Source organism: Colwellia psychrerythraea (assembly GCF_000764185.1).
In the GTDB taxonomy this organism is placed as follows: Bacteria; Pseudomonadota; Gammaproteobacteria; order Enterobacterales; family Alteromonadaceae; genus Colwellia; species Colwellia psychrerythraea_B.
Genome location: NZ_JQEC01000034.1, coordinates 1 through 57,671, shown reverse-complemented (window position 1 = coordinate 57,671; position 57,671 = coordinate 1). Strand labels below are relative to the sequence as shown.

46 protein-coding genes (1 of these 46 running past the window's edge) are annotated in these 57,671 nt (G+C 37.9%); 19 read left to right on the top strand and 27 right to left on the bottom strand.

Features of this window, described 5'->3' with window-relative positions; genetic code table 11:
* From GAB14E_RS10375 to acnB, 4 genes are all read right to left on the bottom strand, one after another.
* Nucleotides 1–1,583 carry the 5' portion of an FtsX-like permease family protein gene (locus GAB14E_RS10375; protein ID WP_033082606.1) on the bottom strand. It extends 919 nt beyond the left edge of the window, so the window shows 1,583 of its 2,502 coding nt (coding positions 1–1,583); it begins with the start codon at nt 1,581–1,583; the stop codon falls past the left edge of the window.
* Between the two features lie 48 nt (nt 1,584–1,631).
* The gene (locus GAB14E_RS10380; RefSeq protein WP_052093720.1) at nt 1,632–2,396 is read right to left on the bottom strand and encodes an ABC transporter ATP-binding protein; all 765 of its coding nucleotides are present in this window, start codon (nt 2,394–2,396) and stop codon (nt 1,632–1,634) included.
* Nucleotides 2,397–2,405: 9 nt separating this feature from the next.
* Nucleotides 2,406–3,662, bottom strand: a complete 1,257-nt coding sequence (locus GAB14E_RS10385; RefSeq protein ID WP_033082605.1) for an efflux RND transporter periplasmic adaptor subunit — start codon at nt 3,660–3,662, stop codon at nt 2,406–2,408.
* A gap of 404 nt (nt 3,663–4,066) precedes the next feature.
* Nucleotides 4,067–6,670: a bifunctional aconitate hydratase 2/2-methylisocitrate dehydratase gene (acnB, locus tag GAB14E_RS10390; RefSeq protein ID WP_033082604.1), complete on the bottom strand. Its 2,604-nt coding sequence runs from the start codon at nt 6,668–6,670 to the stop codon at nt 4,067–4,069.
* 443 nt (nt 6,671–7,113) lie between these two features.
* Here acnB and GAB14E_RS10395 point away from each other — a divergent pair, with 443 nt between their 5' ends.
* Nucleotides 7,114–9,921 (top strand): bifunctional aconitate hydratase 2/2-methylisocitrate dehydratase, encoded by a 2,808-nt coding sequence (locus tag GAB14E_RS10395; RefSeq protein WP_081967817.1) that lies wholly within the window; start codon nt 7,114–7,116, stop codon nt 9,919–9,921.
* Between the two features lie 204 nt (nt 9,922–10,125).
* On the opposite strand, the gene GAB14E_RS10400 is transcribed toward GAB14E_RS10395, so the two are convergent.
* Entirely contained in the window at nt 10,126–10,503 is a 378-nt protein-coding gene (locus tag GAB14E_RS10400) for a hypothetical protein (protein WP_033082603.1), read from the bottom strand.
* Between the two features lie 89 nt (nt 10,504–10,592).
* Entirely contained in the window at nt 10,593–11,408 is an 816-nt protein-coding gene (locus GAB14E_RS10405) for a hypothetical protein (protein ID WP_033082602.1), read from the bottom strand.
* Between the two features lie 217 nt (nt 11,409–11,625).
* On the opposite strand from GAB14E_RS10405, the gene GAB14E_RS10410 reads away from it, so the two are divergent.
* From GAB14E_RS10410 to GAB14E_RS10425, 4 genes are all read left to right on the top strand, one after another.
* Entirely contained in the window at nt 11,626–12,261 is a 636-nt protein-coding gene (locus GAB14E_RS10410; RefSeq protein WP_033082601.1) for a DUF1326 domain-containing protein, read from the top strand.
* A gap of 27 nt (nt 12,262–12,288) precedes the next feature.
* The gene (locus tag GAB14E_RS10415) at nt 12,289–13,020 is read left to right on the top strand and encodes a DUF2182 domain-containing protein (RefSeq protein WP_033082600.1); all 732 of its coding nucleotides are present in this window, start codon (nt 12,289–12,291) and stop codon (nt 13,018–13,020) included.
* A 286-nt stretch (nt 13,021–13,306) separates the two neighbouring features.
* Nucleotides 13,307–14,377: a saccharopine dehydrogenase gene (locus GAB14E_RS10420; RefSeq protein ID WP_033082599.1), complete on the top strand. Its 1,071-nt coding sequence runs from the start codon at nt 13,307–13,309 to the stop codon at nt 14,375–14,377.
* A gap of 36 nt (nt 14,378–14,413) precedes the next feature.
* Entirely contained in the window at nt 14,414–15,574 is a 1,161-nt protein-coding gene (locus GAB14E_RS10425; protein ID WP_033082598.1) for a saccharopine dehydrogenase C-terminal domain-containing protein, read from the top strand.
* Between the two features lie 221 nt (nt 15,575–15,795).
* Here GAB14E_RS10425 and GAB14E_RS10430 read toward each other — a convergent pair whose 3' ends face one another.
* Nucleotides 15,796–18,147: an aminotransferase class III-fold pyridoxal phosphate-dependent enzyme gene (locus tag GAB14E_RS10430; protein WP_052093719.1), complete on the bottom strand. Its 2,352-nt coding sequence runs from the start codon at nt 18,145–18,147 to the stop codon at nt 15,796–15,798.
* Nucleotides 18,147–21,401, bottom strand: a complete 3,255-nt coding sequence (gene lacZ, locus GAB14E_RS10435) for a beta-galactosidase, LacZ type (RefSeq protein ID WP_033082597.1) — start codon at nt 21,399–21,401, stop codon at nt 18,147–18,149. The genes GAB14E_RS10430 and lacZ overlap by 1 nt, the downstream gene beginning before the upstream one ends.
* A gap of 191 nt (nt 21,402–21,592) precedes the next feature.
* Between lacZ and GAB14E_RS10440 the strand changes: the two genes are divergently transcribed.
* The gene (locus GAB14E_RS10440) at nt 21,593–22,312 is read left to right on the top strand and encodes a FadR/GntR family transcriptional regulator (RefSeq protein ID WP_033082596.1); all 720 of its coding nucleotides are present in this window, start codon (nt 21,593–21,595) and stop codon (nt 22,310–22,312) included.
* A 65-nt stretch (nt 22,313–22,377) separates the two neighbouring features.
* Here GAB14E_RS10440 and GAB14E_RS10445 read toward each other — a convergent pair whose 3' ends face one another.
* Nucleotides 22,378–23,427, bottom strand: coding sequence for an energy transducer TonB (locus GAB14E_RS10445; RefSeq protein WP_033082595.1), 1,050 nt, complete (start codon nt 23,425–23,427; stop codon nt 22,378–22,380).
* Between the two features lie 362 nt (nt 23,428–23,789).
* Here GAB14E_RS10445 and GAB14E_RS10450 point away from each other — a divergent pair, with 362 nt between their 5' ends.
* The 5 genes from GAB14E_RS10450 to GAB14E_RS24155 all read left to right on the top strand — a co-directional run bounded on the left by GAB14E_RS10450 (nt 23,790) and on the right by GAB14E_RS24155 (nt 29,475).
* On the top strand, nt 23,790–24,401 hold the full coding sequence (locus GAB14E_RS10450; RefSeq protein WP_156115737.1) for a hypothetical protein: 612 nt from the start codon (nt 23,790–23,792) through the stop codon (nt 24,399–24,401).
* A gap of 401 nt (nt 24,402–24,802) precedes the next feature.
* The gene (locus tag GAB14E_RS0123040; protein ID WP_081967816.1) at nt 24,803–27,118 is read left to right on the top strand and encodes a reprolysin-like metallopeptidase; all 2,316 of its coding nucleotides are present in this window, start codon (nt 24,803–24,805) and stop codon (nt 27,116–27,118) included.
* The gene (locus tag GAB14E_RS10455) at nt 27,115–27,474 is read left to right on the top strand and encodes a hypothetical protein (RefSeq protein WP_033082593.1); all 360 of its coding nucleotides are present in this window, start codon (nt 27,115–27,117) and stop codon (nt 27,472–27,474) included. The genes GAB14E_RS0123040 and GAB14E_RS10455 overlap by 4 nt, the downstream gene beginning before the upstream one ends.
* A gap of 5 nt (nt 27,475–27,479) precedes the next feature.
* Nucleotides 27,480–28,190, top strand: coding sequence for a response regulator (locus GAB14E_RS10460; protein ID WP_269429116.1), 711 nt, complete (start codon nt 27,480–27,482; stop codon nt 28,188–28,190).
* Nucleotides 28,180–29,475 (top strand): ATP-binding protein, encoded by a 1,296-nt coding sequence (locus GAB14E_RS24155; protein WP_052093717.1) that lies wholly within the window; start codon nt 28,180–28,182, stop codon nt 29,473–29,475. Before GAB14E_RS10460 ends, GAB14E_RS24155 begins: the two co-directional genes overlap by 11 nt.
* 43 nt (nt 29,476–29,518) lie before the next feature.
* Here GAB14E_RS24155 and GAB14E_RS25555 read toward each other — a convergent pair whose 3' ends face one another.
* The 7 genes from GAB14E_RS25555 to ampD all read right to left on the bottom strand — a co-directional run bounded on the left by GAB14E_RS25555 (nt 29,519) and on the right by ampD (nt 39,143).
* Nucleotides 29,519–30,079, bottom strand: coding sequence for a type II secretion system protein (locus tag GAB14E_RS25555; protein WP_033082592.1), 561 nt, complete (start codon nt 30,077–30,079; stop codon nt 29,519–29,521).
* Nucleotides 30,080–30,430: 351 nt separating this feature from the next.
* Nucleotides 30,431–31,864, bottom strand: a complete 1,434-nt coding sequence (gene lpdA, locus GAB14E_RS10470; RefSeq protein WP_033082591.1) for a dihydrolipoyl dehydrogenase — start codon at nt 31,862–31,864, stop codon at nt 30,431–30,433.
* A 231-nt stretch (nt 31,865–32,095) separates the two neighbouring features.
* On the bottom strand, nt 32,096–33,751 hold the full coding sequence (aceF, locus tag GAB14E_RS10475; RefSeq protein ID WP_033082590.1) for a dihydrolipoyllysine-residue acetyltransferase: 1,656 nt from the start codon (nt 33,749–33,751) through the stop codon (nt 32,096–32,098).
* Nucleotides 33,752–33,771: 20 nt separating this feature from the next.
* Nucleotides 33,772–36,453: a pyruvate dehydrogenase (acetyl-transferring), homodimeric type gene (aceE, locus tag GAB14E_RS10480; RefSeq protein WP_033082589.1), complete on the bottom strand. Its 2,682-nt coding sequence runs from the start codon at nt 36,451–36,453 to the stop codon at nt 33,772–33,774.
* A 154-nt stretch (nt 36,454–36,607) separates the two neighbouring features.
* Nucleotides 36,608–37,369, bottom strand: a complete 762-nt coding sequence (pdhR, locus tag GAB14E_RS10485) for a pyruvate dehydrogenase complex transcriptional repressor PdhR (RefSeq protein WP_033082588.1) — start codon at nt 37,367–37,369, stop codon at nt 36,608–36,610.
* A 297-nt stretch (nt 37,370–37,666) separates the two neighbouring features.
* Nucleotides 37,667–38,572 carry a beta-lactamase regulator AmpE gene (gene ampE, locus GAB14E_RS10490; protein WP_033082587.1) on the bottom strand — a complete coding sequence of 302 codons (906 nt, stop codon included), beginning with the start codon at nt 38,570–38,572 and terminating at the stop codon, nt 37,667–37,669.
* Nucleotide 38,573: 1 nt separating this feature from the next.
* On the bottom strand, nt 38,574–39,143 hold the full coding sequence (ampD, locus tag GAB14E_RS10495; protein ID WP_033082586.1) for a 1,6-anhydro-N-acetylmuramyl-L-alanine amidase AmpD: 570 nt from the start codon (nt 39,141–39,143) through the stop codon (nt 38,574–38,576).
* Between the two features lie 277 nt (nt 39,144–39,420).
* Here ampD and GAB14E_RS10500 point away from each other — a divergent pair, with 277 nt between their 5' ends.
* On the top strand, nt 39,421–39,942 hold the full coding sequence (locus GAB14E_RS10500) for a retropepsin-like aspartic protease family protein (protein WP_033082585.1): 522 nt from the start codon (nt 39,421–39,423) through the stop codon (nt 39,940–39,942).
* Between the two features lie 13 nt (nt 39,943–39,955).
* Nucleotides 39,956–40,867 carry a carboxylating nicotinate-nucleotide diphosphorylase gene (gene nadC / locus GAB14E_RS10505; RefSeq protein ID WP_052093716.1) on the top strand — a complete coding sequence of 304 codons (912 nt, stop codon included), beginning with the start codon at nt 39,956–39,958 and terminating at the stop codon, nt 40,865–40,867.
* 116 nt (nt 40,868–40,983) lie between these two features.
* Here the strand turns inward: nadC and GAB14E_RS10510 are convergent, their stop codons facing one another.
* On the bottom strand, nt 40,984–42,291 hold the full coding sequence (locus GAB14E_RS10510; RefSeq protein ID WP_033082584.1) for a DUF3667 domain-containing protein: 1,308 nt from the start codon (nt 42,289–42,291) through the stop codon (nt 40,984–40,986).
* A 401-nt stretch (nt 42,292–42,692) separates the two neighbouring features.
* On the opposite strand from GAB14E_RS10510, the gene GAB14E_RS10515 reads away from it, so the two are divergent.
* Nucleotides 42,693–43,241, top strand: coding sequence for a YkvA family protein (locus GAB14E_RS10515; protein WP_033082583.1), 549 nt, complete (start codon nt 42,693–42,695; stop codon nt 43,239–43,241).
* 118 nt (nt 43,242–43,359) lie between these two features.
* Here the strand turns inward: GAB14E_RS10515 and GAB14E_RS10520 are convergent, their stop codons facing one another.
* Together GAB14E_RS10520 and msrA are read right to left on the bottom strand one after the other, a co-directional pair.
* On the bottom strand, nt 43,360–45,546 hold the full coding sequence (locus tag GAB14E_RS10520) for a DUF6351 family protein (RefSeq protein WP_033082582.1): 2,187 nt from the start codon (nt 45,544–45,546) through the stop codon (nt 43,360–43,362).
* A gap of 398 nt (nt 45,547–45,944) precedes the next feature.
* The gene (gene msrA, locus GAB14E_RS10525; protein ID WP_033082581.1) at nt 45,945–46,499 is read right to left on the bottom strand and encodes a peptide-methionine (S)-S-oxide reductase MsrA; all 555 of its coding nucleotides are present in this window, start codon (nt 46,497–46,499) and stop codon (nt 45,945–45,947) included.
* Between the two features lie 126 nt (nt 46,500–46,625).
* On the opposite strand from msrA, the gene GAB14E_RS10530 reads away from it, so the two are divergent.
* Together GAB14E_RS10530 and GAB14E_RS10535 are read left to right on the top strand one after the other, a co-directional pair.
* A complete protein-coding gene (locus GAB14E_RS10530; protein WP_052093715.1) occupies nt 46,626–47,891 on the top strand; it encodes a sensor histidine kinase in 1,266 nt (421 codons plus the stop codon).
* Nucleotides 47,892–47,907: 16 nt separating this feature from the next.
* Nucleotides 47,908–48,468, top strand: a complete 561-nt coding sequence (locus GAB14E_RS10535) for a response regulator transcription factor (protein WP_052093714.1) — start codon at nt 47,908–47,910, stop codon at nt 48,466–48,468.
* Between the two features lie 14 nt (nt 48,469–48,482).
* Here the strand turns inward: GAB14E_RS10535 and GAB14E_RS10540 are convergent, their stop codons facing one another.
* Nucleotides 48,483–49,595 (bottom strand): DUF3083 family protein, encoded by a 1,113-nt coding sequence (locus GAB14E_RS10540; protein WP_033082580.1) that lies wholly within the window; start codon nt 49,593–49,595, stop codon nt 48,483–48,485.
* Nucleotides 49,596–49,762: 167 nt separating this feature from the next.
* On the opposite strand from GAB14E_RS10540, the gene GAB14E_RS10545 reads away from it, so the two are divergent.
* Together GAB14E_RS10545 and rmf are read left to right on the top strand one after the other, a co-directional pair.
* Nucleotides 49,763–49,936, top strand: a complete 174-nt coding sequence (locus GAB14E_RS10545; RefSeq protein ID WP_231562049.1) for a DUF3820 family protein — start codon at nt 49,763–49,765, stop codon at nt 49,934–49,936.
* A gap of 420 nt (nt 49,937–50,356) precedes the next feature.
* Nucleotides 50,357–50,530, top strand: a complete 174-nt coding sequence (rmf, locus tag GAB14E_RS10550; RefSeq protein WP_033082578.1) for a ribosome modulation factor — start codon at nt 50,357–50,359, stop codon at nt 50,528–50,530.
* A 77-nt stretch (nt 50,531–50,607) separates the two neighbouring features.
* Here the strand turns inward: rmf and hemN are convergent, their stop codons facing one another.
* The 4 genes from hemN to GAB14E_RS10570 form a co-directional block, all read right to left on the bottom strand.
* A complete protein-coding gene (gene hemN / locus GAB14E_RS10555; protein WP_033082577.1) occupies nt 50,608–51,978 on the bottom strand; it encodes an oxygen-independent coproporphyrinogen III oxidase in 1,371 nt (456 codons plus the stop codon).
* 141 nt (nt 51,979–52,119) lie between these two features.
* Nucleotides 52,120–52,608 carry a DUF2489 domain-containing protein gene (locus GAB14E_RS10560; protein ID WP_033082576.1) on the bottom strand — a complete coding sequence of 163 codons (489 nt, stop codon included), beginning with the start codon at nt 52,606–52,608 and terminating at the stop codon, nt 52,120–52,122.
* A gap of 5 nt (nt 52,609–52,613) precedes the next feature.
* Complete coding sequence (gene yihI / locus GAB14E_RS10565) at nt 52,614–53,246, bottom strand: Der GTPase-activating protein YihI (protein WP_052093713.1); 633 nt, start codon at nt 53,244–53,246, stop codon at nt 52,614–52,616.
* Between the two features lie 124 nt (nt 53,247–53,370).
* Nucleotides 53,371–53,628: a hypothetical protein gene (locus tag GAB14E_RS10570; protein ID WP_033082574.1), complete on the bottom strand. Its 258-nt coding sequence runs from the start codon at nt 53,626–53,628 to the stop codon at nt 53,371–53,373.
* A 179-nt stretch (nt 53,629–53,807) separates the two neighbouring features.
* Between GAB14E_RS10570 and tesB the strand changes: the two genes are divergently transcribed.
* Nucleotides 53,808–54,665 (top strand): acyl-CoA thioesterase II, encoded by an 858-nt coding sequence (tesB, locus tag GAB14E_RS10575; protein ID WP_033082573.1) that lies wholly within the window; start codon nt 53,808–53,810, stop codon nt 54,663–54,665.
* A 214-nt stretch (nt 54,666–54,879) separates the two neighbouring features.
* On the opposite strand, the gene GAB14E_RS10580 is transcribed toward tesB, so the two are convergent.
* The 3 genes from GAB14E_RS10580 to GAB14E_RS10590 form a co-directional block, all read right to left on the bottom strand.
* Nucleotides 54,880–55,425 carry an Mpo1 family 2-hydroxy fatty acid dioxygenase gene (locus GAB14E_RS10580; protein ID WP_033082572.1) on the bottom strand — a complete coding sequence of 182 codons (546 nt, stop codon included), beginning with the start codon at nt 55,423–55,425 and terminating at the stop codon, nt 54,880–54,882.
* Nucleotides 55,426–55,462: 37 nt separating this feature from the next.
* Entirely contained in the window at nt 55,463–56,719 is a 1,257-nt protein-coding gene (locus tag GAB14E_RS10585) for a mechanosensitive ion channel family protein (RefSeq protein WP_033082571.1), read from the bottom strand.
* A gap of 71 nt (nt 56,720–56,790) precedes the next feature.
* Nucleotides 56,791–57,671, bottom strand: an 881-nt coding sequence (locus GAB14E_RS10590; protein ID WP_033082570.1) for an acyltransferase, incomplete at its 5' end; no start/stop codon positions are given.

Genomic DNA, 57,671 nt, shown 5'->3' with positions numbered 1-57,671 from the left:
GCACCAGTACCAGGTAATTGGCTCATAAAAGCCACACCCTCAATATTTGGCATCTGCTCTAAGCTATCTTTTAATTGATAATAAAATGCGGTTCTTTTAAGGGTATCTGCTAATTCAAACTCTCCCTCTTCTCGAATGGGATAATCAACTACAGGCAACTCTATTGTTGCGGTGATTCTGTTGTTGGTATCAACACCGTAGTCAGCTTGCCCTGCAGAATAACTGGTCGATAACAAAATGGTGGCGATAACAAGAACCACACACGATAATAATATTTCACTGATTACCAAAATTTGGCTAGCTCGAGCAGCTTTTTTACCCTGCGAGCCACGAGTGCCATCTCTCAATACCGCATTAAAATCACCTGATAATGCCCGCCATGCTGGAATAAACCCAGTAATAGCAATCATCGCTATAACAGAAGCAATCAATAAAAGAATAGCATCTGCGTCTAAGCTCACCTGCCACCAAAACGGTTTCTGCTCAGTAGCCATATACATTTGTTCAAAAACGGTATTACTTAACTCTAAGCCCCAACCTGCAATGAGTACGGACAAGAAACCGCCAACTGTGCAGATAAAAATACTCTCAAGCAACATTTGTAATATCAATCGATTACGCGGTACACCCAAAGCGACACGTATGGCAACTTCTTTAAACCTTTCATTCACTCGCGCCAATAATAAATTACCAACATTAATACAAGCGAGTAATAAAATAAGCAACACCACTACCGCCATGGTGATAAAAATAGAATAAAACTGAGTAATATTGGCTTTTTTATAAGGAACCGCTCTTAAGTAGCCCTCGAAGTCATCCATACGCCAGCGCACATTATCAGGTAAACTTTTGACTACTTTTTTATTGAGTAATGCTAACTCTTGTTGAAACACCTCAAATGGCACTTCTTTTTTCAATCTTGCGTAAGCAAATAATCCATCACGCGACCAATCGGTGGGTGATAACAATTCTTGCTTTATCGGTAACCAGGCTTGCGCAGTCATTGGAAAAGCAAAACCTTGTGGCATGATGCCTACGACACGTGTCGGTATGGCGTCAGCTAAGACAACAGAACCAACAATATCCTCTTCTGCCATAAAGTAATGTTGCCAAATATCATAGCCCAAAACAATCACGGGTTCAGCACCTTCAAAATGATCTTCAGCTTTTAGGCCTCGTCCCATAATAGGTTTCACACCGGCAAAGTCGAATACATTCCATTCAATATTTACCGAATTATATTTACGAGTCACTGAGTTATTCTGTGTATTGCCAATGAGTGATGTTCTTTCCTGATAAACACCGAGTTCATCAATTGAATCCATCTCATTTCTTATGGTTAATAGATCATGAGGATCAATACCAATTCTAAACAAATGACTTTGATTAAATTCAGCTTCGATGGAAATTATCGGTGTATCTTTATTCAATAATAAAGGCTTAAACACCAAGTTACTCAATAATGAATAGGTGTAAAGAGTTAGTCCCAAACCAATGGCAACAATAAAAATGGTAAGGGCAGTAAAAACTGGTTTTTTATGGAGCAGTCTAGCTGCATATTTTATATCAAGAGTTATAGACACCTGAAAATCCTCATTCTAAATTATAGCGTTATGACTAGCGCTAGGTCATTACACAGCAATGGCTGTAGGTGTTTCGGTGCGTTGATCAGCAACTATCTTGCCATCAAATACCTCTATCATACGTTCAGCCCGTGCAGCCGAACGAGGATCATGAGTCACCATACAAATAGTTGCGCCTTCTTGATGTAATTGATCCAATAACGCCATAACGATTTGCGCATTTTTTGAGTCTAAATTACCGGTCGGTTCATCCGCCAAGATGATGGCTGGCTTTGCTGAGATAGCGCGCGCTACGGCTACACGTTGCTGCTGACCACCAGAAAGTTGTGAAGGGAAATGATGAGCTCGATGTAACATATCTACTTTTTCTAACGCTGATTTCACCATTTTTGCCCGCTGTTCGCTATTAATATCACTACGATAAGTTAGCGGTAACTCGACATTTTCGGCCACAGTTAAATCACTAATTAAGTTAAAAGCTTGAAAGATAAAACCTATTTCTTTATTTCTAATTGCAGAGCGTTCATCTCGATTTAAATCAGAAACATCATGGCCAGCTAAGGTATAACTACCACTGCTGGAAGTATCTAATAAACCCAATAATGATAACAAGGTAGACTTTCCACACCCTGATGGACCGGTAATAGACAGGTATTCACCTTTATTAATGATGAGGTTAATATCATTGATTGCATGGGTCTCGACATCATCAGTAAAAAATACTTTTTTGATGTCTTTAAGTAATACTAATGCCTGTCCGTTATTGTCCGTATGATTTGTTTTAATTGTATTTGTAATATTGTTATTTTTCATCACGTCCTCCTAATTTACGTTAATGGTTTGTTGTTTTTCCCAAGCTGAGATATCTGAAATAATAATATTATTTCCTGCGACTAAGCCTGAGGTTATTTGAATATATTGAGTAGATGTTTGCCCAAAGTGAATGCTTACTTTATCTGCTTGGCTACCATCTTCCGCCAGTAGGTAAGCAAAAGCTTCACTATGTTCACTAGCAAACATTGGTCGTTTGACAAAAAGAGTATCTGCTATATTGGCAATGGCGATTACACCATTGACGGTGAGATCTGGACGGGCATCTTTTGGCATATCACCAATAAGTTCAATGTCTACTTGCACAGAGCCATTATTTACAATGGGATCTATGCGTTGCACAATGCCAACAATTTTACTATTACGGGTATCAACAACTACTGATTGACCAAGCGCGACATCTTTAATTTGTTTTTCCGGTACACGTAGCTCAGCAATGAACTCTCCACTGCGTGCTAATCGAGCAAGATTACTACCCATTAAGACCCGTTGGCCAAGCTCCATCGGCATAGCTTGTACAATACTGTCCATGCTGGCATGCACTTTTAAAGACTCAACTTGTTGCTGCGCTCTTTGATAAATTTTATGCATGCGATTAAGTCTGGCTTGATAAGCCTTGGCTTGTGCCGTTAAACTCTCTTGCTTTTTATTTAAACGTTTCACTTCTAGTTGCCAGCGCTCTTTGTATTGCGCAACATCTATTTTTACTTCTTCATGGGCTATATGCGATACCGCGACTGTGCCTTGGTCTAACAATTTTTTCTGGGCGTTAAAGGTCAGTAATGCTCGTTGATGATTCAGTTTTTCATTAATGACCGCGGCTTCTTGGTCTAATAACTCTGAAGCTAACGAAACGTTTAGTGCATTGGTTTCAGCGACCATTTCTTCTAATTGCCACTTGGTTTCTTCTAATTGCTGAATTAATTGTGGGTTAGATAATTCAAGTAATAAATCGCCTTTTTTTACCTTCGCGCCGGCTTTTATTAAAATACGTTCAACTCGCCCGTCAACATTGGTTGCTACCCAGCGAATATCTTTAGGTACAAGCACACCAACACCACGAACACTAATATTAAGTTGGCCACGTTGTACTTGAGCAAGCAGTAATTCTGATTTATCTACCTGATATGTTGCTGAATTACCTGAAAGGTTAATTATTAAGGTAAACGCAATAATCGTGATAGCAGCAATAGAAAACCAGCGTTTAATATTAATTTTTTTCTTCTGCTTCGAGCGAACAATATCCATAAAGAGACCAATGATTAATTCATGGTCTTGTTAGAGCAATCGTTATACCAACTATAACTTAGTCGTTAAATACAGGTACTTAGTTACATTGTAGTTACAAATACATACAGGTAATCTCGATATCGAGACGAGTTACTTTAGTAGTAATTTCGATTTCGAGATTGGCAGTGATCATAACGAATAAGAATTCAGTGCTTAGTCGAATTGTGGGTCTTGATATTTAATCGATACAAATAAAAACGCCACCTTGTGTTAACAAGATGGCATTTTATATAGATAAATTCATTTGAAGATTTTCTTCAATCTAAGTGAAGCTGTTTCTAGGAGAGTGCACGGAGCCTAGTTTACTAGGTGAGTACAGTCGACAACGAAAGAGCAATGCTTAGTAAGAAGAAAACTTCAAATTAGGCTTCGACTTGTAAGATTACTGTATCGGCTTTCTTGGTGTACTCTTCCATCTTATCGAAGTTCAAATAACGATAAGTATCCGCAGCCGTTGCATCAATTTGTGAAGCATATTCCATATACTCTGCCGGTGTAGGCAATTTACCTAAGATTGCGCCAACACCGGCAAGTTCAGCTGAAGTTAGGTAAACATTGGCGCCATTACCTAAACGGTTAGGGAAGTTACGTGTTGAAGTAGACAATACTGTAGTATTATCACCTACACGTGCTTGGTTACCCATACATAAGGAACAACCCGGAGTTTCTACACGAGCACCAGCTTTACCATAAATGTTAAAGTAACCTTCATCTTTAAGCTGTGCACTATCCATTTTTGTTGGCGGTGTAACCCACATACGTGTTGGCAGTGAACCGCCACTCTTTTCAAGGAAGGTTTCAATCAATTTACCTGCGGCGCGGAAGTGGCCAATATTTGTCATACATGAACCAATAAATACTTCATCTACTTCAACACCAGCGACATCTGAAAGAAGTTTCGCATCATCCGGATCATTAGGGCAACAAACGATAGGCTCTTTGATATCAGCTAAATCAATTTCTATAATGTGCGCATATTCAGCATCTGCATCAGCAGTCATTAATGAAGGGCTAGCTAACCATGCTTGCATACCTTTAATACGACGAGTAATGGTACGAACATCACCATAACCCTCGCTAATCATCCACTTAAGCATAACAATGTTAGAGTTTAAGTACTCACTCACTGAGTCTTCTTCAAGTTTAATTGAACAACCAGCAGCGCTGCGCTCTGCTGAGGCATCGGATAATTCAAATGCTTGCTCAACTGATAAACCTTTCAGGCCCTCTATTTCTAGTACTCGACCTGAGAATTCATTGATTTTACCCGCTTTTTCAACAGTTAATAAACCTTTCTTGATACCGTAGTAAGGAATTGCATGCACAAGATCACGTAAGGTGATACCGGGTTGCATTTCACCTTTAAAGCGCACCAAAATTGATTCTGGCATATCAAGCGGCATAACACCTGTTGCCGCCGCAAAAGCAACTAAACCAGAGCCTGCAGGGAAAGAAATACCTAATGGGAAACGTGTATGAGAATCCCCTCCAGTACCTACTGTATCGGGTAATAACATGCGGTTTAACCACGAGTGTATGACCCCATCGCCAGGGCGAAGTGAAACACCGCCACGGTTCATCATGAAATCAGGCAGAGTGTGATGAGTGATAACATCAACAGGTTTAGGATAAGCTGAGGTATGACAGAAAGATTGCATAGTTAAATCAGCGGAGAAACCTAAACAGGCTAAATCTTTCAATTCATCACGGGTCATTGGGCCGGTTGTATCTTGCGATCCTACTGTAGTCATTTTAGGCTCACAGTATTGGCCGGGACGAACACCGGCTACATCACACGCTTTACCAACCATTTTCTGCGCTAAAGTAAAACCTTTTGTAGAAGCTGCTGGGTCAACCGGTACAGCAAATAAATCGGTTACCTCAAGACCTAATGCTTCACGAGCACGTCCTGTTAAACCACGGCCAATGATTAATGGAATACGGCCACCAGCACGAACTTCATCTAACAATACCGAGCTAAGTTTAAATTCAGAAATCACCTCGCCAGCGGCGTTTTTAACAATGCCTTGATAAGGGTAAATATCAATAACATCACCCATGTGCATTTTTTGTACGTCTAATTCAATCGGCAATGCGCCTGAATCTTCCATGGTGTTATAAAAAATAGGTGCAATTTTACCGCCGAGACAAACACCGCCACCACGTTTGTTAGGGATATAAGGAATATCATCACCCATAAACCATAAAACCGAGTTAGTGGCTGATTTACGAGAAGATCCCGTACCAACAACATCACCCACATAAGCGAGTGGGATGCCATCTTTTTGCATTTCTTTAAGCTGAGCGATTGGTCCGACGCTGCCGTCCTTATCAGGGGTGATACCTTGACGTGCTATTTTAAGCATTGCTTTGGCGTGCAGAGGAATATCAGGACGAGACCAAGCATCTGGTGCTGGTGATAAATCATCAGTGTTAGTTTCACCGGTAACTTTAAATACTTTAACTGTAATTTTTGTCGCTACTTTGTTTTTTGAGGTGAACCACTCTGCATCAGCCCAAGATTGCATAACCTGCTTAGCTGCAGCATTTCCCGCTGCAGCTTTTTCTTGCACGTCATGAAAAGCATCAAACATTAATAAGGTGTTTGATAAACCCTTAGCTGCTGTCGCTGATAATTTTTCACATTCCAGTAGATCGATCATCGGCTGAATGTTGTAACCACCTAACATGGTGCCTAATAATTGTGTGGCTTTTTCAGCACTTAAGATCGGTGAAATGACTTCACCTTTAGTAACAGCGGCTAAAAAACCTGCTTTAATGTAAGCTGCATCATCAACACCTGCTGGCACACGATTACTTAATAAATCAATTAAAAAAGCTTCTTCACCTACTGGTGGGTTTTTAATTAATTCAACTAATGCTGCTGTTTTCTCAGCGTCTAAAGCTTTAGGTACGATACCTTCAGCTGCACGTTCCGCTATGTGGTTACGATATTCTTGAAGCACGACTCTCACCTTTTGCTAGGGGATACTTAATACTTCTTTTGATTGAACTCGATGATTTATACATCAAGATTAGGACAAAGTTTTTAAGTATCCACGATTAAAAATTATCGATACCTTGCTGATACGTAGTTAAAAGTTAACGAACAGCAAGAATTATGACTATAAATCACTATATCACCAAATATAGACGATAATGATCAGGCATAGGTATCAAAAAACTGATAGTTAACACTTATTGTGAAGAAAGCTTTACTAGCAAAGTGGTATAACCACTATAACTATATCCACTACCAACTATAACCAATATGAATAGTGCTTATTTAAGCAAATGATTACGTAGTGCTTAGAAAATCAGGTAAAATAGAGAAAAATTTGTCCTGATTGCTGATTACTACAAATCAGCAAATGTTATTAGAATATTAAAAGCTAAAAGAGAGTATTAAATGAGTCTTTATTTAGAATATATCAAAGAAATTGAAAGTCGTAAAAATGATCTTGGCTTAGCGCCTAAGCCAATTGATGCTGCTGATTTATTAGCAGAAATCATTACTCAAATTAAAGATCAAGCCAATGCGCACCGTGAAGATTCTCTTAACTTCTTCATCTATAATACCTTACCTGGTACAACTAGCGCTGCTGGTGAAAAAGCAAAATTCTTAAAAGAAATTATTTTAGGTGAATTTGTTGTTGCTGAAATTACGCCAACATTTGCTTTTGAATTACTTTCACACATGAAAGGCGGCCCTTCAATTGAAGTATTGCTTGACCTTGCATTAGGTAATGACGCAGCGTTAGCTACCCAAGCCTCAAACGTATTAAAAACACAAGTGTTCCTATACGATGCAGATACTGCTCGTCTTGAATCCGCTTTTAAAGCTGGCAACGCAATTGCTAAAGACATTCTTGAAAGCTACGCACAAGCTGAGTTTTTCACTAAGCTTCCTGAAGTAGAAGAAAAAGTTGAAATCGTTACTTATATCGCTGGTGAAGGCGATATCTCTACTGATTTATTATCTCCAGGCCATCAAGCTCACTCACGTGCTGACCGTGAATTACATGGCCACTGCATGAGCACACCAGAGGCTCAAGCTGAAATAAAAGCATTACAAGTTAAACATCCTAACGCTAAAGTTATGTTGATTGCTGAAAAAGGCACTATGGGTGTTGGTTCATCTCGTATGTCTGGTGTTAATAACGTTGCACTATTAGCAGGTAAGCAAGCAAGTCCATACGTACCATTCATTAACATTGCGCCTGTAGTTGCAGGTACTAACGGTATTTCTCCTATCTTCCTTACTACTGTTGATGTAACTGGCGGTATTGGTCTTGACCTTAAAAACTGGGTTAAGAAAGTCGATGCTAATGGCAATACAGTTGTGGACGAAAATGGTGATACAGTTTTAGAAGAAGCTTACTCAGTAGCTACTGGCACACTATTAACTATCGATACTAAAGCGATGAAGTTATACAACGGCGATAAAGAGTTAGCTGACGTATCTTCTGCTTTCACCCCACAGAAAGTCGAATTCATGAAAGCAGGTGGTTCTTACGCGGTAACATTTGGTAAGAAATTACAAACGTTCGCGGCAGAAACACTAGGCGTAGTAACTACACCTGTATATGCAACTTCAAAAGAAATTTCACATGAAGGCCAAGGTTTAACCGCCGTTGAAAAAATATTTAATAACAACGCTGTTGGTGTAACGTCTGCAACACCATTACATGCAGGCTCAGATGTTCGTGTAAAAGTGAACATTGTTGGCTCTCAAGATACTACCGGTCCAATGACTTGCCAAGAGTTAGAAGCGATGGCTGCTTCTACTATTTCTCCACTTGTTGACGGTGCTTATCAGTCAGGTTGTCACACAGCTTCAGTTTGGGACAGTAAAGCTAAAGCAAACATTCCTAAACTAATGAGTTTCATGAACAAATTTGGCCTTATCACCGCGCGTGATCCTAAGGGTCAATATCCTGCAATGACTGATGTTATCCATAAAGTATTGAATGATATCACCGTAGACGATCGCGCCATCATCATTGGTGGTGACTCGCATACTCGTATGTCTAAAGGTGTCGCCTTTGGTGCTGACTCAGGCACAGTAGCAATCGCACTAGCGACTGGTGAGTCTGCAATGCCAATCCCAGAGTCTGTAAAAGTTACTTTTAAAGGTAACATGCAAGACCACATGGATTTCCGTGATGTAGTTCATGCTACTCAAGCACAAATGCTTAAGCAATTTGGTGGTGAGAACGTATTCCAGGGTCGCATCATTGAAGTACATATTGGTACGTTATTAGCTGACCAAGCATTCACCTTTACTGATTGGTCTGCAGAGATGAAAGCAAAAGCTTCTATTTGTATCTCTGAAGATGACACTTTAGTTCAATCACTTGAGCTTGCTAAGAGCCGTATCCAAATTATGATCAACAAGGGTATGGAAAACGAAGCTAAAACACTTAACGGTTTAATTGCTTTAGCTGACAAACGCATCGAAGGTATTAAATCAGGTGAAACGCCTGCATTAGCACCAGATGATGCGGCTAAATACTACGCAGAAGTTGTGATTGACTTAGATGTTATCGACCAGCCAATGATTGCTGATCCAGATGTAAACAACGCAGATGCTTCTAAACGTTACACCCACGATGTTATTCGCCCTGTTTCATTCTACGCTGATAAATCAGTTGATTTAGGCTTTGTTGGCTCTTGTATGGTTCACAAAGGTGATATGCAAATCATCGCGCAAATGTTCCGTAATATTGAAGCACAAGGTAACAAAATAGCATTTAAAGCACCATTAGTTGTTGCTCCACCAACTTACAATATTGTTGATGAGCTTAAAGCTGAAGGCGATTGGGATATTTTACAAAAATACTCAGGTTTTGAATTTGATGATGCACACCCGAAAGGTGCTGCTCGTACCAAATACGAAAACATCATGTATCTTGAACGTCCAGGCTGTAACTTATGTATGGGTAACCAAGAAAAAGCTGAACCAGGTGATACGGTAATTGCTACTTCTACACGTTTGTTCCAAGGCCGTGTTGTTGCCGACACTGCTGAGAAAAAAGGCGAATCGTTACTTGGCTCTACACCATTAGTTGTGCTATCAACTATGCTGGGTCGTTTCCCAACAATTGAAGAGTACAAATCAGCAGTAGAAGGTATCGATTTAACTCGATTTGCCCCACCTACACATGAGATGACTACTAAATACACTGCTCAAGCAGTACCAATTAAAGTAGTCTAGTTCCTAACTAGGAGCTAATTAAGAGCTAGCTAGATGCTCTATTTTAATAACTGAATACAAAATGGGGGCTACTTTTATAAGTAGCCCCCATTTTTGATTTGCTTTATATACATTTTTTGACTCAAACTTATATTTTCACTTTGATATTCAAAAAGTATTCATAGGCCTCGAATCAATCACTTCTGTACAAGATTAAATTCTAAATTATTTATGTATTGCACACTCAAGCTTAGCGGTTAAGTTGGGCATGATTAAATTGGGTGAGGCACGGGGAAAATCAAAACTCTCAACCCCTTTAATTAATTCAAGTTTGTAGCCATACTGACCACAAATTAAATAACTACGGCGCAGTAAAAAAGCAGATAAACGCTCAAAGCTAACCTTATTGTTGGCTATGACTTCTAGCTGATAATGATCTGCATCAAATATTGTCTTTTTAAATTGTAGCTGGTGGTCAAAGTCCCACTCGGATTGCGCTTGGCCTAGAACAGCGGTACTGGGACCAGCACAAGCGCCTAAAAACAACGCACATAGAGGCGGAAGTATATAATTATGTGCGAGCTTAGCTGTTAACCTTTTCATCGTTATTTTCCTTATAACGTTGTCATACCTTAAATGATAAAGCTTAACAAATAAACAAACGAATACACACTTCAAATTAGTCTTGTAGGCTAATGATCTTTCGCCCAAGTAACATAAGTTAAGTGTTTGATCCCATGGCGATCAATTCGAATGAAGACTTCTTTATTACTTCGGCGTCCTAATGACATACCCCAACCTATTTCACTATTGCTCGATGGTTTATCTGATTTATTACAGCCCTTACCTTTGGGTGCATTACACGAATTACCATCAGTTGAGTTACCACCTGTACTCGCTCCACCTGAATATGAATTATAACTATCAACATTATCATATATAGCTACCAACTCCTCATAGTCATGTGAGTCCGGGCTCAAGAAAGGTGGATCTTGATATTCCATACACGAGGTAGAAGAGGCTAAATCAAAATCTTCATCTTGATGACCTAAACCCAAATTATGCCCTAACTCTTGACAAGTAACACTTTGCTTCCAATCGACACTGTTATAATCATTCCGAGAAAAGTAAGTATCATTGAGTTTGGTATAACCACGAGTGATGTGTCCTTCAGCATCCAGAGATATGCCGGCAATGCCTAACCAACCGGTTTGACCATAGGCTAAATTGCATATACGTACTTTGCCATCAGGTGCTTTACATTGACGCCGTACTTTTTTATTGGTTGATCCCTCACCATCTTCAATTAAGTCGACTTTCCCACTTACTGACCAATCATTAACGGCTTGCCCGACATAGCCATGCCAGTCTGTGGTAGTGCTATTGATAATAATTAAATCAAAAGAAGCCGTTGTTCTTGCCCAGTGATAAGACGACCAAGCATGGTCAGCAAACGCTGATGCTGATAATAAATAAGTTGCCATTAATAGAAAAAATATCTTTTTCATAACTTACCTCTTTATCAGTGAGTTATAAGTTCAACATAACTGCACTAAATAAATATGTTAGACATCCGTTAAGTATAGCTAATTGTAAGGCAATTTCTTCTTTTCAACTTAGCTCATAATGTTAATTATTTTCTCCCTCAATTACCGTAAATCCATTTACCTGTATAAAAAACGACCTATACTGATAACTTGTTTTATAATTTTTGTGGAGGTTCTCATGTCCAATGAAGAATCTAATAAAAACACTTGGTCGTTATCAATGCATCAAATCGAATGCTGTAATTGCAGTCATGGCTGTGGTTGTCAGTTCTCCGGTTTTCCTGATAGTGAATCAGGCAGCTGTGAAGCATTGATAGGTTTCTATATAAAGTCGGGGCATTTGAATACACTTGATTTAGCTAACATTAAAGTTATTCTTGCTGCCGCGTGGCCAAAGGCCATTCATCAAGGTGACGGAAAAGCGATATTATTCATAGACTCTGCAGCCTCTCTTGAGCAAGTGGCTGCTATCGCCAGCATATTCACCGGCCAATTTGGCGGCATGCCATTCGAAGCTTTGGCAGGAACATTTTCTGAACTCGAAGGGCCGATAGTTACTGAAATTCAAATGGAAACGGATGATAAAAAGTCCAGTTTTAGTATTCCTGATGTAATTGAAGTTGAGCATACACCCTTAATAAACCCAATGAATGGCGAAGATCAAAATGTGCATATTACTTATCCTGATGGTGGCTTTTTTTGGAATGATGGCATCATAGGTACAACTAAAAGTATGTCGATAAAACATAATATGATGTCGTTTAATCATGTCGGTCATTTTGCTGCTAAAGCCGAAGTTAATTGGTCTAACTAAACACATGACGATAAGGATTACTCCTACATGATCAGAGCAAGCCATCTAGTAAAGCATTGGCCAATGTTTGTTGCATTCGCCATTATCAGCGTGGCTTGGTATTACATATTTTTTATCATGAAAATGAATATGTCGCCTGTAGCTCAATGGGACTATGTAGATGTTATTTTGTTATTTATCATGTGGGCAATCATGATGGCGGCTATGATGCTACCTTCTGCCCTACCAATATTTCACCTGATAGAGAAAATAAACCACCAGCGTGAGGCACGTAATGCAGCGTATAGCTCAAGTATTTATTTTATTTTAGGCTACTTACTTGCTTGGCTTTGCTATAGCTTCGCTATTACCTTGCTGCAATGGTGGTTTCATCACTTAGCCTTGTTAACACCCATGATGAAAAGCGCTCAGCTTGAATTTACTTGTTTAATACTATTATTAGCTGGGGTATACCAATGGCTGCCCATCAAACAACGTTGTTTAAATCATTGTCGATCACCATTAGGATTTATTACTTCTTCATGGCAAGAAGGTGCTATTGGCACATTTAAAATGGGCGTTAGCCATGGCCAATACTGTCTAGGCTGTTGTTGGATATTAATGGCATTACTACTCGTTTTTGGTGTAATGAATTTACTATGGATTATTGCCTTAACGTTTATAGTGTTCATTGAAAAGCTGGTACCTAACGGTGTGTTATTCAGTAAAATATTAGGCGTTTTGTTAATTTTATCTTCTATGTGGTTATTTATTGCTTAGTTTTTAAAAGCGCTTTAGCTTTAATGGCTGCACATCATCGCATTGTTATAACCACTGTAAATAATAACTTGCCATAAATTGAAAGCTGGTGTGCATCAGATAAGGTAGCTCACCCAATGCTTGGCACTTTTTAGTAATAAAAACCTATTATACCCTCAGTCAAAGTGTCACTGATGAACACTTGTTTAAAGCCCACTGTTATTAATAAAACTATATCGTCAAATTGAAATACAGTATACCATAGTATTTATACTACAAATAAACCGATAAATTAGAGAACAGAGCTATGACACAAACTCATCTGTGGTTAAGAGCCGAAAGTAAACCTCAAGAACAACGTACTGCATTAACACCGCAAAGTGCCAAACAGCTACTTGAAGCAGGTTTTAAAGTAACTATAGAATCATCAAGGCAAAGTATTTTTTCTCTAGATGAGTACCAAAGCTCAGGTGTTGAAATCGCCGCAGAGGGTAGCTGGGTCAATGCACCAAGTAATGCCATTATTTTAGCGTTAAAGGAACTGCCTGAAGATAAGTTTCCGCTATCTCATCAGCATATTTATTTTGCTCACGCCTATAAAGAGCAGGAAGGCTGGCAAGCACTGCTAAATCGTTTTACTCAAGGGCAAGGGAAATTATTAGATCTTGAATACTTAGTTGATAACAATAATCGACGCATAGCCGCTTTTGGTTATTGGGCTGGCTTTGCTGGTGCCGCTTTAGCTGTTATGGCTTGGGTAAATCAACAAGCAAAGGTAACCCCACCATTGGCTGATATAAATTCATATGCCAGTCAGCAGATTTTATTAAAAGAATTATCTGATTCTCTGGCTAAAAGTAATAAAAAACCTAAGGTATTAGTCATTGGCGCTAAAGGTCGAAGTGGCTCTGGCGCTGTCGCTCTAGCTAAAGCGCTTGACCTAGAAACAATAGAATGGGATATCAAAGAAACTAAAAAAGGTGGTCCATTTTTAGAGATACTCACTATGGATATTTTAGTTAATTGTGTATTTATTAATGAAGATTTACCGCCCTTTATCACTAAAGAGTTATTAGATGATGACAATCGTTCATTAGCAATTATTGCTGATGTTAGCTGTGACCCTTATGGTAGTTACAATCCGCTACCTATTTATCATCAATGCACTACTTTCAAATCACCCTGTATTTCAATAATTGCCGGGGAAAAACCTTTAAACCTAATTGCCATTGATCATTTACCTTCGTTATTGCCAAAAGAAAGCAGTGAAGATTATGGCCAACAATTAGTTACACACCTATTAACTCTAAATGATCAAAGCCAAGGTGTTTGGCCTAAAGCATTAGATTTATTTAACAACAAAACAGCCGCACTTTAAAACAACTGCCGCTTTTATAAATAATAAGGAACACTTATGTCAGCAACCATTCATTGGCTTGGCGCCGGTCTCTCATCTATTCCAGGCATCGAAAAGTTAGCGCACGATAATCGCAAGGTAATCGTATGGAATAGAAGCTTAGGTAAAGCTCAAACTGCACTTAAAAGTATCATCGATAAAATCGAAATAAAAACACTCGATTGGGCATCGTTAAACGATACTGTAGTAGCCGGTGATATTCTAATATCCATGTTACCAGCAACTATGCATATACAAGTTGCAGAGTTGTGTTTGGCTAAAAAAGCTCACTTTGTTTCAAGTAGTTATATTTCCCCTGAAATGCAGGCATTAGATGAAAAAGCTAAAGAGTCATCATTATGCTTCGTCAATGAAGTTGGTTTAGATCCTGGTTTAGACCATTTATTAGCCCATGCCTTAGTTGATAATTACAAAAGTAGTGAGCAATATAATAGCGATAACGAATTATATTTCCGCTCTTACTGTGGTGGCTTTCCAAAAGTTGCTAATGATTTTAAATACAAATTTAGTTGGTCACCACTAGGTGTACTAAAAGCGTTAAAATCTCCGGCAAAATGGCTAGAGAATGGTAACGTCGGCACATCGAATGCCCCTTGGGAAGCCTTAGCCGATTACAGCATTGATTTAGCAAATGGTCGTGAAACGTTTCAATGTTACCCCAACAGAGATTCATTGCCTTTCATGGCGCAATACCAGCTTGAAAATGAAAATGTTCAACAATTTGTCCGTGGTACATTACGTTTAGCTGGTTGGTCAGACGCATGGGCTGGTTTATTTGATAAAGTTGCGACGCTGACATCATCTGCTTCTGCTGAAACAGCAGAGCAAGAATTAAAAACCATTAGTGAAGAGCTAGAACGCAAATACAGCTACGCTGAAAATGAACCGGACCGTGTGGTCTTGCATGTTGAGTTAGTCGCTAAAAAAGCCGATGAAAACGTGTGGCAACAAAGTTACTTACTTGACTCTTGTGGCAATGAAAAAGGTCAAGCTATGGCTCGTCTTGTTTCTATTCCAGTAAGTTTTGCTATTGAATCGGTAATAGATGGTACCGCAAAATCTGGCGTAAGTGCAGCCCCACATCAAGCTATCGAAGTAGCTAAGTGGATGGAAAAACTTGCTGAATTAGGTGAAGAGATCACACTGCAAAAGACATAAACACTGATTTTATGCCCAATAAAAAGCCTGCGACTAAGCAGGCTTTTTTGTGAGTTAAACTATTTAATGCCTTACCTGAACTCTGGATAATGAGTGCTTGGTATTAAGTAAAAACAATAATTTAGGTTGTTAACAATAAAATTTACAAGATTAAGTAGCGATAAATCCTATCAATGTTTCAATGTATTTGATTATCAAGAGTTCAGGTTACCTAATAACCATTAACTAAACTTTGCCAAGCCCAACCTCAGCACACTAATAAATTCATCGGCATCAGTTTTGCTAAATGCCAAAGGTGGTTTGATCTTCAAGATATTGTAATAGCGCCCTTCAGTACTTAATAATATATTGTGTTCTTTAAAGAATTCAACCAACAGCCCGGTTTTATCGGTAGCTGGCTCTTTCGTTACTCTATCTTCAACGAGTTCAACACCAATAAACAAACCTAAACCACGTACATCACCAATTAAGGCAAAGTCTTGTTGAACTTGTTCTAATTGCGCCATGAAATAAGCACCTAACTGCAATGCATGCTGCTGTAAGTTTTCATCATGAATAACATCTAACACAGCGCTACCAATGGCGCATGACACCGGATTACCACCAAAGGTGTTGAAGTACTCCATGCCGTTAACAAAAGCATCAGCAATGGCTTGTGTAGTAATAACGGCCGCCATAGGATGGCCATTACCAATAGGTTTTCCTAAGGTAACTATGTCAGGCGTAACACCTTGGGTTTCAAAAGCCCACATATGAGTGCCAACACGGCCAAAACCTACTTGTACTTCATCGGCAATACAAACACCACCAGCAGCTCTTACTTTTTCATAAACTGCAGATAAATAGCCATCGGGCATAATAATTTGTCCGGCGACTCCTTGCAGTGATTCACAAATAAAGGCACTCGGTTTTTTCTTTTGCTCGGCAATGTTACTCAATACCTTGTTAACACTGTCGGCATAAGCGTTTGTAGTTTCAGGGCTATTACCAAGATGGGTGCCACGATAAGGGTCAGGCAAATCAACAATATGCACATATTCAGCAGCGCCAGCTCCACCTGGACCATCAAATTTATAAGGGCTGGCTTCAATACAAGCATTGGTATTGCCATGATACGCGCCGTCAACTACCAATAACTCTGTGCCTTTGCTGTAATTTTTTGCCAATCGAAAAGCCAGTTCATTGGCTTCACTACCCGAGTTAACTAACATACAGACAGATAATTCATCAGGCATGGTTGCCAATAGTTTCTCGGCATAATTAACAATGTTATCGTGTAAATAACGCGTATTAGTATTGAGCTTGCCTAACTGCTCTTGTCCTGCAGAGACAACTTTAGGGTGACAGTGACCAACATGACAAACATTATTGACCATATCTAAATAACGTCGCCCTTGTTCATCAAAAAGATAAGCGCCTTGACCACGGACAATTTTAAGTGGCTGTTGATAACTCAAGCTTAGGGTTTTACCTAGATGCTTTTTACGAAAGCTGGTTATATCGGTTTTGCTTTTACCGCTATCAGTTTCAAAGCCACAAGCTAAACGAAGTTGACACAATACCGAGTAAGCATTCTGCTTTTTCAGCTGTGTTAATAATTGCCATGCGGGTTTTGCTGAGATTAATAAATAGTCATTATCTGGCTGCGCTTTTATAGCTTGTGCTGAATTACAGACACTCACACACAAACGTAAAGCGATAAGAGATAATAAGACTTCAAGCTCGGTTGCTGTTAATTGATTATGCTGATGATAGCTAGCAACAATTGTCACTAAAGCATTAATAGGATCTGCTTGTTTCATTAATGCATAAGCGCAAGTGATCGCTAATTCATTGATCACATGGCTAAAGACCATATCGCCAAAATCAATCAAGCCAGTTATGCTAGTGGCACATTCAGTACTGTTAACAATTAAGTTATAGTCATTCGCATCATTATGAATCACACCTTGGCGGCACTGCGAAAGCAATGCCATGGTTTGTGTTTGATAAATATCTAAGAAGTGCTCAACCAATACTTGCTCTGCTGAGCTGAGCAAATCTTTCTTGGTTTGGCAAATGCCGAACCCATGAGCTAAATCCCATTCAAAAAAACGATAGGCACCCGGATGAGAAAAGTCACTTAAACCGTTATTAATTTCTGCGATAAACTGACCAAGGGACTGCCACAACTCACTTGTCTGTGTCTTAGTGTTGATATCTGCATAAAAATCGCCAGTTAAATAACTCAGTACCCTTAAATTAAAATTAATGCCACTACCATCTGTTATTCGCGTCATTTGCTTTTGCTGTTGGTTAGCTAAAGCATGTGGCACAGCCAACTCTTTATTAGTTAAGTGAGCCATGGCCGCATTTTGCATCGCTAGTTCTAACGGTTTCTCAGCTGAGTTTGCTACCTTAACAATAAAACGTTTACCAGTATCTGTGCTCAATAATAGGTTTTGATCACAATAACCAGCTAACGGCTTTAATGTGCCAGATAGTTGATAATTGTCTGCTAATAATTTCAACAATTCAGCCTCAGAAAAGCCTGGTGTAGTAATTTCTTGTTCTGATTGATGTTCTTGAAGCATTATTTATTCTCCACTGAGTGTGCAAGGGTAGCTATAGCAGTTTTATCGATAAATGGGATCAAGGTAAAGCCATACTGATAACTTTTAGCAGGTAATCGATATTGGGCATGCACTAATCGACCCCAAGAAGTATCGCCACCAACCCCCATTTGTTTGTGATCTATATTGACTGTCACTAAATCACGCATAATTAATTCTGCGCCGTGTTTAGTGGTAACAGGCACCAGACCTGAAGCAGAAGCACTACCATCTTTACCAGCAATAAAATCTATATCCCGCTGTAAATATGGCCATGCACTGACACTTAATTCTTCATCACCAACACTGAGTAATCCTGCACCTGACGGAGCAGTAATTGCGAGCCAACGAACACCTGTTTTATTGCCATTTTCTTGCGGTCTTGAGTAATGGTGTATCTGCTGTTTTATCGGTAGTTGATAAATACCAATAGCTGCGGAAGTTTTTCTATCAGCATAATTTTCATGGGGTCCACGACCAAACCAGCGAATAAATTGATAATCACCAGGCATAATAAGTTGCATACCAATTCGAGGTATATCAGGTAACTCTTGATTATCCGCCAAATTCAATGAACTGCTTACATGAATATTGCCATTAATAGAAACTTGATAGCTAACTTGATAATCACCTTTAAACAGTTTGCTACGGTAAACCGCTTTAACAACTATATCTGCTTGTTCTTTGTTTACAGAAGGCAAACTGACTCGCTGGCTTGAAAGCTTGGAAAGTTGTAAACTATTAGCTGCTTGTTGCCAAATTTGTGCCCTTTTTTGCAGACCATTACCTAAATCATTATCTGTTGGTGCCCGCCAAAAATTAACTTTAAACGGCTGCTTAACTAAAGTAGAGATTAACGATTTCCCTTGATAATCAAAATGTTTCAACCAACCTGATTGCTGGTCAAAAGCAATCAGTATTTTATCATTGCTGATGGTAATACTTTCTTTGCCTTGAGTTAGCTTTAACGCTGTACCTACTTTAGCTAGTTGCTTATTCTGGCTGGTACTCGAACTTTCTTTAACGGGTAATTTAAACTGCTCAAATGCCACTTCATGTTCTTTATCTAATAACGGCTTAGGTTCATTAACCACCATTTTCAAGGTAATAAAATATTCTTTATCGCTATGTTTAGGCAAATGAGGCAAGACTTCATTTAAGGTTACCAATTTAGTATCTCCCGCAGCAATATCAGGCATGCCTTGATGACCTTGAGCGACAGCTTCGCCATCTGCAGTTAATTGCCATTGCAAGTCATAAGAATTTAAATTACTAAAAGTAAATTTATTTGTAATCGAAAATTTTGCTTTCGCTAAACCTATCGCTTGAAATTTTACTGGTTGATAAACTTTTTTAACTTCAAACAGGTGTGGATGAGGTTCACGGCTTGGATTAACCAAGCCATTATTTAAGAAGTTACCATCACTGGGTAAATCAGGATGGAAATCTTTACCATAAGCCCAGTATTTCACCCCATTACTATTGGTATACTCTAAAGACTGGTCAACCCAATCCCAAATAAAGCCACCTTGTAATACGTCATACTTTTCAATAACATTCCAATAGTCTTGTAAGTTACCTACTGAATTTCCCATAGCATGAGCGTATTCAATCATAATACTTGGGCGATGTGGATTAGACTTAGCATACTTTTCAAGACGTTCAATGGAAGGGTACATAGGCGCAAAAATATCAGTATAGTGTTCTTCACCTGCTGGTTCATATTGCACAAGTCGACTATCATCATTTTCTTTTAGCCAAGCGTAGGTCGCTTCAAAAACTTTACCCTCTCCCGCTTCATTACCCAAAGACCAAATAATAATAGACGGATGGTTTTTATCACGCTCAAACATACGTTTAGTACGATCTAGATGGGCCGGTAACCAACTCATTTCATTACCCAACTGCGTTTTTTCATCAATGGCTAATGGATGTGATTCAATATTGGCTTCATCTATAACATAAAGGCCATATTTATCAGTAAGGTCATACCAATAGGGATCATTTGGGTAATGGCTTGAACGCACGGCATTGATATTAAATTGCTTCATTAGCTTAATATCTTGTTCCATTAACGCTTTACTCACCACATGACCATGCAAAGGCGAAGTTTCATGTCTATCAACACCGCGAATATAAATAGCTTTCCCGTTGACAGTTAACTGGCTATTTACTACTTCAATATGCCTGAATCCTATCTCGTCTTTTACCACTTCTAAAACTTGCCCATTACTGTCTGATAATGTCATTACCAAAGTATATAAATTAGGTATTTCAGCGCTCCATAACCTTGGCTGGTTAAAGTTACCGTTAAATTCAATTTGAGCACTTTTATTTACGCCAACCGAGATTGATTTTTCCCCTGATAAGATAACTTTATAATGATTAAGTGGGTCTAACAGCTGGTAAGTTAATTTAAGATTTTTAGCAGCTTGTTTAGCTTTGTTATTTACATCAATTTCAACGCTAAAGTTAGCCTGGCTGAAATCCTTACTTAGTTTTGGCTTGGCATGAAAATCAAATATTTGTTGTTTGTCGCGGGCAAAAAGATAAACATCGCGTTCAATACCGGAGATACGTAACATATCTTGGCTTTCTAGGTAACTAGCGTCGGTCCAACGACGAATTTGAAAGGCAAGTAGGTTTTCATCACTGTTAATGTATGGCGTTAGGTCAAATTCTGCCGGTGTTTTTGATCCTTGACTAAAACCGACCTTTTTACCATTTAGCCAAACATCAAGCGATGATTTTGCCGCCCCTACATGAAGGTATACTCGTTTGTTCTGCCAATGACTAGGCAAAGTAAACTTCTTACGATAAGAGCCAATAGGGTTATAATCTGTTGGTGCATCAGGCCAAGTAGTGCTAAACGGAAAACGCTCATCTAAATAGATAGGATAGCCAAAACCTTCTACTTCCCAATTACCAGGTACAGGTATTTGTGACCAATTTGAATCATCAAAGTTGAACTGCTCAAAACCTTGAGGTTTATCTTTAGGTGATCTTTGCCAATCAAATTGCCATAAACCATTAAGTAATATAAAACGTCGACTTTGCTGTTTATTATCAACTAGTGCTGCTTTTTTTGAGGCAAAAGGAAATAAGCTGGCATGGGGCTCTAGCTTATTAATCGCGAATACTTGGTGATCTTGCCACGGCGGTCTTGATTGCTCGGCAAAGCTACTCCCCGCAAATAAAGTGACGACAAGAGTAAAAAATACTACACTAGCTTTCATAGATAAACACCGAATTGTATACAATAGTATTAATAATACAAATAAGACCCAGCTTGTTCAAGTGTTTTACTCTAAGTTTTAGTACTCGAGTCAAATACAGCAAGGCTGAGTACCCTTTAACTTTATTTATACTTATTACGACCAACCTAGCTTAAAGCATACTTATTACCCATTCAAATTAGGCAAATACCATGGAAATTTCCCACCGTAATCTAACTCAGCAACTAGTCCATGAGTTAGGTAAAGCAATACTACAAGGAAAATACAGTGAGAATAAATTACCTTCTGAAGCTGATATTGCCAAAGAATACGATATAAGCAGAACCGCAACTCGTGAAGCCATTAAAATGCTGACCGCCAAGGGCTTAATTAGCTCAAGACCTAGGCAGGGCATTAAAGTACAAGATATAAAACACTGGAACTTGTTTGATAGTGATGTTCTGAGGTGGGTGCTCTTAGGCAAACCTGATTTATACATGTTAAGGCACTTTTTAGATGTACGCTTAGCTATTGAACCCGCAGCGGCCTCATTAGCAGCGAGATATGCTTCTGATGATGAAATCATAAAAATTGAAACCAGTTTATCGAAATTGAAATTCGAAGGCTCTGGTTATGATGATACCCATCAAGCAGACATTGATTTTCATAAAAGCATTTTATTTGCCAGTAATAATCCGTTCTTTATTCAATTACAAACTTTTGTCGAAACGGCTTTAAAAGTAAATTTACACTTTACTAAACGTGCTGATGCAGTGAGTGAAAAGGAATACCAAGAACATGTTGATATTTTTAACTGCATCAAAGCAGGCGATGAGCAAGGTGCCTTTGATACCGCAGCTAAAACTACCAAGTTAACCATATCATTGGTAAATGAAAGAATTGCTGCATTAGAGCGTATTAATAAAACTTAATTGGACTGGTCGATACTACCAAACCCATTAAATATTTTAGATTACCACGTGAAAAATTAACCTAGCTAGCTTTTTAATGGGTGTTCAATTAACTTAAAGCTAGTTTTTGGCTCACCATAGACATAGATACTACAGTTTTCCCAGCTGCTAGGTAATTTCCAAGTATTATCTTTTTCAACTGTATATACGTGGCGTTTATTAGCACAACGAACATCTAGAGTATGTAATGAGCCCTCAACATCGGTTAATGAAAACTCATTCCTAACCAGATTTTCGAACCAATAATCCGCTTTAATCTCTCCATTAATAACAATATCCTGATTGCTACTAATAAGTACGTTAACATCAGCTATTATTTTCTCATATTTTTCCTGATGTGGTTGTGCCGCGTCTAACTTAATGAGCTCTTCATAGGTACTAAAAGCATTCTGAAATTGATTGAGTGTTACTTCTAAATAAAACCGTTGAGAGAGCACTGAAAATGCTAACTGTTCACTGCTTGCCCCAGTGTCAAGATATACACGATTAAGATGATATAGCTCAGTTACTGTGTCACCAATTTCTTTGGCATAATTTGCAGCAAGGATATGCATATAGTTATTTTCAATCAAGTGCATATATTTAACTTTTTTCATTTGAGCCAATTGCTCTTCAACTATTTTATAGTCTTTATCTTTTATTGCTTGAGTAGCAATATTATATTTCCGATGAAAGCGTCGGGTAACTCCTTTTACGCCATTTTTGTTTCCCATTTTAAAGTTCATCTGTATGTCATTAATACACTGCTGTATCGGTTTACCATTTTCAAAGGCTGGTTGATACTTCCATTGAGATACTGCTTTTAATGAAGCCTTATCAAAATCGGCACTACCAGATGACTCTTTAACAAGGACATTAGATACCTCACCTTTTTCATCGATAACAAAGCTAAGTACTGTCCAACCTTCTCTGCTTTGCCTAGCAGCTGAAACAGGGTATTTAGGGCTAACTCTTTTGATTGGCTCAGGTACGATAATAGTTGAAAGGTGTTGAGAGATATCAGCAGCATTAACATTAGAGTTAACACCAAAAGCTACAGAAATGGAGAGGGTTGCGACAAATAGCTTATGAAACATGAGTAATTCCTTTTTATTCTTTTTATTCCGTTGAAGTCAGCAAAACTTTAGCAGAGTGCAAAGTTCAGGTCTATTAAAAGCAAAAAACAACATTTGTTAAAAGGCTCGAAAAATTTAGTTTCTATAATCCATAGAAAATTCAGTCAAAATAAATTATTATTTTGTACTTTTATAGAAAAACTTCTTACAATGTTGCCTTAACAGCATTGTAATTGTTAATGTTTTGTTAACATACGATAATAAAAGATAGAACAATTGCAGTACCTTTCTTACTGAATTTCGCTGCTGATATTACAAATAGACTTTCATCTATCCAATGGTAAACTGTTGGTGGTAAATCAAACAATAAGAAGAATAATAATATGCACAAGAATAACAAAATTTACTGGTCGTATATTCGCGCTTTAACTTTCACTGGAGTATGCCTAGTAGCATTTTTTAGCTTCATGGCAAACGCAATGACAATAACGGCTGAAATGAGCCCTGAAGTTACCAGTGAATATAACAAACAGCTAGACTTACAAACTTGGCCAAAGATGCATACTAAATTAGCCTTAATGGATAACCCTTATGCTACATTTTACAAAACAATCAGAAAAAAACTGAAAAAAGAAGCTATTACAGGTAAGCGCCGTCGTTTAATGACTCATGACGAAAGTATAGTTTCCGCTAAAAAGAAGCGTTTTGATTACTGCCAAGCATCAGTATCTTTTTTTGTCGATTTTGCTAAAAGAGCACACGACTTGTCAACACTAGAAAATAATCCTCTGACAAAAGATAAACTAATGACAGGCAATGGTGTTAAGTATCCTTTTACAGATCAAGAAGCTAATAATGCCAACTTTAGACCCGCACAAATAGCGCTAACGCTAGGTTGGAAGTACCAAGGCAAAGGCGAGCAATATGCAGAAGCATTTCTGGCGAACTGTTTAGCTATACCTGTTAGTTTGTATTACAAGGAAGATAGCTTTTAATAAGATAAATAAATCACCATTCAAATAGATAAATAAGCCAGTTACAGAGATAAGTAACTGACTTATTTATCTATTTTAGCGTTTACTAAAACGGTGGTTTATTCTCAACTTTTCAGTTAATAAAAAAATTTATACAACTATTAAACACAGATTTAGACTAACAATCCCTCTAGTCAGAACACCAGCAGTTCATTATTAAAAGTGTGCCTAAGCTGTACTTCAGCACATGAAAAAGCCTCAACATACCAAAACTTCTTCAAGTGTTTTACCACTTAGGTATTTAAACCTTGTTTAACATTTGTATCACTTTTGATACAAATGTTAAACAAATGGGTACGCTGAGACTATTATTAACAAGGTACATTATCTTCATCTTTAACGGCTAATATATTCGAGGTTTTATGAAAACATCAATCCTGCTTGCCAGCTTGCTATGCATGGTAACTAATGCCAACGCGCAAAATAGTGCACTCTTCTCAAATGAACAGTGGCATACCACCAAGTTAACAAATGAGCATAAGAATAGACTTATTAATGGCAAAGCCTCTGACAAAAAAACTTTCGATATAAATATCGCTGAATTAGAGCAATTGACTAGGAATAATAAATCCCTGCTTATTGATTTACCTTTGCCTGATGGAGAGTTTGTCCAGTTTAAGCTTAGCTCTTCAACGATAATGAGTAGCGAGTTAGCTGAAAAATACCCATCAATTAAAACCTTTACTGGCTACCAAGTTAATAACCCTGAGCATTCGGGCCGGTTTGATATTACCCCCCATGGTTTCCATGGCGTATTTAATTATGAAAAAGAAAAGGTCTATATAGAACCAATTAGCCGGACAAACAATCACCAGTATCAAAGCTACTTTAAAAAAGATGCACTACCGTTAACTAAAGATGCTCAAGGACGAAGATTAGCGCCTAGAAAAAATTCAATGTCGCTATTATCGCTTAGAAATGTAGCTAGAAAAACAATTAAAAAAACAACAAATGATTTAATCACTTATAAAATAGCGATAGCGGCGACTGCTGAGTACAGTAGTTTTCATGGTGGCACTAAAGAGAAGTCTTTAGCCGCCATAGTAACTTTGCTCAATCGAGTAAATGAAGTTTACAGTAGAGACTTAGCAATACAATTTGAATTAGTGGCCAATAATGACGCCATTATTTATTTAGATGCCTCTACCGACCCCTTTAAAAATACCGATGAAGATATTGATTTAATAAGCCAAGTAATTAATGGCGCAATCGGTGTCAGTAATTATGATATTGGCCATTTACTTGGCACCGGTGGTGGTGGGTTAGCTGGCTTTGCTGTTGTTTGTTCTGCTGAAAAAGCGGAAGGCCTAACAGGAAGTGATAGCCCAACAGCCGATGCCTTTTATATTGATTATGTTGCCCATGAAATTGGTCATCAGTTTGGTGCTGAACATACCTTTAATGGCAGTCAAGGTTCTTGTCAAGACAACAGAGAAGCAAACAGTGCATATGAGCCCGGTAGTGCTTCTTCTATTATGGGTTATGCCGGAATTTGTGATGGCCAAGATTTACAAAATGCTTCCAACCCATATTTTCATATTCATTCAATTGATCAAATTAGTGAGTTTAATCGACAAATCAGTTCATCCTGTGGCGTTAAAACACAGCTAAATAATACTGCACCAACAGTAAATGCGGGGAGTGACTATACCATTCCTGCTCGTACACCTTTCACCCTAACAGGCTCTGCAACTGATGTAGAAGGTAACACCTTAACCCATAGCTGGGAACAATTTGACTTAGGTGGTGCAACGAGTAACAAAGCTGAAGACCAAACAGATGATGGCAGTAGACCATTATTTAAAACACTATCGCCATCAGCAGATACAAGCCGTACTCTTCCTGCCATGGCAGACATTTTAGCCAATAAACAAGTGTTTGGAGAAACATTACCCACAACTACCCGAGCACTAAATTTCAGACTAGTTGTTAGAGATAATCAAGGTAATGTCAGTGATGATGCGACAAAGCTTAGTGTTATCACTAACCAACAAGGTTTCAGCATTAGCCAACCTAGTAATTGGAATAGTAGCAAGCAATTAGTCACTTGGCATACGGCAGCCACCGAACAAGCGCCCATTTCATGTACCCAAGTTAACTTATTACTTTCTGTTGATTCTGGTTTAACCTTCAGTCAAACATTGGCAAGTAAAACAGCTAATGATGGTAGTGAAGAGATCAATTTACCCGAGATAACAACCGAAAAAGCACGATTAAAATTAACCTGTGATAATAATATTTTCTTTGCTATCAATAACCAAGATTTTCAGATTAATAATCAAGGTAGTACCAATAGCAAACCTACTGCGGTTGATGATCAAATAACACTAGAGCAAGATAAAGTAACAACAATCGATGTGTTAAGTAATGACATCAATACCGATGGTCAGAGCTTACAATTAAAGAGTGTTAACTATACAGGTACAGGTAACGTCACCATCAATGACAATAAACTGACCTATACACCAGCTCAAGGCTTTGTTGGTACTGAGCAGTTAACTTATACCTTATCAGACAGCAGTGGCGACCTCGCATCAGCGGCATTAACGATTACCGTCACAGCGAATGTTGCTGTTGTTAAACCGACAAAAAAATCTTCCGGTGGTAGTATGTACTATCTATTATTGCTAACAGTAATAGCGTTAAGAAATAGAGCTTTTAAAGGGGTATACAAATGAAAAATTTACTTTGGTTAAATCTACTCATCTTAACGGCTTGCGGCAGTGATATAAGTCAGAGTGCACAGTCACAACTGGTCGAGTTGCCTGCTAATGTTGCTCAAGCAATCAATGTAGCTAAGGAGAATAAGGACCATAGATTAATGTACACGCTTGGCAGAAATCCGGTAATACCTGGTTTTGAAACCAACAACTTTACTGCACTTAAAAAACAATGTGGTATAAAACCCATACACGGCACCGGTGATGTCATAAAAAGCCCAAGTGATAAACAAGAGCGCCGAGTGAAGTATCAGTTTGCTAAAGAGTATAATACTAACATCTATGATCTTTGCCAAAAAATAGAGCATAAATAATACATATGAAAACAGACATGCAAAGCAGTGAAACCATTTTAATTATCGATGATGATGCTGAGCTCACCTCACTCATTAGTCAGTTTTTAACCATGAATGGTTATCAGGTAAGTGTGGAACATAATGGTGCCAATGCGCTAACAACTGTCGCACATATTCAACCAGACCTCATTGTTTTGGATCTTATGTTACCTGGCGTAGACGGTTTAACTATTTGCCGCCAATTAAAGCCTGATTTCATTAATCCTATCATTATGTTGACTGCGTTAGATGATGATATCGATGAGGTTACCGGGTTAGAAGTGGGCGCTGATGATTACTTATGTAAGCCAATAAAGCCGCGGGTTTTATTGGCTCACATCAGGGCTCAATTAAGAAGACAATCACACTTTAAAAATCTATCTTTACAGGATATAAAACAGGTCAGCAATGGCGCTCTCACCATTGATATTAGAAAACGTATTGTCCGCTATAATGAAAGTGATATCACCTTATCAAGTGCTGAATTCGACCTACTTTGGGTCCTAGCAATGAATGCTGGAAGTATTATTTCTAGAGATCAGTTACATAAAGAAATTTTTAAATTAGATTATGATGGTTTTGACCGTTCTATCGACCTTAGAATCTCAAGATTAAGAAAAAAACTAGGTGATGATCCCAAAGAGCCAAAAATAATTAAAACTATTCGTAATAAGGGTTATCTACTTGCAAATTAGCAATGCAAAGCCAAGCACACTTGTTCTAGCCCTTTTGCTCTTTAATATTACTATCGCCAGTTTATTAAATACTCATGTTTATTACTCTCTGGAAACTTTTGTTTATAAGCAATATGAAAATTACTTATTACAAGTCAAAGAGAAAATGCATAAAACCTTTAGTGATGTTCCAAATAATCAATGGCAAAGACAAGCAATTAAACTAGGACAAATCTTTGATACAGAATGTTTACTCATTGATAGAACAGCTGAAAATTTCTCTGCTGAGAACTTTAAATTATTACAATTAAAACAAGCACAATCTGGCCTTATCGATATTAATAGCTCAGTAATTTATTACCCCCTTGATAAGTATTATGTTGCTGAAATAGGACCCATCGCCTTCACAAACTGGCAAACATTCTTACTTGATTGGTTTAGCTGGCTCTGTGCACTTATTATCAATTTGCCGATAATATATTGGTACTTGACCACTATAGAAAAACATAAAGAGAACGTTTCTGCTATGTTACAAAATTTGCCTTTTAACGTCAGTAATGACACACAAAGCATTTATGAAAACATTAAAGATCTCAATAAGGTAATGCTTAAAGCTCAGCAAGAAAATTCCGAACGATTAATTTTACAACGAGATTTACTTCATGGTGTCGCCCATGAATTTCGAAGCCCTATGGCAAGAATTCAATTTGCCTTAGAGATGCTCGAAGAAACACCTGAACATGAGCATGACCGTTTAAGACGTAGCATGCATACCGCGCTGGAAGATCTGGATAAATTAGTAAAGGAGCTACTTTACTACGCTAAATTAAAAGATAGTGAAGCCATTATTTCCTTAGAAAACGTTAATCTGTTTGATACTTGTATGGCTGCCATTGACGAAGTTAAAGACTTTTACCCTGAAGTTGTATTTAAACTAACAACAAATGAAGCGGCCTATCTTAAAGGTAATACTAAACTGCTTAAGCGACTGTTGATAAACTTGCTGAGGAATGCCGGCCGTTTTGCCAACGAACAATGCAATGTTGCCCTTGTTGTAACAAATGACGGTATTGTCATTACTTTAGAAGATGACGGAATGGGTATTCCACCAGGTAAATCCTCAAGAATATTTGAACCCTTTACGCGTTTAGATGCGAGCCGATCAAGAGACTCTGGCGGCTGTGGACTAGGACTTGCTATCGTATTATCTATTGTTAACAAACATCACGGTACTATTAACCTGATTGAAGGTCAGTTACCAGGTGCTTGTTTTAAAATTACTCTGCCAAGCGATCACTCACAATAATTAAACCACTGGCTCAACCACCAGAAGATTAATTAGCAATAGATTAACAATCACTAAGATCTATACCTATAATTGATGGTTGAGCAATGGCAGGAATAGCAGTATCGTTTTGATTCATATAATATATATAACAACTATCTTGATTAACGTTTTTTCCAAGCGGAAAAATAACAAAGCCTCGCCCCGTACCAATAGTTGCAAAGCCTCGACTAATAAACCAATTCTGTCCCCGCTGCCGTACACACCATTTAAGTGATTCATCAGTACAATTATTTGATGAAACTTGGCCTATATCTGCAAAGTCGACAAGGTACACAAAAGTGTTATTCCAGCGGCCATCCGCTAGTTTACCTCTAACACGTATATTTTGACCACCATCAAGAGTGAAGCGGTTTTGGTTAGCATTTAAATCCTCTGGATTTAGTCGTATTTTCAATGCAATCAATGTTTCAGCCGATTTAAGTGCTCCTTTCATTGCTAACATTACTGCATCATTGGCATCATCCTGAAGGTTGATAAATTTAGGTGCTGCTGTTATTGCTAAAATAGCCAATAAGACCACTACTACAATTAATTCGATTAATGTAAAACCTTTATTGTTCATATCCTCTCCTTGGCGATTACATTAAACGTATTTAATTGTTCCATCAACATTCTAGAGCTTACTAGGCATAATTATAATATCCTAATTACTTATATATTTATTTTAACAGCTTAAATATAACTTTGAGCCTTCAAGCTAAGTAAATATGATTCATCTATCACGAAAATTACTGCTCATAGACATTGTCATATATAAAGCAAGGCTGTATCCCCTTGTCCATAAGCTCTGTAATTGAACAAGCCAGTTACAGAGGTCTATTAAAACAAAAAGCCCGTTCCTCCTAGAATTTACTAGTAGCAACAGGCTTTTTTGATATGCTAGCTTACTCCACGTTCATGAAGCCCTAGCGATTTACTTCTTTTTCTTTACTGCTTTAGCATTTGGTAAATCAGTGATTGACCCTTCAAATATTTCTGCTGCTAAGCCAATTGACTCATTTAACGTTGGGTGAGCATGAATCGTTAATGCAAGATCTTCAGCATCAGCGCCCATTTCAACGGCTAAACAGATTTCACCAAGCATTTCGCCAGCATTGATACCGACAATAGCACCACCAAGAACACGACCTGTTTCTTTTTCAAAGATCATCTTAGTTTTACCTTCAGTACGTGCAGAAGCGATAGCACGACCAGAAGCAGCCCATGGGAAGTTAGCAACTTCAATGTTTAAACCTTCAGCTTTTGCTTCTGCTTCAGTAACGCCAACCCAAGCCATTTCTGGATCAGTATAAGCAATTGAAGGGATACAACGTGGGTCAAACTCATGTTTCTTACCAGAAATAACTTCTGCTGCACAATGTGCTTCATGAACAGCTTTATGAGCAAGCATAGGTTGACCAACAACATCACCGATGGCGAAGATATGAGGTACGTTAGTACGTAACTCTTTAGATACGTTAATGAAACCACGTTCATCAACATTTACGCCAGCTTTATCAGCAGCAACTAAGTGACCGTTAGGCTTACGACCAACAGCAACTAAAATTTTGTCATAACGAACTTGTTCAGTTGGGGCTTTTTTGCCTTCAAAAGTAACGTATAAACCGTCATCTTTTGCTTCAACAGCAACAACTTTAGTAGACAACATGATATTGAATTTTTTCTTGTTGTAGTTGTTATATACCCTAACAATATCTTTATCAGCAGCTGGTACTAATTGATCAGCAAATTCAACCACAGATACATTAGAACCTAATGCTGAGTATACAGTTCCCATTTCTAGGCCAATGATACCGCCACCCAATACTAACAATTCTTCTGGAACGTCTTTAAGCTCTAACGCGCCTGTTGAATCAATAACACGTGGGTCATCGGTTGGAATGAAAGGTAAGTTAACCACTGATGAACCTGCCGCAATAATAGCATTCTCAAAACTGATAGTGGTTGTTTCGCCATCGTTGCCTTCAACAACAATAGTTTTATCCGAAGTAAATTTACCGTAGCCGTAAACTGTGGTTACTTTACGGCTTTTTGCCATACCTGATAAACCACCGGTAAGCTGTGCAGTTACACTGTCTTTCCAGCTGCGAATTTTATCTAAATCGATTTCAGGCTTACCAAAAGTAACACCGTGAGACGCCATTGCTGCTGCGTCATCAATTACTTTAGCTACGTGAAGTAATGCTTTAGAAGGGATACAACCAACGTTTAAACAAACGCCACCTAATGTTTCACGGCTCTCGACTAATACTACGTCTAAACCTAAATCTGCTGCACGAAATGCTGCAGAATAGCCGCCAGGGCCTGCACCTAATACTACTACTTGAGTTTTGATATCGTTACTCATAATTTTCCTCACTATTAGCTAAGAAAAATTCAATACGTTGTTCTTTTGTCCAATTGCTACGGCGAAAGTACTCATTGACTAACGTCAACTCCGTGCATTTTTCTTGCTATCGTACAAAGTCACTTTGTCTTGAAATATTCTTGAATATTTATATTTATTGGTTTTAAATTTTATGGGCGAAATTCTACTCTTATGTGTTGAATTTCGCCAACTTTAATTAATCAATTTCGACTAAAGTATCAATTTACGAATATCAGACATTACGCCAGCTAAATGCACAGTAAAACGTGCTGCTAAGGCACCATCAATAACACGGTGATCATATGACATAGATAAAGGCAACATTAACTTAGGTTCAAAATCTTTACCATTCCACTTAGGTTTCATTTCTGATTTAGAAACACCTAAAATAGCCACTTCTGGTGCGTTAACAATTGGCGTAAATGCCGTACCGCCAATACCACCAAGACTAGAGATAGTAAAACAACCGCCTTGCATATCAGTCGCTTTTAGTTTTCCATCACGTGCTTTAATACTGATTTCAAGTAATTCACGCGATAACTGGTGAATACCTTTTTGATCAACATCGCGCACTACCGGTACAACTAAACCGTTTGGTGTATCAACGGCAACACCAATATGGATGTATTTTTTCAAAATTAAGCTTTCACCATCTTCACTCAAGCTTGAGTTAAACGTTGGGAAGGCGCGTAATGCATCTGCCGCTGCTTTTAAAACAAATACCAATGGCGTAATTTTAAAACCAAGCTTCTGCTTTTCACAAACAACGTTTTGCTCTTTACGGAAGGCTTCAACGTTAGTGATATCAGCTTCATCAAATTGCGTAACATGTGGAATAGTTACCCAGTTGCGATGTAAAAATGGTCCTGAAATCTTTTGAATACGTGATAATGCTTTTGTTTCAATTTCGCCAAATTTAGAGAAATCTATCGCTCTAGCACTAACAACTTGTAAACCACCTTCACCAGATGAAACTGAGCTACCAGCATTGGCTTTTGGACGAGACAATTCATATTTAACGTATGATTGAACATCCTCTTTTAAGATGCGACCTTTACGACCCGTTCCCTTCACTACCGTTAAATCGACACCAAATTCACGTGCAAGGCGACGAATTGAAGGTGAAGTATAAATACTGCCTTTACTGACAGTACCTGCTTGTGGGTGATGTGGTACAGGTGAAGCTGTAGGCTTAGTTGTTGCAGCAACAGTAGGAGCTGGTGCAGCTACTGGAGCAACAACGGCAACTGGAGTCGTTACTGCTGCAGGTGCTGCGCCGCCAGAAGTCTCAAGTTTAATAACTAAAGAGCCTTCTTTAACTTTATCACCTGTATTAACAAATACTTCGATAACCGTTCCAGCATGTGTCGATGGTACGTCCATCGTAGCTTTATCAGTTTCTAGGGTGATTAAGCCATCTTCTTCTTCAATAACATCACCAACGCTAACTAATACTTCGATAGCTTCCACTTCACCATCTTCACCAATATCTGGTATAGCGATATCGATAATTTCTGAAGCAGTAGGAGCAGCAGCCACTAGCGCAGCTTCAACTACAGCAGCAACAGGAGCTGGTGCCGGAGCTTCAACTACGGGTGCAACTGGTGCTTCTTCTGCAGGTACTGAAGCACCTGCAGATTTCATTTCAGCAATAAGATCGCCTTCTTTGATTTTGTCGCCAACACTCACAGTTAAGCTCACTAGCTCACCCGCAAATGGTGCAGGAATATCCATTGAAGCTTTATCAGTTTCAACGGTAAGAATTCCTTCATCAGCTTCTAATGTATCGCCAACAGCAAAACAAATTTCGATAATTTCAACTTCATCGCCACCCACATCAGGGACTAGAATTTTTTCAATAGACATAATCTTTTCCTTCTCTAGTCTTAAGCGTAAAGTGGGTTAAGTTTTTCAGTGTTAATCTCAAAGCGTTTAATTGCTTTAGTTACTACTGAACGCTCAATTTCACCACGGTTCGCTAATTCAAACAATGAAGCTACTACAACGTATGCTGCACTTACTTCGAAGTGAGTACGTAAATTTTCACGGCTATCACTACGACCAAAACCATCAGTACCTAAACAACGGTATTCAGTATCAATGTACGCACGTACTTGCTCTGAGTAGTTCTTAATGTAATCCGTAGCCGCAATTGCAGGACCTGCGGCTTTAGTAATAACTTGGCTAATATAAGGTACACGTGGTGTACTTTCAGGGTGAAGCATGTTCCAACGTGTTACATCTTGACCGTCACGAGTAAGTTCATTAAATGAAGTTACTGAGTAAACATCACTTGAGATGTTGTAATCATTGCTAAGAATTTGTGCTGCTTCACGTACTTTTTCTAAGATAGTACCTGAGCCTAATAACTGCACATTAGCAATTGCTTTACCTTTAGCAGGTGCCGCTTGTTCAAGTTGGTAAATACCTTTAATGATTTCTTCTTCTACACCTTTTCTTTCAGGGAAAGCAGGATGTTGATAGTTTTCATTCATTAACGTTAAGTAGAAGAAGATGTTTTCATTTTCTTCGTACATGCGGCGTAAACCTTCACGAACAATAACAGCAATTTCATAACCGTAAGTTGGATCATATGTTACACAGTTAGGGATTAAGCCCGCTTGCACATGTGAATGACCATCTTGATGTTGAAGACCTTCACCATTTAGTGTTGTACGACCTGCTGTAGCACCTAATAAGAAACCACGTGCTTGGCTATCGCCAGCCGCCCATGCTAAATCACCAACGCGTTGGAAACCAAACATTGAGTAGTAAATGTAGAACGGAATAGTTACCGAGTTACACGTTGAGTAAGAAGTACCTGCAGCAACCCAAGATGCCATAGCGCCTAATTCGTTAATACCTTCTTGTAATACTTGGCCTTTTTTATCTTCACGATAATAAGCAACTTGGTCAGCATCTTGAGGAATGTATTTTTGTCCTTCATTAGCATAAATACCAACTTGGCGGAATAAACCTTCCATACCAAAGGTACGTGCTTCATCAGGAATAATTGGCACAATACGTTTACCAATTTTCTTGTCTTTTAATAAGCTGTTAAGTACACGAACAAAGGTCATTGTTGATGATACTTCACGCTCGCCTGAGCCTTTTAAGATAGGATCAAAGATTTTAAGAGCTGGAATTTCAAGTTGCTCTTCTGCTTGTACGCGACGTGCTGGTAATGAACCACCAAGTGCTTCGCGACGTGCTTTCATGTACTTGTATTCTTCGCTATCTTCTGGAAACTTATAGAAAGGTAGGTCAGCAATATCTTCATCTTTTACAGGGATGTTGAAACGATCACGGTAATGTTTAATTGACTCAACGTCCATTTTCTTAACGTTATGAGCAATGTTTAATGCTTCACCTGAGGCGCCTAAACCAAAACCTTTCACTGTTTTAGCTAAAATAACCGTTGGACGACCTTTTGTTTTCATTGCTTTATCATAAGCAGCGTAAACTTTAACTGGGTCATGACCACCACGGTTTAAACGCCAGATATCAGCATCTGACATATTAGCAACCAATGCAGCTGTTTCTGGGTACTTGTTAAAGAAGTTTTCGCGAGTGTACTTGCCACCTTTCGCTTTACAGTTCTGGTATTCACCATCAACCGTTTCATTCATTAATTGTAATAATTTACCTGATGTATCACGGGCAATAAGTGCATCCCAGTATGAACCCCAAATAACTTTGTTAACTTCCCAGCCAGCGCCACGGAAGGTACCTTCAAGTTCTTGAATAATTTTACCGTTACCACGTACCGGACCATCTAAACGTTGAAGGTTACAGTTAATAACAAACGTTAAGTTATCTAAACCTTCACGAGAAGCTAAACCGATAGCACCTAATGATTCAGGCTCATCACACTCACCATCACCTAGGAAGGCATAAACACGTTGGCCAGAGCAATCTTTAATGCCGCGGTCTGTTAAATACTTTAAGAAACGTGCAGTGTAAATCGCTTGTAATGGACCTAGACCCATAGAAACTGTAGGGAACTGCCAAAAATCTTTCATTAAATGAGGGTGCGGGTATGAAGATAAACCTTTGCCATCACATTCTTGACGGAAGTTGTTCATTTGCTCTTCAGTTAAACGGCCTTCCATGAAAGCACGGGCATAAATACCAGGAGAAATATGACCTTGAGCGAAAATGAAATCACCGCCGTCTTTCTCTGATGCCGCTTTAAAGAAGTGGTTAAAGCCTACATCGTATAAAGTAGATGAAGAAGCGAAACTACCAATGTGGCCACCAAGCTCTAAATCTTTTTTAGAAGCACGTAATACTAATACTAGAGCATTCCAACGAATTGCCGCGCGAATGCGTGATTCAATGGTTTGATCCGCAGGCATATGAGGTTCTTGCCCTGGCGGAATAGTATTTACATAAGCTGTTTTAGCGTCAAATGGTAAGTGAGTACCACCACGACGCGCACGGTCAATTAATGCTTCTAATAATTGATGAGCACGTTCTGGCCCTTCATTTTCTAATACTGATTCCATTGATTCTAACCACTCTTGGGTTTCTGCTGAATCAATATCGATATTTGGTAGATCTGACATACTGTTTAGTCTCCAATACTTTCTTATTTAATAAAAAGTTTAATAAACTTTTTGATAGATGTTTAAAATTACATGTTCTAATTCTTCGTTGTACTAATACCTAAATCTTTCTTTTATGCTGTGCGCTTTCATCGCAAAATTCTTTCTTAGTAAACTACATTCTGCGCATTGAACGTTCCATGCGGCTGTTTTCTTGTGTCGATTTTAAAAGTATTTCTTCAATAAAGGCTAAATGCCTATGACTTGCTCCCCATGCTTTTTGAGGTTCGCCACTAATAATTGCATTAAGCAAACGTTTCCTGTAATCGGTAATCTTAGTAAAGATATCAGGCCGTTTTGCTAATATTGTTAAATTTTGTGCAATGTTATCCGCTAATAATGCCGACATGCTGCGCGCAAGTTGCAATATCACCGCATTATGCGATGCCGCACAAATAGCTAAGTGGAACTCAACAACCGCTTCCGCTTCTGAGCGAAAATCATCTTCTAATTGGTTATTGCCTATTTCATCATGTTTAGCTTGAATTTGTTCAAAATCTGCTGGTGTACCACGCATGGCAGCATAATACGAGGCCATTCCTTCAATACCGTGACGAAACTCTAATAAATCAAATTGTGATTCATTGTTATTCGACATTAATTCGAACAATGGGTCTGAAAAACCATTGAGTAAATTATCACAAACAAAGGTACCACCGCCTTGCTTACGTGTGACTAGACCTTTTGCTTCTAACTTTTGAATGGCTTCGCGTAATGATGGTCTTGAGACTTCAAATTGCACAGCAAGTTCACGTTCAGGTAATAACTTCTCACCCGGCTTTAAACTGCCTTCAATTATCATAGCTTCAAGCTGAGCTAGAATAATATCGGCTAACTTCTGTGGCTTTACACGCCCAGTGCTTTTTGATGCTTGCATTGATTTATTTGTCGTTACCTTGGTATTGATAAAAGTAAATTACTCTCTATTTCCATAATAATATGAGAGTAATGAAATCATTGAACATTCAAAAAATCATTGGTAAATTGGTAAGACCAATGACTTTTCAGGCGATAAAATAGCAAATATCGCTACTTTTGACAAGTAAATTTAGTTGATGATTAGTATTTAAGCAAGGTATTCATGCGCTAAAATTGTAAATTTATGTTTGTTTTTAGCGCATTAGAGTGAGAGCATTGATTGGTCTGACCATTAAGTAAGAATGGCTATTTAATGTTAGTTTAGCAAGCCTGCTAATGTCAGTATTGAAATAACAGCAAGTACAAGTAATACATTACGTTTAGCCAGCCTGACTAATAAACAAGGCTCTGCGGTGCAGTCATCTTCGTTAACCATAATATCCTCTGACTTTTCTGCTACATCAATTAATACCTGATGAGTCGGTTTTTTACCATCAAAAAGGCTCTCTAACCAAACAGGTAGCGCTTTAGAGAAATGACCAACAAACATATAGCCAAAAGAAGCAATACGTACAGGCAACCAATCTAACCAAAAAAGTACATCATGGTGATTTTGACAACCTTTAGAAAAGTCAGGTGTTACATTACTTTCGTGAACTTCATCAGTGATATTTTCTTCAGCGCTAGCTTGTTCCACTTTATTAGCCGCTGCCATGCATTTGGCTTTTTTATGTTCAATGACGGTGGTCAATAGTCGATAAAATAACGCGCCAGCAGCACCAAATACGATAAAGTACAACATAATCGCAATGTAATAACGGTAATTTAACCAAATGAGTGCTTGGCCAAACCCCATATCAGGTAAATTTTTGTCTGACAGTAATTGTTGATGATGCATTTCTGTGGTGGTTTCTTCGCCACGAAAAGCTGAATGTAAATAAGCTTTATAACTATTTCTCGTGGTGGTACAGCCAAAACAAACAATGAGTACTAAGGTGGAAATAAGTAATTGTAAAAAACTACTATCAATTAACTCAAGCATTATAAATGTCGCCGTAACAGGCACGATAATAAATGCAGTACTCGCAGCCGTGCCCTGCTTAGCAGTAAAGTTTTTACTAAAAAAATCTAAATAATGTTGATAATAAAAATTAAATCGCCACACTTTTGCAGATAAAGCACGCTCTGCTGCTAATGCAATTAATAAACTTAATAAACTCATTTTAGCTGTTATTCCTTGTCGATTTTTCGGTTAGACACTGACGAAGATATTGCCAATCAAATGCCAGCCCTGGATCGGTTTTCCTTCCAGGCGCGATATCACAATGACCAACAATATTGTCCATGATAATGGCAGGAAATTGATTTTGCAAACAAAGTGTTAACGACACCAGTTGCTGATATTGCTCTGCGGTATAAGGGATCTCATCTGTTCCCTCTAACTCAATACCGATGGAGTAATCATTACAACGGTCTCTTTGTTGAAATGATGAGACTCCGGCATGCCAAGCTTTATCATCAAAAGAAACATATTGAATAATGCTACCATCACGGCGAATTAAACAGTGTGCTGACACTTTAACGCCTAATAAATCATTAAAACTGACATGGGCACTACAATCGAGCTGACCGAGAAATAAATCACTAATACAATTGCCACTAAACTGCCCTGCCGGTAGTGAAATATTATGCACAACCAACAAACTAATATTTTCACCCAGTTCACGTGGCGAAAAATAGGGTGATGGTAAATGTTGAACCTTGTCTAACCAGCCAGAAGAAATAGAAAACATGTTTTACTCATTTATAATGTGACGAAGACTGTGTATACAACGAATACTAATTTCATTAAATTGTTGCCCACTGTGTAGGCTAAAACATTTCAAGCCTGCGTTACTCTCAATGCCAATAGCCAGCTATTACTCAATCAAACGTCTTACCTTGATTTATTTTCTCCTGGCACAACAAGATCACAAACCCAATGAAACGAGTATAAGGTTACATTTTATACTTTCTTGCTTACGCGAGAAAACATACAATAGAATACCTTATTTTTTCAGTAGCAATAGTATGACTGAAGTTGACCCAACAAACAAAATGGCAAAAATTTTTGTCTGGCTGGCTTGGATAGTAGCGCTAGCGTTATTAATGTTTTTATTTCAAGACGTACTCGATGAGCAGTACAATCCGAATAGTCGCCCCGAAATGCGCTTAACTGCCAGTGGTCAAGCAGAAGTCATTTTAGATCAAAACAGGCAGGGTCATTATGTTGCCCGCGGCACAATAAATGATACACCTGTCACTTTTTTACTCGATACAGGAGCTACCCAAGTATCCATTCCTGCACATATTGCTGAGCAACTAGGCTTGGTTGCTCAAGGAAGTTATCGGGTACAAACAGCCAATGGCAGTGTCACTGTTTATAAAACTGAAATTGCGCAATTGAGCTTAGGTAGTATTTTCTTATATAATGTAGCCGCGCACATTAACCCTGCGATGAAAACAGATGAAATACTGTTAGGCATGAGTGCCTTGAAACAGGTCGATTTTCATCAAACGGGTAAGCAATTAATCTTACGAGAACCCCTGTAACAGGAAGCAAACCATGCTTAATGCACAATTAGAAAAATTACAGCAAGATATCAGCAAAACCATCTCTTGGGCCCTTTGTGAAGATTTAGGTGCTGTCGGTAATGCTACACCTCAAGCAAGCCAAGATATTACCGCCATGCTCATTCCTGAGAATGAACAAGCGGTTGCTACTGTAATTACTCGTGAAGATTGTATAGTTTGTGGTGTTGCTTGGGTAAATGAAGTATTCAAACAACTTGATGCTTCATTAAGTTGCACCGATGAGCAAGCAACTAACGCTTTACCTACAAGAATTACCTGGTTTGTCAATGACGGTGAATCAGTTGCCGCTAACAGCACTTTATTTGAATTAGAAGGTGACGCGAGAACTTTATTAACTGGCGAGCGTGTTGCATTAAATTTTTTACAAACTTTATCTGGTACAGCCACCTTAACGAGCAAATATGTAAAAGAATTGGCTGGCAGCAATACTAAGCTACTTGATACCCGTAAAACCCTCCCTGGTTTACGTAGCGCGCAAAAATATGCGGTACTTTGTGGTGGCGGAGTAAATCATAGAATTGGTTTATTTGATGCTTTCTTAATAAAAGAGAATCATATCGCCGCTTGTGGCGGTATTAGCCAAGCAGTCGCTACTGCTAAAAGTAATCACAGTGATAAAACCGTTGAGGTAGAAGTAGAATCTCTTGATGAACTTGAACAAGCACTTAATGCGGGTGCTGACATTATCATGTTAGATAACTTCAGCCCGGCGATGATAGAACAAGCGGTAACAGCAACGCGCGGCAAAGCTAAATTAGAAGTTTCTGGTAATATGACCATTGAGATTTTACAAGAATACGCCAAAGCTGGGGTTGATTACATCTCAAGTGGTGCATTAACCAAACATGTTAATGCCATTGATTTATCGATGCGTTTTAAATAACGCAACGTGCAAACACTAAAAAGCGCCAAGGATCTTTACTTAGCGCTTTTTTTGTCTCTAAAAATTATCTTAGAAATTTCTTTCTAGTTAAGACCCAGCTGAAAACTCAAACCAACCTACGTGCCCATTATTCCCCAGATCATAGCAATTACCGCCGTTATCGTTAACATCATGCTATATATGGTGCCAATGATTCCGAATTTCACTAAGGTGAAGAAGTAGCCTTGTTTATAAACTTTTTTCTGCATTAAGAATAAATAAACCGGTATCCAGATCAACAAACCACCGGCAATAACACCAGTAAAATTAGCTAAACCAGGGCTTGTAGCCTCTAGGTAACCCTCTAATAAGTCCAGCATTTCTGAAAGTAGCACGGCGATAAAAATGAAGCTGTGACTATGTAAGGCTACAGTCAAATGCTCCATATATAATCGCTTAGAAAAAATAAACATTATTTTTAGTAATACTGCAAACAATGGTAATAAGATAAACATTAATTGCGGCAGTTTACCGATTACTTGCTCAATTAACGGTCCAGTATCTGTGTTAAAGGCTTTCTCTCCTTTTTCAGCTAGCTCTTCGGTAAAATTATTGAGTTTATTATTACTTTCATCCGATAAAAAATCAAAAGACATAGTGCCATCTTCATTATTACCAATAGTTAAATCCTTTTTATTTTTGGTGTTACTTTCACCACTTTTCTCTTTAAGCAAACTAGCAATCAGTGCATCAAATCGAGCTTGTTCATCTTCTGGTAAATCTTCTTTTACCTTATCAAATTCTAATTCGACCAGTTTTCGGGTAAGTTTTATAATTTGCTTGTTATTACCTTCGCTATAGTCACTATTTAAATCATTAAGGTAGCTATCAAACTTTGCTATTTCTGCCGTTAACTTCGCTGTTTTACTCTGACCTTCAGCAATATCTTCAGGCGAATTTTCTAATTCAGCCTGATCGACTTTTAATGTTTTTATATGGTCCTTCACTTCGGTAATAAGCGCTTTTTTATCATTAATATTAAGCACATTGTTATTATCTCCACCAACAAAATATTTTAAGGTGATAAAGAAAACAATACTAATGAACAAATATAATCGGATTGGCGGGACATAATGTACTCGACGACCAGCAAAATATTCATTGGTCAAAAAAGCAGGTCTGAAAATTAAAGGCCAAAGCGTTCGACTAGCACGAGAATCAAAGCTAAAAATGTCATCGAGCAAGTGCATAATAACAACCCAGAAATACTTTAACTTTGAGTCAGCTTCTTGACCACAATTTGCGCAATAAGGACCATTCAGCGGTAAGTGACAGTTTTCACAGTTTTTAACGACTTCTTCAGCTGAATTGTCCACTTGTGTGGTAGCCACTATTTCTGTCAATTCGGTTGTTGACTCTGTTTTTGTTAATTCGGTAGTAGACATAATGAATAATTATTGAATAGCAATAGACCATAAAAGCATAACACTATAGAACATAAAAGTTACAGCTTGTTAAAAACTCTAGTAAATAAGGTGTCGTTAGTAAGTTATTCTGCTAAATTAATATCGAGTAAATAGATAATACCAATTCCAATAAGTTTCTTCCCACTCAGCGAGAGTTAACAGGCTTAAAGGCAAGGCATTGATTGTTGAGAATGGTTAACCCCTTCTTAAAATCAATAACGCAGCATGTAATGCTTTTAAACTCGCCCTTTGGGAGCTAGCTTAATGGGCTTGGTATAAAATCAATGTACTTCAACTGGCTCTATAAATTTGCCAAGTATGCCTCGGCATAATTACCCATAAGGTACATTGAAAATAAAGCCAAAATCAGGAGAAATATAATGGCGTTTGAAGTTAAATTTGAATTAACCGATTCAGACCTAGAGCATTTTCGCGATGTTATGCGCAAGTCACAAGCAGGTGCAAAAAAACTTAGTGAGCAAGATATCTTAGCAAACGCTAAAGAGCTCAGTAAAAGCATTAAAACTAATGTACCTGAATTTGTCCGTGAGCGAATTCAAAAACTAGAAACCTTTGTTGCCATGATTGAAGATAGTGAATGGCAGATTCCAAGTGAAGAGCGAACCGAAGTATTAAGTGCCTTAGCTTACTTTAGTGATCCTGAAGACTTAGTGCCAGACCATATTCCGGTATTAGGCTTTTTAGATGACGCTATCATGATTGAACTAGTAGCTGAAGAATTTAAAGATGATGTTGAAGCATTTGAAGAGTTTTGTGCTTATCGTGAACGTGAAGAAGGCCGCCATGGTGAAGAGGCTATTACTCGAGAAGAATGGTTAGAGTCTAAACGTCATGAACTGCATAGCCGTATGAGAAGCCGTCGCTCATCAAGACGCAGTGGTCGCTCATCATTCCGCTCTGTTTTTTAAACGTTAGTACTTAAAATTGATGGTATTTTAAATACTTTCGACTATTAAAATAAAAAGGTGACAAATAATTTTCTTTGTCACCTTTTTTTAAATCACCTTAAGGGTCTGTTAATAATCTCTAGATATCTTTAGGACGACCAACATCTCCTTGAGCATAATCACATACCCCATGAGAAAAAATGTCCTGTAAAGCCGTCAATTGTTCAGCTAGCTTTATATCCCCATACATACCTTGTTTAATTGCCAGCGCCAGTGGAATTTTGTGACATTTAAAAATGCTACCCTGCCAAGGCCCTTCGGCTTGAATACGGCTATTAGAGAAAATCGCATAATGCTTTGCACAGGCGCCTCGCTTTAATACTTTGAGTCCATTGGCTACTGCATTCCAATTACCATTCCAGACTCCTTGCCCTTGCGCTAACACTTGCCCCTTATCATCAAAACAAGTGTCTTGTAGTTGCACGGGTTTACTTTGAGCTGCACTCAGTTCGGGAAATTGGTTACGTTTTAGTAGCCATAAATCCATTAAATCAAAAGCTTGATCTGTTGGATCAAAATCACGCTTAGCAACCCAAATAATTTGGTTATTAAAATGACCATTAGCTTGTTGTAAACGTATTCGAGTACTAAAAGATGCCGACATATGATGCATATCTAACTTTTCTTCTAAATAATGGCGAACATCAATTATAGGCAGTTCAAGTTTACCAATGAAAACCTGTCCGCCTCGATAAGCCATTTCAATTGCATGCAGTGGCGCACTGCGCCTCGGCGCAACCTTGTTATCAATGACCTCGGTGATATTTTCACTGCCCCACAAAGATACCCAAAAAGGCATTTTTCGGCCAAACGGGGTAATGATTTTCTCAGCTTTCATTTGGTATTGCTCTTTCCAACTACCTATATTTTTATTGATATGAACAAATTCAGCCAAAGTTATTTGTTTTTGTTTTAAGGCATGTAAACCATATTGCACACCATCATTATCCCAGGTACTTTCCACTAAACCATGCTGATCACGCTTGAATAACCAAGCCATATCTTCCCAGTAATTCCAATTGGTATTTTCAACAACATCATCGCTATAAAAGTGTCGCAAGAAGCCCTGTCTTGGATTATGAATAAAAGTCGACAAGCCGAAATAACCGTTTATACATTCACTATTTCCTTGTGGAAAACTAGGCACCATACCCGCCATTAATTGCGCTACCGGCTGTAAAAAGGCTATTTTTTGAGGGTAGTCTTGTAAGCTATTCATGCCTTCAAGTAATTGTCGCTGATCCCATTGCTGCCAGCGGTTATTATCTTTGGCTCGAAAGGTAAAATAATTATTAAACAAATCGCAATCTAAGGTATAAATAGTTTGGCTTACCATATCGGGGTAAGAGTATTGAGGAATTAAGCCATCAAGAATGCCATGGCTATTTTGACCAATAAGATATTGCGCTAAACCGCCGCCTGAGCCACCAATACCAACCGTGTACAAAGGTTCGCCAAATAAGCTGACAAAATGTAGCTTAACCCGACGAGCAGTATCTTCTGCCAATAACATATTATAGGTATAACTTGTTCGATTACCGCTTGAACTGATAATTGCATAACCTTTTTGCACTTCAATTAAACGGCGAGTAATAGTTCTAGCGGCTTTTTGTCGTCCCTGTCGAAAACCTATGCCAGAGCCACCATTAAATTGATAGATTAACTTTTTATTCCACAAAGAGCTGGCCATACGTGTACCTAACTCTTCAGGCGTTATTGCCATGGCAATCGTATAGATGAAACGATTAATACTGCCCTGCTCGGCACGAAACAACTGCAAAGGGTGTTTGGCATCTCTTAATGTTGTTAACTGAGAGAACTGTTCAACAGCAAGCTTAACCAAGTTGTCATCGAGATTTAAATAATAGAACTGTAAGTGACTTTCAAATAAACAATCTTTTGAATAGCCGATAATGTCATTGCGCGTCACTAAGTTTTCATAAATAGGAACGCCATAACCTTCTTGATTATCAACTAAGGGCTGACCTATATGTGAATCTATGGTCATGCAATAAAAAGGGTATTGCTTTGGCCCTGAATATAAAGAGTTACTGGGGCCAACAGCACCTAATTTGATTGGAAAATCAAAGATCTCTTTTGGTCGAATTACTTGACTGATATGTGGTGAAATTGGCAGTAAATAGTTTTCTTCTGCTATTGCTAGCCGTTTAACTTGACGAAATTTATAAGGCTGTTCCGAGGGGTAAAGCCATACAAGTACAGCAACCAGAGCGAAAGTAGATAATATTAATTTTTTCTTTTGCATAACAACACCACCGAAAAAATGCTCCCACTTATATAAAAAGTATAGTGGAAATCATTTTAGTCGGTAGAAGATATTACGCTGAAAAAGTTGGAGCTTATTCCAAGTCCACTAAATTTATTACCGCTCAGTGAGAGTTAAAAGGCTTTTAGGCAATGCTTTGATTGCAGAGAATGGTTATTCAGGAGAATATGCTCCTGTATCCTCTAATAGGCCACATCCATGTAGCGTCCTTATCAATAACAAAGCATAAACGCCTTTTAAACTCACCTTCGGAAGCTTTTTTTCTTAATAACAACGGCACAAATTTATTTGATTTAGAATGACTAAACCATCATAAATTTTATTTGTTCTTATCTTACAAAGATAGCTCTGAGCTGGTAAAAATAATGGAATTGGTATTATTTCAATTTAGCAACAAAGGTTTTCCTAAACTTGGCTAACTTTGGTGAAACCACCGCTTGGCAATATTGATTTTCTGGATTATTTTTAAAGTATTCCTGATGATAATCTTCGCCACAATAAAAAGTCACTGCTGAACTCACTTGAGTGACAATAGGATCATCAAATAACTGCTCTTGTGTTATTTCTTCAAGCATAACTGTCGCTATTTCTTGTTGTTGAGCATCATGCGTAAAAATCTCAGAACGATATTGGCTACCAATATCATTACCTTGGCGGTTTAACTGTGTTGGATTATGTAAACTGAAGAATATTTCCAGTATTTCACGGTAACTAATCACCTGACTATCAAACTGCAACTGCACTACTTCGGCATGGCCGCTATTACCAGTACAAATCTCTTTATACGTTGGCTCTGTACTGTCACCACCCATATAGCCAGAAGTTGCACTAATAATGCCTTTAACACAGTTAAATGCACTTTCAATACACCAAAAGCAGCCACCAGCCAGAGTCGTCGTTTGTATTGATTTTTCGTTAGTCTTCTCTGTCATCTTACCCACTACCTTCTTCATTAGTTTATTATGATTTACCTCAGTCTTTTATATGAATAAATAGGCTAAGATGTCATCGTCAATTTTATTATACTAATTTAACTCTTTTTTTACCTAAAAAACCCTATGCCATTATTTTTCAAAAGAACGAGCCAAATTCAGGTAATTATTGCTTTACGCTGCATCGCGATTGCCATTCAATTATTATTAATATTTTTTGTTAACCTTGGCCTAGCTTACCAACTACCATGGATGCCATTGATAAGTGTTATCGGCTTAGAGGTATTATTTACCTTAGCCAGCTATAGCTATTATCGTCTGAATCATTTAAGTGAAAATAAAGCCAGCCAAAAGGCAATTTTAGTACAAATATGTGCTGATATTATTTTTTTGTCACTGTTGCTCTATTTTAGTGGCGGTGCAACCAATGCATTTGTTTCATTATTACTAATTCCTATCGCTATAGCAGCAGTGACTTTAACACCATTATTACTTGCGGTAGTCACCGTGCTCGCCATAAGCTCTTATAGCACTTTATTATGGTCATTACCCATGAGTGTTATGCACGGTAATATGCAAGGTCACTTTATTGGTATGGGCATCAATTTTTTATTTTCTACCATGGTGGTTGCCATTGTCGTTGGTAAAATGGCTCGCAGTATAAATCAACAAGACCTTGCCATTGCCGCCTATCGTGAGAATTTATTAAAACAAGAGAAGGTCACTTCATTAGGTGTTGCTTCCGCACAAGTCACTCATCAATTAGCAACGCCAATAGCGACAGTACAATTACTTGCTGATGAATTAAGTGAAGATTTTCCAGACAATGATATTGTTATAGATATGCAAAGCCAACTTATCCGCTGTAGAGATAGTTTAAGTGATTTTCGCACTATGGTTTTTGATATAAAAGAACAAGTCATTAAGTCTATAAATTGCCAAGATTTATTTGAAGAGATAACCGATAACGTCCGTTTCAACAATCCCGAAATAACATTAAGCTTGCGTGAAGATTTCAATCATCACTCAGCGAAAAGTGTATCGGTAAAGGCAGATGCAGCACTTTTACCAGCCATTCTCAATCTAATTAATAACGCGATCAGAGCCAGTAAAGCAAATGATAATTTGTCTATGAGTCTTTCCAGTCAGGTGATTGATGATAATTGGCAGTTTACTATTCGTGATTATGGTAAAGGTTTTACCCTTAAAAAGCTCAATGAGTTAGGCGTTAAACCCGTGAGTAGTGAACAAGGTTTTGGCATGGCCGTTTTTTTAAGTCATGCTAGCTTAGAAAGTCTAGGCGGCAAGTTAGCCTTAACAAACCATCAAGATGGTGGCGCACTAGTCACTTTGAGTTTACCCATTTCATTACAACAAACATCCAGGCCTTAACAACAAGAGAATTCATATGAAAAGCTCAATAACAGCTAGCACGATACCCAAATTATTAATCGTTGAAGATGATGTTATATTTGCCAATACCCTCAACCGGCGCTTGACTAAACATGGCTTTGATTGTGTACAAGTTGACAATAACAATGATGCGTTACTTTCCTGTCATCGACACAGCCCTGATTATATTTTATTGGATATGAAATTAGCACAAGAAAACACCTTATCTATTATCAAACCGTTGCGTCAGTTACGACCACAAAGCCGCATTATCTTGCTGACCGGTTTTGCTAGTATTGCTACTGCTGTTGACGCTATCAAACTAGGCGCAGATGACTACTTGTCTAAACCAGTCGATAGCCAAACCTTACTCGCCACACTTAAAGGCAACAAAGTAGCACCTATAGCAGATAATAATCAAAACGAAAAAATTTTATCTGCCGAACAAGTAGAATGGCAACATATTCAGCAAGTATTGAAGGCTAATCAAGGCAATATTTCAGCTACTGCTAGACAGCTCTCCATGCACAGGCGAACGCTACAACGTAAGTTACAAAAACGTCCTCAATCCGCTTAGTCTTTGTCACTAGCTTAATAATTATAGGCAAGGTGCTGATGAAACCTGACCATTAACTCTTCTTTTGTTGGTTCAATTTCAAGTTCAACCGCCATTAGTTGCATAGCCTGTTCAATTTGATTTAAAAACCGACCAAAGCCATGGTCACTATTATTCTCAGGTGTCGCAACAAAAACTAATTGCACGCTGTCAGTTAATTCTCCGGCACTCCATTTACTAACAATACCGCATGGACTTTGCTCAGGGTTGTAGCCGAGCATTTGCAGTTCGCCAACACGAGAAACGATCTCATGAATACTATATCTAACGATCGGCACTAAACCGTTGGCTATCAATGCACCGTTGTTTAAGTTATAACGTTTTGCTGCCATGGTAAAAACATCAGTTAGGTAAGTATACAATGGGTTGTAAGGATCTTGAGAATGACTATCAATTTCTACTTGCTGTAAAAGTTCATTACTAATATTCAAGGTAACTACAGCATAATTCATAGCGCTATAAAACTCTGGTAATTGCACTTCTTGGCTAGCGTAACGCTTATTAATTTCACGTAACTTATGTGTTTGAGAAGTATTACAGCCTTTATTTTTAGCAAATAGATCATAGGTAAGGTGCTGATGATCTCTAAGGCGTACATCACTTTTATCTAATTGTATTTTCTGACAGAACCTTTGTACTACTTGACTCACCCTACTATGAAAACTAGCGGCATTTAGTCGAATATCATTACCGGTAGCTAAAAAAAGTAAACAAATTTTCTTTGCTCTTTTATTACCATCAAAAAATGATTTTTTAAGGTGATGATTCATCGGATCATAATAAAATAAAATCTGTTGATTGGTTTGCCATTGGTGCATTTCTTGACTATAGCGAACTCTTGCTAATTTATCGTTAGCGATAAACTGACAATTATCGAGCTCGACTTCCTCGGTAAGCTCAAAAAATAGTGTCGCTAGCTGCTGATAAAAATCATAATATGGCTGCGGTTTTAAATCACTGTATTTTCCTGATAACTGCTGCAGCAACTCATCAGTCAGCCTAAATTCAGCTAAAATATATTGATTATCACGCACATTACCTGGTAAATAAGCTTTATGAGCTGCACTCCGTTTTCTAATAATTGACATATTCATCCCTAATTTTATTCAAGCGGTTACCTTTTAAGATGGGAGCAGTATAATGAGCACTAATGAAGGTTTTGTGACATAAAGATGTCACAAATATGACAATCAAATAGTAAGGCAGCATTTTGTTAAACGACCAGCAAGCACTGAAGCAAGCAATTAATCAAATCATGCCTTTTGGTAAATATGCGGGTAGAAAGCTATTGCAACTGCCTGAACCATATTTGGTTTGGTTCCATAGCAAAGGCTTTCCAGAAGGGAAATTAGGGCAACAATTAGCGTTAATGTATGAAGTAAAGCTCAATGGTTTGGAAGCTATGCTGCAACCTTTATTAGAGTCATAGCCAATGGATAACTTCATCACTCAGCAAGACTTGCTAAACAGAAAGTAGTATTTTTTTTAGAGTAAATTTATCTAAAAAGAAGATAAAATGATATTCCAAGTAATAACGATTATTATTAAAACCTGCTAACAATCTGTTTTACCAAGACAAACTTTATTGCTCAAAAAAGCCAATTATTTTTTTTACTTTAAGTCTATTTTATCAAGCTACTTTTTATATTTTTCAGCTTGCATCCTCTCAATAAATCCTCTTAAATAGCTTGTCGATTGATGAAAATTCATACCATAAAATTTAATGCAAAGTTCAAGTATCGACCACTCAGTAGTATTTAGTAATGAGAAAGTCTCAACAAAGAAGCTTTCTAAATTTTTTATCTATTAGTTTATAAGATAATTACGAGGTGTTTATGAGGTGTAGTAAATGAAAAGACAAAAAAGGGATAAATTAGGTAGAGCACATTCTAACGGTTACCAGGCTGGTCTCGGCGGCAAAACAAAAGAACAGTGCCCTTATCAAAATATTGACGTAAAGTCGCAGTGGTTAGGGGGATGGCGAGAAGCCATTAGTGACAGAAATATGGGGTTATTTCGCTAAAAGTATAATAAAACAATATGCTAGTTCTTATCCCCGAACTTGAATATTCGGGGATACATATCTTGAACAAATCATCCTTAAATGACGCGTGAGAAGCGCTGTTGATTTATATGCTTTTTCATATAAGCATCAAAGCTCATGCAAATAATACGAATTAACAAACGCGCTTTTTGCTCTACTTTAATATGATTAGCATTATTATCTACTAAACCATCATTAATAAAGCTATTCAATAGTGGTAAGTCTTCAGCAAAATATTCATCAAAAATAATATTATACTTGTCACTAATCATTTGCTTATCTAGATACAAATTACACATTAATTCTTGAATAACGTCACCACGTAAAATATCGTCTTGAGATAAACTTACGCCTTTTATTTGTGCATGTTGCCTTTCAGTAATGGCTTGATAATATTCTTTCAGATCTTTTATATTCTGACTAAAGCTATTACCAATAGAGCTAATTGATGACACCCCTAGTCCCAATAGGTCACAACCACCTTTAGTGGTGTAACCTTGGAAATTACGATGTAAAGTGCCATCACTTTGCGCTACAGCAAGCTCATCATTAGGTTTAGCAAAATGATCCATACCAATAAAGTCGTAACCAAAGTCACAAAGCGTTTCTATAGCCAACTTCATTAAGGCGAATTTCTCTTCGGTATTAGGTAACCATTCATCACGTAACTTACGTTGTGCGGCAAAACGATTCGGTATATGGGCGTAACTAAATAGAGAGATACGATCAACATCCCACTCATTTGCTTTCACTAAAGTTTTAGTAAAGTTCTCAAGAGTTTGATGTGGTAAGCCATAAATCAAATCAATATTAATTGATTTGAAACCAACGGCTTTAGCATGTTTAATAAAATCCCCGATAAATTCAGTTGACTGAACACGATTAATTGCCTGTTGCACTTTTAAATCAAGATCTTGTACACCTAGACTTAAGCGATTGAAGCCTAATGAATATAAATGTTCTGCTAAATCCATCTCAATTTCACGTGGATCAATTTCAATACTCATCTCTAATTCATCGGAGAAGTTAAATTTCTCCTTTAATAGCATGACCAGCTTAGTTATTTGTGGATGGGTTAAAAAGCTTGGCGTACCACCACCCCAATGTAATTGTTTAACTGTATATTCTTTAAACAGGGGTGCCTGTAATGAAATTTCTTTAGCTAAATATTCAAGGTAAGTATCCGCTTTGTCACGGTGACGAGTAATCACTTTATTACAACCACAGTAATAACAAAGCGTGTGACAAAATGGGATATGCACGTAAAGTGACAATTCGCGGTTTTGCGAGTCTTCTATCGCTTTAATAAAGTCATTATGTTTGAAGCCATCATGAAATTCTAATGCCGTTGGATATGAGGTATATCTCGGTCCGCTGGTGTTATATTTATTTAATAGCGCATTATCGAAGAATTGACTTACTTTCATGTTTTCGTACCATTTTATTTAGTGGACGAAAATATTATAACCTTTTAGAATTTATGGGTATTGATCGAGCGCAATAATAGAGCTAATAAGTAAGGCACAGTAGGGTTATTACTTATTAACTAAGTTCTGGATATTATATAACTAGGGCGTTAAACGGTTAAGTTGCTCTGTAGTGAATTGATAAAGTTCACCTAAATCATTCACCACCTCATCATGCCTTTTATCTAACGCTATCATGCGCTGATAATCTTCACGCATTCGTTCTTTTTTTGTCAGCGTTTTACGTGCATCACGTATGGCGAGATCTTTAATAGCATCGTATAAGCCAAAAATACCAGGAAACTTCACTGGCATTTCCGTCAATGTTTTCAGTGAAGATAACAACACAGATAAGCGCCAGCAGCCTTCATCAAATTCACATTGCTCTTGCTGCATCGCACGAGTAATTAATAACACACTGTCAAAGACTTTTTTATCATGGGTATTTAAAGCTTCTTGCTGAGCTAATAAAATTTGTGCTTGTTGCTCTTTTTGTTGTGCTAGTTGTCTTAACAGTTTGCCGGCATAAAAAGCTAAGGCAATGATAATAACAACCGCTATTAAAAGCGCATAAAGCCAAAAATCACTCATTGAGACTACTCTTTCTCTTCAAAATCTGAAAAGTCTGGGCGATCTAACTTATCCCATAAGTCATCTTCGCTATCACTACGAGTAGTTTCATCACTTTCACTTATTTGCTCTTCATCTTCGAGACCCAACTCAGCTGATAATTCTTGGTGACGTTCCATTTTCTCGTTGTAATAATCAACTTCTTGCTCTGTCAGAGCAATATCATCTTCTTGTTTAGCTAAAAGCGATTGTAATAACTCATCTTGCTCAATAGCATCGATTTCTTGTTCTGCTGTCAACTGAATAGCTTTGCTTTCAATCGCTGCATTGTTAACAACGACATCTTCAACAATACGAATACTCGCAATTGACGCTGTTGTTTGGTTATTTTCTTTTGCTTGCACTTGTTTAGATTTTTCTACTTTTGCAACAATTTTACCTAGAGCAATCGGTGTTTTATTACCTAGTCGTGGATCTTGTTTAACCCCTGACTGGTTGTTACCTGTATTTTCTTGTGTTGCTTCTTTTTGGCGATTACCCGCTACTTTACCCGTTGATTTGCGGATACGTTTTTCAACACTAGCTAATTCTTGCTTACTTAACTTAGGCTTAGCTGTGGGTGCTCCACCTGGTTTTCTTGATTTTTTTGAACGAGACATAAATACGATTACTTTTTTACTGATAATGACAGCTATTTTACGTTATTAATGGCCGAAAAACCTTAAAAAGCAGAAATAAGACACAAAAAAAGCGCCTAGCGGCGCTTTTTTGTATTTAATCGACTCAAAGACGAATTTGAATATTTGGGTGAGTATTAATTTCCCCCACTTTAGAAATAACTGCCACATTGTCATTACACGTTAATACGGCAAGATGACTATCATGAGAATCTCGAATAAAGTTAAGCTTGTAACCAAATTGAGTTAAGCTGCTGGCAGCAAACTTCTGCGCCAAAGTTAACTCTTCCCATAAATCATCAAAGTCGCCCATCAACGGTTCTCGCCGCTCTAATAGATCTTCTCTTTGCATTGCTATAGCCATAATCTCCCTTCCCAGTCCAATTATGATTTATTTAAATGTTATATTTTTGTTGTTAATTTATATTATTATTATTGTGGACAAAATCTAACCTACTTTGCATATAACATCAATAGCGATTAAACTAACTTCCTTGAATTAGTTGACGTATAGCCAAGTAAAGTTGAAATATAGGGTAAATAATGACACGAGTACTAGATGAGTTATCTAAGCTATTAAAATTAGAAATTATTGAGCAAGGCATCTATCGTGGCCAAAGCCAGGATCTAGGTTACAAGGCTCTTTTTGGCGGCCAAGTTATGGGACAAGCCCTTTCTGCAGCTCAAGAAACAATTGCCGCTAACCGCTTTGTTCATTCATTACATTCTTATTTTTTGCGCCCTGGTGATGCAAGTAAGCCTGTGGTCTATGAAGTAGAGGTAATTCGTGATGGTTCAAGCTTTAGTACTCGTCGTGTACAAGCAGTGCAGAATGGCAAAGCCATCTTTTATATGACTGCCTCTTTTCAACATGCAGAAGTCGGCTTTGACCATCAAGATACCATGCCCGATGTCGTTGCTCCTGAAGATTTACCCTCGTTTACAGATTATATAAAAGCAAATAAAGATAATATACCGAAGTCACTACGCGAAAAATTTTTAGCTGAAAAACCTATCGATGTTCGTCCTGTACAGCAATATAACTGGTTGCAACCAAAGCCCACCAATTCTGCCAGCCAAATGTGGATAAAGGCCAACGGTGATTTACCTGATGATCTAGGCATACATACCTATATGTTAGCTTATACTTCAGATTTTCATTTTTTACCAACTGCATTATTGCCGCATGGCGCCAGCCATTGGCAAGCAAACTTTCAAATTGCCACCATAGATCACGCCATGTGGTTTCATCGTCCATTTCGTTTTGATGATTGGTTACTCTATTGTATGGATAGTCCGTCCGCTAGTAATGGCCGAGGACTTGTTCGAGGACAAATTTATAATCGTCAAGGTGAATTAGTTGCTTCAACTATGCAAGAAGGTGTCATTAGACAACGTTAGTTCATCAACTAATAAAAAAGGCTGTATGACTAAATCCTGAAAGGCATATAAGCCGCGTTATTGATTTTGATAAGGACGCTACATGGATGTGGCCTATTAGAGAATGCAGGAGCATATTTTCCTGAATGACCATTCTCTTCAATCAATGCCTCGCCTCTAAGCCTTTTAATTCTCGCTAAGTGATTATTTAATTAGTCCGATTGGTATTACATCATTAACGCTTTTGTTCTTCTAACGCTTTGCGTTTCTCAACCGCTAGTGAAGTGACATTTCTCTTAAGTTCTGCTTCTAATCCCGACATAAAATAAACTTCAGCCACCAAAAATAACGGCCCAATAACAAGCTGGCTTAAATCATCAATAAAAGCCGGTTTGGCTTTTTCATAATGATGACCCATAAATTGAATAATCCAACCAATAACAAACACAGCTATAGCAATATAAAAAATGTTATCCATGCCACTAAACAAGTGCGCAATAAATAAGTTTACCAGTATATAAACCAGCATGCCCAAACCTAATAAACGGTGCAGAGCAAAATAATAAATAGCTATAACAGCAAAAATGACCATAGCTAGGGTAAAACGTAAGGTAAATTCATCTCCAAAAAAATCATCCATGATTATTTCAAACTTTAGTGTGCTAAGCAGTAGAGTTACTGCAAAAATAATCAAAGGGACGCCAACAAAGTGGGTATTAATATTTTTTTGATTTAAGTGCACGCTTTTATAACGTGCTAACTGCTCTTCAATTGATTTCATATGAACACTCTTAATTATTATTCTGCTGTTGGTTACTTTACTGGTGGTTATTTTGCCAATCATGGCCACTGGGGTGTTGAAAAACACGTAAATCAAACTGTGGAGCGATAGCAAACAGATGATCAAAAATATCAGCTTGAATCGCCTCATAATCTAGCCAATTCGTGGTATTAGCAAAACAATATATTTCTAACGGAAGACCTGTTTGCGTTGCAGTGAGCTGCCTAACCATACAAGTTAGGTCGCTACGAATATGGCTGTTTTCTTGCAAATATTTGGTGATATAGGCACGAAAGGTACCAATATTAGTCAGTTGCCGACTATTTAGCGGCTGAATTGACTGGGCTATTTCATCACTGTTTGAATTATCGCCATTTTGCGCAAGTTCCTGCTTTTTATCACTGAGATAACCTTGCAATAAGTGCGCATTAGTTAGCTGATTTATTTGCTCGGCGCTATAAAAATCAATACTAGCAATGTCAATAATAACCGTACGTTTAATACGTCGTGCTCCGGTATGGTACATATTGCGCCAATTTTTAAAAGAGTCACTAATCAAAGCATAGGTGGGTACTGTAGTAATAGTTTTATCGAAATTTTCTATTTTTACTGTACTTAAACCTATCTCCAAAACATCGCCATCAGCACCATATTTTGGCAGTTCAATCCAGTCACCCGCAACAACCATTCGGTTCGCTGAAATTTGAATACTGGCAACTAAACCTTTAATAGTATCCTGAAAAATCAATAATAATACTGCAGTTAATGCACCTAAGCCACTCAACAAATAGACAGGTGAACGGTTAATAATGAGTGAAACAATAACGATACTAGCGACTAGATACAGCGCTAACTTTATCATTTGAATAATAGCGTTAAGTGGTAAGAATCGCTGTTTGGCACTTTCTTGGGAAATACTCCTGCCGACATTTAGCATGGCGCTAATACAGCGAGATATCTGGAAGGTGAGCAATACTTTGCTTAATAATAGGGTTAAATTACTCGTTACCGTATCGGCTTCTAAAATAAGCGGTGTTAAAAACAGTATTAACACTAACGGTACCAGCAAGGTCATTCGAGCAAGTACGTTATGTTCAATTAACGCATCATCCCAGGTGTTTTTAGTATTAATAATGAGCTTATGTACCAAGCTTAAAACTTGATGTTTAGCCAAGTAATAACTCAAGCTGGCAATTACAAATATCAAACTTATGCCAACAGCAATTGCAGCGCTGGGTATATAATTGGAGTTAAGTCCTTGTTCACTTAACCAAATACTGATCAGTTCATTCATACATATCTCCAGTTTTCCTATCGACCTTGGGTAAGGTTGTAGGCAGTAAACCCTAGCTGCTGTTTTAAACTTTAAGCGTTATACTGCTGCCTAGTTTTTTCAAGGCGGGCATCTTTATCATGCCAAAATTGTGTTAACCATTTTTGAAAAATAATCTTATCATTTCGCTCTGAAAAATTAATATGCCCTAATTCGCTTGCAATATCTAAGGTATGAACTTCAATATGCACTCTTTCTACATGTCCACAAACAAAATCACTAAAATTTGGGATACCATCAGGATAATGAATAGTAACATCAACAATTTTGGTTAAATGCTCACCCATAGCGTCAAGCACAAAAGACATACCACCTGCTTTTGGTTTTAATAAATGCTGAAAAGGTGAACCTTGCTTATCATGTTTTTTTTCAGTAAAACGTGTACCTTCAATAAAGTTCATCACACTAACCGGCTTGTGCTTAAATTTGGCGCAGGCTTTTTTGGTTGTCTCTAAATCTTTACCACGCAAGTGTGGATTCTTTCTTAAAAAAGCTTGGCTATACCGTTTCATAAATGGAAAGTCGAGTGCCCACCAGGCTAAACCCAATAGTGGTACATATATCAATTCTCTTTTTAAGAAAAATTTTAAAAATGGAATATTGCCATGTAAAGCCCGTTGTAAAACAACAATATCAACCCAGCTTTGATGGTTTGCTAACACTAAATACCAGTCATCTATTTTAAGTGTATCTAATCCGGTGACCACGATAGTAGTTTTGGTAAATATTTTCTGGATAATAGTATTGGTAGCAACCCAATTACTTGCCATTAAATCAAGTAAATAACTAAATATTTTTTTAGAGAGGCGTAGTGGAATTAAGGCCTTAAATAATGAAAAAACTAAAATTGGCATTAGCCAAAATATCGTATTAAAGATATAGAGAGAAAAAGATAAAAAACCGATTAATTTGG

Coding starts and splice junctions, on each gene's coding strand:
- GAB14E_RS10380 (WP_052093720.1), bottom strand. CDS start 2,396: ATGAAAAATAACAATATTACAAATACAATTAAAACAAATCATACGGAC.
- GAB14E_RS10385 (WP_033082605.1), bottom strand. CDS start 3,662: ATGGATATTGTTCGCTCGAAGCAGAAGAAAAAAATTAATATTAAACGC.
- GAB14E_RS10395 (WP_081967817.1), top strand. CDS start 7,114: ATGAGTCTTTATTTAGAATATATCAAAGAAATTGAAAGTCGTAAAAAT.
- GAB14E_RS10400 (WP_033082603.1), bottom strand. CDS start 10,503: ATGAAAAGGTTAACAGCTAAGCTCGCACATAATTATATACTTCCGCCT.
- GAB14E_RS10405 (WP_033082602.1), bottom strand. CDS start 11,408: ATGAAAAAGATATTTTTTCTATTAATGGCAACTTATTTATTATCAGCA.
- GAB14E_RS10410 (WP_033082601.1), top strand. CDS start 11,626: ATGTCCAATGAAGAATCTAATAAAAACACTTGGTCGTTATCAATGCAT.
- GAB14E_RS10415 (WP_033082600.1), top strand. CDS start 12,289: ATGATCAGAGCAAGCCATCTAGTAAAGCATTGGCCAATGTTTGTTGCA.
- GAB14E_RS10420 (WP_033082599.1), top strand. CDS start 13,307: ATGACACAAACTCATCTGTGGTTAAGAGCCGAAAGTAAACCTCAAGAA.
- GAB14E_RS10425 (WP_033082598.1), top strand. CDS start 14,414: ATGTCAGCAACCATTCATTGGCTTGGCGCCGGTCTCTCATCTATTCCA.
- GAB14E_RS10430 (WP_052093719.1), bottom strand. CDS start 18,147: ATGCTTCAAGAACATCAATCAGAACAAGAAATTACTACACCAGGCTTT.
- lacZ (WP_033082597.1), bottom strand. CDS start 21,401: ATGAAAGCTAGTGTAGTATTTTTTACTCTTGTCGTCACTTTATTTGCG.
- GAB14E_RS10440 (WP_033082596.1), top strand. CDS start 21,593: ATGGAAATTTCCCACCGTAATCTAACTCAGCAACTAGTCCATGAGTTA.
- GAB14E_RS10445 (WP_033082595.1), bottom strand. CDS start 23,427: ATGTTTCATAAGCTATTTGTCGCAACCCTCTCCATTTCTGTAGCTTTT.
- GAB14E_RS10450 (WP_156115737.1), top strand. CDS start 23,790: ATGCACAAGAATAACAAAATTTACTGGTCGTATATTCGCGCTTTAACT.
- GAB14E_RS0123040 (WP_081967816.1), top strand. CDS start 24,803: ATGAAAACATCAATCCTGCTTGCCAGCTTGCTATGCATGGTAACTAAT.
- GAB14E_RS10455 (WP_033082593.1), top strand. CDS start 27,115: ATGAAAAATTTACTTTGGTTAAATCTACTCATCTTAACGGCTTGCGGC.
- GAB14E_RS10460 (WP_269429116.1), top strand. CDS start 27,480: ATGAAAACAGACATGCAAAGCAGTGAAACCATTTTAATTATCGATGAT.
- GAB14E_RS25555 (WP_033082592.1), bottom strand. CDS start 30,079: ATGAACAATAAAGGTTTTACATTAATCGAATTAATTGTAGTAGTGGTC.
- lpdA (WP_033082591.1), bottom strand. CDS start 31,864: ATGAGTAACGATATCAAAACTCAAGTAGTAGTATTAGGTGCAGGCCCT.
- aceF (WP_033082590.1), bottom strand. CDS start 33,751: ATGTCTATTGAAAAAATTCTAGTCCCTGATGTGGGTGGCGATGAAGTT.
- aceE (WP_033082589.1), bottom strand. CDS start 36,453: ATGTCAGATCTACCAAATATCGATATTGATTCAGCAGAAACCCAAGAG.
- pdhR (WP_033082588.1), bottom strand. CDS start 37,369: ATGCAAGCATCAAAAAGCACTGGGCGTGTAAAGCCACAGAAGTTAGCC.
- ampE (WP_033082587.1), bottom strand. CDS start 38,572: ATGAGTTTATTAAGTTTATTAATTGCATTAGCAGCAGAGCGTGCTTTA.
- ampD (WP_033082586.1), bottom strand. CDS start 39,143: ATGTTTTCTATTTCTTCTGGCTGGTTAGACAAGGTTCAACATTTACCA.
- GAB14E_RS10500 (WP_033082585.1), top strand. CDS start 39,421: ATGACTGAAGTTGACCCAACAAACAAAATGGCAAAAATTTTTGTCTGG.
- nadC (WP_052093716.1), top strand. CDS start 39,956: ATGCTTAATGCACAATTAGAAAAATTACAGCAAGATATCAGCAAAACC.
- GAB14E_RS10510 (WP_033082584.1), bottom strand. CDS start 42,291: ATGTCTACTACCGAATTAACAAAAACAGAGTCAACAACCGAATTGACA.
- GAB14E_RS10515 (WP_033082583.1), top strand. CDS start 42,693: ATGGCGTTTGAAGTTAAATTTGAATTAACCGATTCAGACCTAGAGCAT.
- GAB14E_RS10520 (WP_033082582.1), bottom strand. CDS start 45,546: ATGCAAAAGAAAAAATTAATATTATCTACTTTCGCTCTGGTTGCTGTA.
- msrA (WP_033082581.1), bottom strand. CDS start 46,499: ATGACAGAGAAGACTAACGAAAAATCAATACAAACGACGACTCTGGCT.
- GAB14E_RS10530 (WP_052093715.1), top strand. CDS start 46,626: ATGCCATTATTTTTCAAAAGAACGAGCCAAATTCAGGTAATTATTGCT.
- GAB14E_RS10535 (WP_052093714.1), top strand. CDS start 47,908: ATGAAAAGCTCAATAACAGCTAGCACGATACCCAAATTATTAATCGTT.
- GAB14E_RS10540 (WP_033082580.1), bottom strand. CDS start 49,595: ATGTCAATTATTAGAAAACGGAGTGCAGCTCATAAAGCTTATTTACCA.
- GAB14E_RS10545 (WP_231562049.1), top strand. CDS start 49,763: ATGCCTTTTGGTAAATATGCGGGTAGAAAGCTATTGCAACTGCCTGAA.
- rmf (WP_033082578.1), top strand. CDS start 50,357: ATGAAAAGACAAAAAAGGGATAAATTAGGTAGAGCACATTCTAACGGT.
- hemN (WP_033082577.1), bottom strand. CDS start 51,978: ATGAAAGTAAGTCAATTCTTCGATAATGCGCTATTAAATAAATATAAC.
- GAB14E_RS10560 (WP_033082576.1), bottom strand. CDS start 52,608: ATGAGTGATTTTTGGCTTTATGCGCTTTTAATAGCGGTTGTTATTATC.
- yihI (WP_052093713.1), bottom strand. CDS start 53,246: ATGTCTCGTTCAAAAAAATCAAGAAAACCAGGTGGAGCACCCACAGCT.
- GAB14E_RS10570 (WP_033082574.1), bottom strand. CDS start 53,628: ATGGCTATAGCAATGCAAAGAGAAGATCTATTAGAGCGGCGAGAACCG.
- tesB (WP_033082573.1), top strand. CDS start 53,808: ATGACACGAGTACTAGATGAGTTATCTAAGCTATTAAAATTAGAAATT.
- GAB14E_RS10580 (WP_033082572.1), bottom strand. CDS start 55,425: ATGAAATCAATTGAAGAGCAGTTAGCACGTTATAAAAGCGTGCACTTA.
- GAB14E_RS10585 (WP_033082571.1), bottom strand. CDS start 56,719: ATGAATGAACTGATCAGTATTTGGTTAAGTGAACAAGGACTTAACTCC.